The 57113-nt window shown below is 55.5% G+C and carries 56 protein-coding genes, 5 tRNA genes and 1 riboswitch (2 of these 62 only partly in view); of the genes, 26 read left to right on the top strand and 35 right to left on the bottom strand.

The genetic code is table 11. The annotated features are described in order from the left end of the window. Both AUP42_RS12150 and rpmF read left to right on the top strand, forming a co-directional pair. On the top strand, positions 1–519 hold the 3' portion of the coding sequence (locus AUP42_RS12150) for a GNAT family N-acetyltransferase (RefSeq protein ID WP_062951865.1). It extends 156 nt beyond the left edge of the window; only the last 519 of its 675 coding nucleotides appear in the window; the start codon falls outside the window, past its left edge; its stop codon occupies positions 517–519. 41 nt (positions 520–560) lie between these two features. Continuing rightward, positions 561–740 carry a 50S ribosomal protein L32 gene (rpmF, locus tag AUP42_RS12145; protein WP_062951864.1) on the top strand — a complete coding sequence of 60 codons (180 nt, stop codon included), beginning with the start codon at positions 561–563 and terminating at the stop codon, positions 738–740. A gap of 127 nt (positions 741–867) precedes the next feature. Here rpmF and AUP42_RS12140 read toward each other — a convergent pair whose 3' ends face one another. Then, positions 868–1824, bottom strand: a complete 957-nt coding sequence (locus AUP42_RS12140; protein ID WP_062951863.1) for a threonine ammonia-lyase — start codon at positions 1822–1824, stop codon at positions 868–870. 235 nt (positions 1825–2059) lie between these two features. Between AUP42_RS12140 and metC the strand changes: the two genes are divergently transcribed. Next, positions 2060–3244 carry a cystathionine beta-lyase gene (metC, locus tag AUP42_RS12135; RefSeq protein ID WP_062951862.1) on the top strand — a complete coding sequence of 395 codons (1185 nt, stop codon included), beginning with the start codon at positions 2060–2062 and terminating at the stop codon, positions 3242–3244. 77 nt (positions 3245–3321) lie between these two features. On the opposite strand, the gene AUP42_RS12130 is transcribed toward metC, so the two are convergent. Then, positions 3322–4422, bottom strand: a complete 1101-nt coding sequence (locus AUP42_RS12130) for an alkene reductase (RefSeq protein WP_062951861.1) — start codon at positions 4420–4422, stop codon at positions 3322–3324. A 222-nt stretch (positions 4423–4644) separates the two neighbouring features. Here AUP42_RS12130 and AUP42_RS12125 point away from each other — a divergent pair, with 222 nt between their 5' ends. Beyond that, a complete protein-coding gene (locus AUP42_RS12125; RefSeq protein WP_062951901.1) occupies positions 4645–5568 on the top strand; it encodes a LysR family transcriptional regulator in 924 nt (307 codons plus the stop codon). 42 nt (positions 5569–5610) lie between these two features. Here the strand turns inward: AUP42_RS12125 and AUP42_RS12120 are convergent, their stop codons facing one another. The 4 genes from AUP42_RS12120 to AUP42_RS12105 form a co-directional block, all read right to left on the bottom strand. Continuing rightward, positions 5611–6612, bottom strand: a complete 1002-nt coding sequence (locus AUP42_RS12120; RefSeq protein ID WP_062951860.1) for a homoserine dehydrogenase — start codon at positions 6610–6612, stop codon at positions 5611–5613. A 79-nt stretch (positions 6613–6691) separates the two neighbouring features. Further along, positions 6692–7507: a metal ABC transporter permease gene (locus AUP42_RS12115; protein WP_062951859.1), complete on the bottom strand. Its 816-nt coding sequence runs from the start codon at positions 7505–7507 to the stop codon at positions 6692–6694. Beyond that, a complete protein-coding gene (gene znuC / locus AUP42_RS12110; RefSeq protein WP_062951858.1) occupies positions 7492–8349 on the bottom strand; it encodes a zinc ABC transporter ATP-binding protein ZnuC in 858 nt (285 codons plus the stop codon). Before znuC ends, AUP42_RS12115 begins: the two co-directional genes overlap by 16 nt. Next, positions 8330–8806 (bottom strand): Fur family transcriptional regulator, encoded by a 477-nt coding sequence (locus tag AUP42_RS12105; RefSeq protein ID WP_062951857.1) that lies wholly within the window; start codon positions 8804–8806, stop codon positions 8330–8332. Before AUP42_RS12105 ends, znuC begins: the two co-directional genes overlap by 20 nt. Positions 8807–8940: 134 nt before the next feature. Between AUP42_RS12105 and hisI the strand changes: the two genes are divergently transcribed. The 6 genes from hisI to AUP42_RS12070 all read left to right on the top strand — a co-directional run bounded on the left by hisI (position 8941) and on the right by AUP42_RS12070 (position 14302). Beyond that, positions 8941–9351: a phosphoribosyl-AMP cyclohydrolase gene (hisI, locus tag AUP42_RS12100; RefSeq protein ID WP_062951856.1), complete on the top strand. Its 411-nt coding sequence runs from the start codon at positions 8941–8943 to the stop codon at positions 9349–9351. Positions 9352–9360: 9 nt separating this feature from the next. Next, positions 9361–10485: a CobW family GTP-binding protein gene (locus tag AUP42_RS12095; protein ID WP_062951855.1), complete on the top strand. Its 1125-nt coding sequence runs from the start codon at positions 9361–9363 to the stop codon at positions 10483–10485. A gap of 303 nt (positions 10486–10788) precedes the next feature. Next, positions 10789–11619 (top strand): aldo/keto reductase, encoded by an 831-nt coding sequence (locus AUP42_RS12090; protein ID WP_062951854.1) that lies wholly within the window; start codon positions 10789–10791, stop codon positions 11617–11619. A gap of 187 nt (positions 11620–11806) precedes the next feature. Next, complete coding sequence (locus AUP42_RS12085) at positions 11807–12445, top strand: YitT family protein (protein WP_062951853.1); 639 nt, start codon at positions 11807–11809, stop codon at positions 12443–12445. Positions 12446–12550: 105 nt separating this feature from the next. Next, positions 12551–13234: a hypothetical protein gene (locus AUP42_RS12080; RefSeq protein ID WP_062951852.1), complete on the top strand. Its 684-nt coding sequence runs from the start codon at positions 12551–12553 to the stop codon at positions 13232–13234. A gap of 552 nt (positions 13235–13786) precedes the next feature. After that, positions 13787–14302, top strand: coding sequence for an HNH endonuclease (locus AUP42_RS12070; RefSeq protein ID WP_062951850.1), 516 nt, complete (start codon positions 13787–13789; stop codon positions 14300–14302). A 101-nt stretch (positions 14303–14403) separates the two neighbouring features. Here AUP42_RS12070 and AUP42_RS12065 read toward each other — a convergent pair. From AUP42_RS12065 to AUP42_RS12045, 5 genes are all read right to left on the bottom strand, one after another. After that, positions 14404–14480: transfer RNA gene (locus tag AUP42_RS12065), tRNA-Arg, on the bottom strand. A 145-nt stretch (positions 14481–14625) separates the two neighbouring features. Beyond that, complete coding sequence (locus AUP42_RS12060) at positions 14626–14919, bottom strand: ETC complex I subunit (RefSeq protein ID WP_062951849.1); 294 nt, start codon at positions 14917–14919, stop codon at positions 14626–14628. 127 nt (positions 14920–15046) lie between these two features. After that, positions 15047–15123 (bottom strand) — tRNA-Pro (locus AUP42_RS12055). A gap of 184 nt (positions 15124–15307) precedes the next feature. Beyond that, entirely contained in the window at positions 15308–15754 is a 447-nt protein-coding gene (locus tag AUP42_RS12050) for a DUF192 domain-containing protein (protein WP_062951848.1), read from the bottom strand. Then, entirely contained in the window at positions 15751–16911 is a 1161-nt protein-coding gene (locus AUP42_RS12045) for an acetoin utilization protein AcuC (protein ID WP_062951900.1), read from the bottom strand. Before AUP42_RS12045 ends, AUP42_RS12050 begins: the two co-directional genes overlap by 4 nt. 115 nt (positions 16912–17026) lie before the next feature. Here AUP42_RS12045 and AUP42_RS12040 point away from each other — a divergent pair, with 115 nt between their 5' ends. Together AUP42_RS12040 and AUP42_RS12035 are read left to right on the top strand one after the other, a co-directional pair. Continuing rightward, positions 17027–17332, top strand: a complete 306-nt coding sequence (locus AUP42_RS12040; protein ID WP_062951847.1) for a DUF6506 family protein — start codon at positions 17027–17029, stop codon at positions 17330–17332. A gap of 48 nt (positions 17333–17380) precedes the next feature. Beyond that, on the top strand, positions 17381–18469 hold the full coding sequence (locus AUP42_RS12035; protein WP_062951846.1) for an alpha/beta hydrolase family protein: 1089 nt from the start codon (positions 17381–17383) through the stop codon (positions 18467–18469). Positions 18470–18475: 6 nt separating this feature from the next. Here the strand turns inward: AUP42_RS12035 and AUP42_RS12030 are convergent, their stop codons facing one another. Continuing rightward, complete coding sequence (locus tag AUP42_RS12030) at positions 18476–19072, bottom strand: GNAT family N-acetyltransferase (RefSeq protein WP_062951845.1); 597 nt, start codon at positions 19070–19072, stop codon at positions 18476–18478. A gap of 322 nt (positions 19073–19394) precedes the next feature. Continuing rightward, positions 19395–20540 carry a citrate/2-methylcitrate synthase gene (locus AUP42_RS12020; RefSeq protein ID WP_062951843.1) on the bottom strand — a complete coding sequence of 382 codons (1146 nt, stop codon included), beginning with the start codon at positions 20538–20540 and terminating at the stop codon, positions 19395–19397. Positions 20541–20644: 104 nt separating this feature from the next. Here AUP42_RS12020 and AUP42_RS12015 point away from each other — a divergent pair, with 104 nt between their 5' ends. From AUP42_RS12015 to AUP42_RS11995, 5 genes are all read left to right on the top strand, one after another. Further along, positions 20645–22042, top strand: a complete 1398-nt coding sequence (locus tag AUP42_RS12015) for a CoA transferase (RefSeq protein WP_156484608.1) — start codon at positions 20645–20647, stop codon at positions 22040–22042. 1168 nt (positions 22043–23210) lie between these two features. Further along, a riboswitch (TPP riboswitch) is annotated at positions 23211–23322 on the top strand. Then, positions 23313–24137: an ABC transporter ATP-binding protein gene (locus AUP42_RS12010; protein ID WP_197468280.1), complete on the top strand. Its 825-nt coding sequence runs from the start codon at positions 23313–23315 to the stop codon at positions 24135–24137. It overlaps the preceding riboswitch by 10 nt. After that, on the top strand, positions 24134–24931 hold the full coding sequence (locus AUP42_RS12005) for an ABC transporter permease (protein WP_062951842.1): 798 nt from the start codon (positions 24134–24136) through the stop codon (positions 24929–24931). The genes AUP42_RS12010 and AUP42_RS12005 overlap by 4 nt, the downstream gene beginning before the upstream one ends. Before the next feature lie 71 nt (positions 24932–25002). Next, the gene (locus tag AUP42_RS12000; protein ID WP_062951841.1) at positions 25003–25956 is read left to right on the top strand and encodes an ABC transporter substrate-binding protein; all 954 of its coding nucleotides are present in this window, start codon (positions 25003–25005) and stop codon (positions 25954–25956) included. 208 nt (positions 25957–26164) lie between these two features. After that, on the top strand, positions 26165–27208 hold the full coding sequence (locus AUP42_RS11995) for an MBL fold metallo-hydrolase (RefSeq protein ID WP_062951840.1): 1044 nt from the start codon (positions 26165–26167) through the stop codon (positions 27206–27208). A 108-nt stretch (positions 27209–27316) separates the two neighbouring features. Here the strand turns inward: AUP42_RS11995 and AUP42_RS11990 are convergent, their stop codons facing one another. Together AUP42_RS11990 and AUP42_RS11985 are read right to left on the bottom strand one after the other, a co-directional pair. Then, the gene (locus tag AUP42_RS11990; protein WP_062951839.1) at positions 27317–28045 is read right to left on the bottom strand and encodes a DUF4198 domain-containing protein; all 729 of its coding nucleotides are present in this window, start codon (positions 28043–28045) and stop codon (positions 27317–27319) included. A gap of 116 nt (positions 28046–28161) precedes the next feature. Next, on the bottom strand, positions 28162–29484 hold the full coding sequence (locus AUP42_RS11985; protein ID WP_062951838.1) for an NAD(P)/FAD-dependent oxidoreductase: 1323 nt from the start codon (positions 29482–29484) through the stop codon (positions 28162–28164). A 93-nt stretch (positions 29485–29577) separates the two neighbouring features. On the opposite strand from AUP42_RS11985, the gene AUP42_RS11980 reads away from it, so the two are divergent. Together AUP42_RS11980 and AUP42_RS11975 are read left to right on the top strand one after the other, a co-directional pair. Then, positions 29578–30735, top strand: coding sequence for a trans-sulfuration enzyme family protein (locus tag AUP42_RS11980; protein WP_231858259.1), 1158 nt, complete (start codon positions 29578–29580; stop codon positions 30733–30735). A 48-nt stretch (positions 30736–30783) separates the two neighbouring features. After that, the gene (locus AUP42_RS11975; protein ID WP_062951836.1) at positions 30784–31839 is read left to right on the top strand and encodes a ChaN family lipoprotein; all 1056 of its coding nucleotides are present in this window, start codon (positions 30784–30786) and stop codon (positions 31837–31839) included. 28 nt (positions 31840–31867) lie between these two features. On the opposite strand, the gene AUP42_RS11970 is transcribed toward AUP42_RS11975, so the two are convergent. The 5 genes from AUP42_RS11970 to AUP42_RS11950 all read right to left on the bottom strand — a co-directional run bounded on the left by AUP42_RS11970 (position 31868) and on the right by AUP42_RS11950 (position 34474). After that, the gene (locus AUP42_RS11970; protein ID WP_062951835.1) at positions 31868–32410 is read right to left on the bottom strand and encodes a Panacea domain-containing protein; all 543 of its coding nucleotides are present in this window, start codon (positions 32408–32410) and stop codon (positions 31868–31870) included. A gap of 123 nt (positions 32411–32533) precedes the next feature. Further along, positions 32534–32980 (bottom strand): hypothetical protein, encoded by a 447-nt coding sequence (locus tag AUP42_RS11965; protein WP_062951834.1) that lies wholly within the window; start codon positions 32978–32980, stop codon positions 32534–32536. A gap of 125 nt (positions 32981–33105) precedes the next feature. Next, a complete protein-coding gene (locus AUP42_RS11960) occupies positions 33106–33633 on the bottom strand; it encodes an adenine phosphoribosyltransferase (protein ID WP_062951833.1) in 528 nt (175 codons plus the stop codon). 112 nt (positions 33634–33745) lie between these two features. Then, complete coding sequence (locus AUP42_RS11955) at positions 33746–33967, bottom strand: hypothetical protein (protein ID WP_062951832.1); 222 nt, start codon at positions 33965–33967, stop codon at positions 33746–33748. A gap of 240 nt (positions 33968–34207) precedes the next feature. Then, positions 34208–34474, bottom strand: coding sequence for a hypothetical protein (locus AUP42_RS11950; protein WP_062951831.1), 267 nt, complete (start codon positions 34472–34474; stop codon positions 34208–34210). A gap of 274 nt (positions 34475–34748) precedes the next feature. Here AUP42_RS11950 and AUP42_RS11945 point away from each other — a divergent pair, with 274 nt between their 5' ends. From AUP42_RS11945 to AUP42_RS11935, 3 genes are all read left to right on the top strand, one after another. Further along, positions 34749–36461: a methyl-accepting chemotaxis protein gene (locus AUP42_RS11945; RefSeq protein WP_231858258.1), complete on the top strand. Its 1713-nt coding sequence runs from the start codon at positions 34749–34751 to the stop codon at positions 36459–36461. Between the two features lie 279 nt (positions 36462–36740). Next, complete coding sequence (locus AUP42_RS11940) at positions 36741–37535, top strand: motility protein A (RefSeq protein WP_062951830.1); 795 nt, start codon at positions 36741–36743, stop codon at positions 37533–37535. Between the two features lie 35 nt (positions 37536–37570). After that, positions 37571–38263, top strand: a complete 693-nt coding sequence (locus tag AUP42_RS11935; protein ID WP_062951829.1) for an OmpA/MotB family protein — start codon at positions 37571–37573, stop codon at positions 38261–38263. Between the two features lie 22 nt (positions 38264–38285). Here the strand turns inward: AUP42_RS11935 and AUP42_RS11930 are convergent, their stop codons facing one another. The 3 genes from AUP42_RS11930 to AUP42_RS11920 all read right to left on the bottom strand — a co-directional run bounded on the left by AUP42_RS11930 (position 38286) and on the right by AUP42_RS11920 (position 41474). Beyond that, the gene (locus AUP42_RS11930; protein ID WP_062951828.1) at positions 38286–39110 is read right to left on the bottom strand and encodes an MBL fold metallo-hydrolase; all 825 of its coding nucleotides are present in this window, start codon (positions 39108–39110) and stop codon (positions 38286–38288) included. A 105-nt stretch (positions 39111–39215) separates the two neighbouring features. After that, entirely contained in the window at positions 39216–40031 is an 816-nt protein-coding gene (locus AUP42_RS11925) for an SAM-dependent chlorinase/fluorinase (RefSeq protein WP_331710660.1), read from the bottom strand. 24 nt (positions 40032–40055) lie between these two features. Beyond that, the gene (locus tag AUP42_RS11920) at positions 40056–41474 is read right to left on the bottom strand and encodes a tetratricopeptide repeat protein (RefSeq protein WP_062951827.1); all 1419 of its coding nucleotides are present in this window, start codon (positions 41472–41474) and stop codon (positions 40056–40058) included. Between the two features lie 321 nt (positions 41475–41795). Here AUP42_RS11920 and AUP42_RS11915 point away from each other — a divergent pair, with 321 nt between their 5' ends. Continuing rightward, positions 41796–43046: an EAL domain-containing protein gene (locus AUP42_RS11915; RefSeq protein ID WP_062951826.1), complete on the top strand. Its 1251-nt coding sequence runs from the start codon at positions 41796–41798 to the stop codon at positions 43044–43046. A gap of 82 nt (positions 43047–43128) precedes the next feature. Further along, positions 43129–44499 carry a DNA polymerase IV gene (locus AUP42_RS11910; protein WP_062951825.1) on the top strand — a complete coding sequence of 457 codons (1371 nt, stop codon included), beginning with the start codon at positions 43129–43131 and terminating at the stop codon, positions 44497–44499. A gap of 89 nt (positions 44500–44588) precedes the next feature. On the opposite strand, the gene AUP42_RS11905 is transcribed toward AUP42_RS11910, so the two are convergent. The 5 genes from AUP42_RS11905 to AUP42_RS11885 form a co-directional block, all read right to left on the bottom strand. Beyond that, positions 44589–44664, bottom strand: a tRNA-Glu gene (locus AUP42_RS11905). A 38-nt stretch (positions 44665–44702) separates the two neighbouring features. Continuing rightward, positions 44703–44778 (bottom strand) — tRNA-Glu (locus tag AUP42_RS11900). Between the two features lie 32 nt (positions 44779–44810). Continuing rightward, positions 44811–44886: transfer RNA gene (locus AUP42_RS11895), tRNA-Glu, on the bottom strand. Positions 44887–45135: 249 nt separating this feature from the next. Continuing rightward, positions 45136–46317, bottom strand: coding sequence for an MFS transporter (locus AUP42_RS11890; protein WP_231858257.1), 1182 nt, complete (start codon positions 46315–46317; stop codon positions 45136–45138). A 195-nt stretch (positions 46318–46512) separates the two neighbouring features. After that, positions 46513–47337 carry a substrate-binding periplasmic protein gene (locus AUP42_RS11885; protein WP_062951823.1) on the bottom strand — a complete coding sequence of 275 codons (825 nt, stop codon included), beginning with the start codon at positions 47335–47337 and terminating at the stop codon, positions 46513–46515. 530 nt (positions 47338–47867) lie between these two features. Here AUP42_RS11885 and AUP42_RS11880 point away from each other — a divergent pair. Then, entirely contained in the window at positions 47868–48401 is a 534-nt protein-coding gene (locus tag AUP42_RS11880) for a hypothetical protein (RefSeq protein ID WP_062951822.1), read from the top strand. Between the two features lie 43 nt (positions 48402–48444). Here the strand turns inward: AUP42_RS11880 and AUP42_RS11875 are convergent, their stop codons facing one another. The 3 genes from AUP42_RS11875 to AUP42_RS11865 all read right to left on the bottom strand — a co-directional run bounded on the left by AUP42_RS11875 (position 48445) and on the right by AUP42_RS11865 (position 51813). Continuing rightward, entirely contained in the window at positions 48445–49221 is a 777-nt protein-coding gene (locus AUP42_RS11875; RefSeq protein WP_231858256.1) for a substrate-binding periplasmic protein, read from the bottom strand. Between the two features lie 175 nt (positions 49222–49396). Continuing rightward, a complete protein-coding gene (recJ, locus tag AUP42_RS11870) occupies positions 49397–51193 on the bottom strand; it encodes a single-stranded-DNA-specific exonuclease RecJ (protein WP_062951820.1) in 1797 nt (598 codons plus the stop codon). An 83-nt stretch (positions 51194–51276) separates the two neighbouring features. Further along, the gene (locus tag AUP42_RS11865; protein WP_062951819.1) at positions 51277–51813 is read right to left on the bottom strand and encodes a peroxiredoxin; all 537 of its coding nucleotides are present in this window, start codon (positions 51811–51813) and stop codon (positions 51277–51279) included. 203 nt (positions 51814–52016) lie between these two features. On the opposite strand from AUP42_RS11865, the gene AUP42_RS11855 reads away from it, so the two are divergent. Further along, the gene (locus tag AUP42_RS11855) at positions 52017–52334 is read left to right on the top strand and encodes a hypothetical protein (RefSeq protein ID WP_062951817.1); all 318 of its coding nucleotides are present in this window, start codon (positions 52017–52019) and stop codon (positions 52332–52334) included. Between the two features lie 14 nt (positions 52335–52348). Here the strand turns inward: AUP42_RS11855 and AUP42_RS11850 are convergent, their stop codons facing one another. The 4 genes from AUP42_RS11850 to AUP42_RS11835 all read right to left on the bottom strand — a co-directional run. Next, entirely contained in the window at positions 52349–53641 is a 1293-nt protein-coding gene (locus tag AUP42_RS11850) for an Hsp70 family protein (RefSeq protein WP_062951816.1), read from the bottom strand. 134 nt (positions 53642–53775) lie between these two features. Continuing rightward, complete coding sequence (gene glpX, locus AUP42_RS11845; RefSeq protein WP_062951815.1) at positions 53776–54735, bottom strand: class II fructose-bisphosphatase; 960 nt, start codon at positions 54733–54735, stop codon at positions 53776–53778. 137 nt (positions 54736–54872) lie between these two features. After that, complete coding sequence (locus tag AUP42_RS11840; RefSeq protein WP_062951814.1) at positions 54873–56177, bottom strand: homoserine dehydrogenase; 1305 nt, start codon at positions 56175–56177, stop codon at positions 54873–54875. 124 nt (positions 56178–56301) lie between these two features. Beyond that, on the bottom strand, positions 56302–57113 hold the 3' portion of the coding sequence (locus AUP42_RS11835) for an LL-diaminopimelate aminotransferase (protein ID WP_062951813.1). It continues 430 nt past the right edge of the window; only the last 812 of its 1242 coding nucleotides appear in the window; the start codon falls outside the window, past its right edge; its stop codon occupies positions 56302–56304.

Raw genomic sequence — 57113 nt, 5'->3', positions numbered from 1 at the left:
ACGGTCGGCGAACCCTGGCTGTGGTGGTTGCGCCGCCTGATGGGCGATGAAGAACTTGCCGAAATCCTCGCCAAGCCCGAAACCCACGTTTACGTGCTTTATGTCGCGGGTGTCCCGGCCGGTTTTGCCGAACTGGACCTGACCGATCTTGAAGAAAACGGCGTGATCGACCTGCATTATATGGGCCTGATCCCCGATTTCATCGGCAAGGGGTATGGCAAATACCTTCTGAACTGGGCGATTGACACGGCCTGGGGCCTTAAACCGCAACGCATAACAGTCAATACATGCTCGCTGGATCATCCAAGTGCTTTGGGGGCTTACCAGAAGGCAGGCTTTGGTGTATACGACCAGCGAACAGATATTGTTGACGATCCGCGTGATACCGGCCTGATCCCGCATATCGACCATCATGTTGATCATGATGCCGGTCCGGGCAACGGCAAAAATGCCGACAGGTCGCAGGAAAATGAAAATTCCGGCACTTTGATCGTTGACTTTCCCGAGCGCGCACGTTAACAAGCGCGCCTGAGTTTACCCAAGCCAGAGGATGATGACCCATGGCAGTGCCAAAGAAAAAAGTGACCAAGTCCCGTCAGGGCATGCGTCGCTCGCATGACAAGCTCGCCAAGGGCTCGTACCGCGAAGACAAAGAAACCGGCGAACTGCATCGCCCGCACCACATTGACCTGAACACCGGTATGTACCGTGGTCGTCAGGTGGTCGAGCCGAAGATGTAATTCCGCACCGGAGAGCTTTGGCTCTTTGGCGGTTTGCGACGCTACAAGTTTCCGCGCCATCCGTTTTTCGGATGGCGTTTGGTTTAAAAAAGGACGAAGCCCCGCGGCTTCGTCCTTTTTTATTTGATCACGCCATTCCGTCCGATCCCGTACCGCAAATCACAATCCCGATCTTGCCCGGATTATCGACACCCAGCCGGTCGGTCAGTACCGCGGCAATCCCGGCCGCCGCCGAAAGCTCGACCGCAATACCCAACTCCCGCCACAGCCAGCGTGCCGCATCGCGCATTTCATCGTCACTGACCAGAACGATCCGGTCGACATTCCGGCCAATCAGATCGACATTCAATGCCGATGACTGACGCGGCGCCAGACTGGTTGCCGCCGTATTCACACTTGGCAATGTCGCGACCTCGTTATGCTTGATGCTCTCGAACAAGGTCGGGGCGCCTGTCGGCTCAACCCCGATCACCCGGATCGAGGGCCGCAAAAGCTTGGCCGCCGTTGCCACACCGGAAATAAGCCCGCCACCGCCAATCGCCACCACCAGCGTATCAAGGTCGGCCTGCTGTTCAAGCATCTCAAGCGCAATCGTGCCCTGCCCTGCAATCACCTTGGGATCGGCAAAGGGATGGATATAGGCCATGCCGCTTTCACGTGCATGATCCATGGCTGCCCGGTTGGCATCGTCCCAGACCGCACCGGTCAATGCGACGTCAACACCCTGCTTGCGCAGCTTTTCAACCTTCGGCTTTGGCGTATTGGTCGGCAAAAATATTTTGACCGGCACGCCCAGCACACGGGCCGCATTGATCACCCCCATGCCATGATTGCCGCCTGATGCGGTACAAAGCCCCACGGCGCGTTTGTCTTCATCAAGGGCCAGGGCGGCATTCATCGCACCGCGTGCCTTGAACGAGCCCGATACCTGCATGTTTTCAAGCTTCAGATACAGGTCCGGAATGCGATCCCGGTCGGGGAAAACCGACCTGTCGCTATAAATACCGGCGGCAAATACCGGCGTCAGGCGCATGTGATCGGAAATGGCGCGACGCGCGGCACGAAAATCCTGAAGTTCGAGCACGGGGCCTCCTGCAAGTCGGACTTGGTTGGACGGGTTTTATCTGTTGTAACGCGGCCCGAAACCGGACGCGAGGCATAAGGACTGAAATATCGCAAAATGGCGATTTCACAACTCTTTGCGGTGAAAAAACCTTGAACCCGGTGACATGAAATGCTTTGAGTTATGGAACAAATTCAAGGCCCCCCGAGCGTCGTCGCGTCGTCACCCCCGGCGCATCCAAGGAGAAAAGCCACCCATGTCAGGTAACCGCCCCCAAAAGCCCGCAACAAAACTGGTCCATGCCGGTCGCCGATCCAGTGAATATCACGGTGTGGTCAACCCGCCGGTTCTGCATGCCTCGACCATTCTGTTTGAAACCCTGGCCGATCTTGAAAAGGCCGGGGCATCCTCACCGGGCAAGGTGACTTACGGGCGGCACGGCACCCCGACACGCTTCCTGCTTGAAGAAGCGGTTGCCGAACTTGAAGGCGGCTTTGGCACCCTCTGCGTATCGTCCGGTGTGGCGGCGATCACCAACGCGATCCTGGCCTTTGTCAAACCGGGCGATCATATTCTGGTCACCGACAGCACCTATTACCCGACGCGCAATCTGTGCAACACGTTTCTCAAACGCTTTGGCGTTGAAACCGAATATTACGATCCGGCCATCGGTGGCGATATCGCGGGCCTGATTCGCGACAATACCGCCCTCATCTGGTGCGAAAGCCCGGGCTCGCTGACTTTCGAAATGCAGGATATCCCGGCGATTTCTGCGGCGGCCCGTGCACGCGGGGTCAAGGTCTTGCTTGATAACACCTGGGCGTCCCCCATGCTGTGCCGCCCGTTTGACATGGGGGTTGATGTATCGGTACAGGCCGGCACGAAATACATCGTCGGCCATTCCGACGTCATGCTGGGCACGATTACCACCGCGACCGAAGAAGACCTGCTGACCATCAAGAAACAGATCATCATCTCGGGCGATGCGGTTGGTCCTGATGATTGCTATCTCGCACAACGCGGGCTTCGCACGCTTGGCGTGCGCCTGCGCCAGCATCATGAAAGCGGCATCAAGGTCGCCCAATGGCTGCAAACCCGCCCGGAGGTCAAACGCGTTCTGCACCCGGCCCTACCCGACGATCCGGGCCATGCCATCTGGAAACGCGACTTCATCGGCGCAAGCGGCCTGTTTTCCTTTATTCTGAAACCGGTCACAAAGCCGCAGCTCGCCAATATGGTCGATCACATGGATCTGTTTGGCATGGGATTTAGCTGGGGCGGCTTCGAAAGCCTGATCCTGCCGTCTGATCCCAAAAACATCCGCACCGCGACCAAATGGGACGAAGACGGCCAACTGATCCGCCTTCATATCGGCCTTGAAGACACCGACGATCTGATCGCCGATCTGGAAGCCGGGTTTGCACGACTTGAAATGGCCTAAGGCAAAGACGCCCCGAAAATGCAAAATGGCGCGGAAGCATCCGCGCCATTTTTAATACATCGAACCAATATAACGGTTTATGCCGCTTTGCTCGGCATATAGTCGGTGTAACCTTTGCCGTCACCACCAAACAACGTTGCCCCATCAAGCTCGTCAAGCGGCAGATCATTTCTGTAACGCGCCACCAGATCAGGGTTGGCGACAAACGGACGACCATAGGCCACCAGATCCGCATAACCGGCTTTCAGGATCGCCTCACCACGCGACTTGGTATATTTGCCCGCGACGATGATCGTGCCGGAATAAACATTGCGCAAATCCTTGCGGAACTGTTCGGGGATTTGCGGCGCGTCATCCCAATCGGCTTCCGACAGATGGATATAGGCAAGCCCGATACGCTCGATCTCTTCGGATGCTTTCAGCATCGTATCAATGATTTCCGGATCGTTCATATTGCGCTGGGTGATAAAGGGCGACAAACGGATACCGACCCGGTCCGCACCGATTTCATCGGCAACCGCCTTGCAAACGTCCTTAAGGAACCGAATGCGGTTTTCCTGACTACCGCCATAAATATCGTCGCGCTGGTTTGATGTTGTCCGCAGGAACTGATCGATCAGATATCCATTCGCCCCGTGCAGCTCAACACCGTCAAAACCGGCGGCAATTGCATTGGCCGCCCCTTTGCGGAAATCCTCGATCACACCGGCAATATCTTCAAGTGTCAGGGCGCGCGGGACCGGGCAATCAACCATTCCCCCCACCCCCGTCACAGGATCGGCCACCCAAACCTGTGCATCCGGCGACAGGGCCGATGGTGCAACCGGCTTGCCATCCGCGTGAAAGCTTTCGTGGCTCATGCGGCCAACATGCCAAAGCTGCAGGAAAATACGCCCGCCAGCCTTGTGAACTGCATCGGTCACCTTGCGCCAGCCAGCAACCTGATCATCACTATAAATCCCGGGGGTGAAAGAATAGCCCTGCCCCTGCTTGGAAATCTGGGTTGCCTCGGAAATGATCAGACCGGCAGTCGCACGCTGCGCATAATAGGTTGCCATCAGATCGTTCGGAATATCGCCCGGTTGATCGGTACGGCAACGGGTCATCGGCGCCATTACGATCCGGTTGGGAACATCAATCCCACGCAGATCGTGGTTTGCGAACAAAAAGCTCTTCATCGTCACGTCTCTTTCCATCCATTCAGATGCCCCGGCCATACAAGGTCCGCGTGATTGCGGGGTTGGGGCGAACAGCAAATTGCGAAATTGCTGATAACTCAATCACACGGCAATCTTTCCGGTATGACCGGGGCGTTGGGGGTCATTGAGACAACCTTATCAATTGCGGTTTTTCAAAATAATTGGCAAAATTTCGCAAATTCTTTTTGGGAAATCCGAACAATGGATCTGCTGGCCAATCTGTCACTCTTTGTCCTCATCGTTGAAAAAGGCGGGCTTGCCGCCGCCGGGCGCGATTTTGGCTATTCCCCGGCATCGGTATCCGAACGCGTCAGTGCTTTGGAAGATCATTATGGTGCCAGACTTCTAAATCGTACCACCCGGGCCATCAGCCTGACCGATGAAGGCCGCCTGCTTCTGGACGGTGCCCGGCAACTGGTTGGCGAAGCCAGCGATCTGCAATCACAAATTCGACATGGGGTCGATCACCTCTCAGGATTGATCCGCATCAGTGCCACCTTCGACCTTGGCCGGAACCGGCTGGCGCCGATCCTTGATCAGTTCATGGAAATGCATCCCGCTATCCGGATCGATCTTGTCCTGTCGGATGGATATGTCGATATCGTTGCCCAAGGCATTGACCTTGCAGTTCGCTACGGAACGCTGACAGACAGCAGCCTGATGCGCCGTCGCCTCGGCCCAAGCTATCGCCTCGCCTGCGCATCACCGGAATATCTTGCCAGATACGGAACCCCCGAAACCCCGGCGGACCTTGCCAATCACAACTGTCTTGTCATGCGATTTGGCAATCAGCTTGATCAGGAATGGCCGTTCGTCATTGATGGTAAACGCAAGATGATCCCGGTTCGCGGCAATAAAAGTGCCAATGATGGCTCCCTGATTCGTCAATGGGTTCTGGGTGGATACGGGATCGGCATGAAGGCCCACTGGGATATCGAAAACGACGTCAGGGAAGGCCGGATAATTCCGGTCCTGACCGACTTTTCACCCCCCGAAAGCGACCTTCAAATCGTATATCCTGCTGGCAGCAACCAACCCAAACGGGTTCGCTGCCTGATCGAGGTCTTATCAGCGGCCTTCGCAAATGGCGTCATGCCGCAATGCCCGTCCAATCCACAGCACTAGACCTCTCGCACACAGTGGCCAGAAGAAAGATCGGCGCAAAAATCAGGCCACTCTGGCTTTCAGGATATGCTCAAAATCCTTTAGGGCTGCGGCGGCTGTCGCCAGCGGCTCTTCACCACATCCGATGGCGATTGTCTCGCCCATGGCATCGGTGGTGATCCTGATTGCCTTGTTCTTGCCGCTGACCTGCGCCAGGGGATCGGAATTGGGATAGGCCCTGACACCGACACGCGCAGAAATCGTCCCGTCATCCGCACATTCCAGACTGCCGACAAGCTTCGGAACAAGGCCCTCCGCCCGCCACGCATCAATCCGGTCTGCGGTCACGCCGTGAATGCCCTCGACAACAAGGTCATCCATCACAAGCTCCGCCCCCAGGCCGAAATTGGCAAGAAGCAACAGCTTGCATGCCGTGTCCCAGCCTTCGGTATCATTGCGCGTATCTGCTTCGGCAAAGCCGCCTTTTTGCGCCTCTTGCAGGGCAGCGTCAAAGCCCACACCTTTCGAAACCATCGCATCCAGAAGGAAATTGGTCGTGGCATTCAAAATGCCTTCGACACTTAAAACCCGGCACCCGGTCAGACTATGTTCCACAAGATCAATGGTCGGCAGGGCCGCGGCACTTGCGCCGCTCAGCTTTAAAATCGCCCCCGATGCCTTCGCCAGATCGCGCAATTCCCGCCCGCTATGGACCAGCGCGCCCTTGGAAATCACAATCGTGTCCCGACCGAGGGACAAGGACGAGTGAATATAGGCAAGCCCCGGGCCGCCCGTGCGGAAATCGCTGGGCCCGGCTTCAATCAGGACATCTGCCCCGGACTTGCCAATAAAGTCCGGCCCGCTCAGGCCCGGTTCCAGCGCATCAAACTGATCGGCCTCAAGCCCGTCTGCATCAAACAGCCCGGAACGCGATCCACACACCGCCACCAGACGAACATCCGTATCGTAAACGCTGCGGTAATGCGCCCGCCGTGCCAAAAGCAGATTTGCCGTGGCGCGGCCAACGCCCCCAAAACCCGCAATCGCAACCCTGATCACCCGCATAGTGTCCGTCCCTGTTTCATTTAAAACTGCGCGTTTTCGAGCACGCTTAGCGCGCAATCCAAACATTACCGATACCGGATCATCCCCGCAAACGGCGAATCACGGGGGATGCCATCCCGACCAGCAGGAACAACCCCGCCGCCGAAATCACGATGCTTGGCCCGGCCGGGCTATCGACATGCCATGAAAGACTGATCCCGGCCATGACGGACGCCGCCCCAAACAGGGCCGCACCAATCGCCATTTGCTCGGGCGTTCTGGCAAAGAACCTGGCACTGGCGGCCGGCACAATCAAAAGGGCCGTGATCAGAAGAACCCCGACAATCTTGATCGCCATGCCAATCACAAGCGCCATCAGCAGCATGAAAACCAGACGCAGCCGTTCGACCGGAATGCTTTCGGCTGCTGCAATTTCCGGGCTGACGGTCAGCGCCAGCAACGGCCGCCACATCCAGACCAGCACCAGAAGCGCCAATCCACCGCCCAGCCCCAAAAGCCAGATATCGGCAACATTGACCGCCAGAATATCTCCAAACAGATAGGCCATCAGGTCAACCGCAATCCCCTTCACAAAGGCAAGGGCCACCATGCCAAGCGCCAGTGTCGAATGCGCCAGCATCCCCAGAACCGTATCGCTGCCAAGGCGGCTTTGGCGTTGCCCGATGGCAAGGATCAGGGCGGCGGCAAGACAGGTGGCAATCATCCCGATCCGGACATCGACCCCCATCAAAAGTCCAAGTGCGACACCCAGCAACGCCGAATGCGCCAGCGTATCGCCAAAAAACGCCATGCGTCGCCAGACGATAAACGCCCCGAACGGCCCGCAGACAAACGCCAGCAAAATCCCGCCGATCACCGCACGGGTCAGAAAATCATCCATCATTGCGGCCGCCATATCCGATCTTTTTCGTCGATTTCTTCATGATGATGATGATGGCCATGCGCGCATCCCGGCCCGTGAACATGATCATGCCCATGATGATGATCATGGCCATCCCCGCCATCAACGACATGCCCGGCAAGGTCATGTTCGTGATCATGCGCATGGGTATAAATGCCAATCGCATCCGCCGCCCGATCGCCAAACAGGGATCTGTATTCAGGATGCTGGCGCACGGTTTCGGGGATTCCGGAACAACAGACATGCCGGTTAAAGCACACCACCTGATCGGTCTTTGCCATCACCAGATGCAGATCATGCGAAATCATCAGAACCGCACAGTTAAGCTCGGCCCGGATATCATCAATCAGGCGATAAAGCTCCGCCTGCCCGGTCACATCAACCCCCTGGGTCGGCTCGTCCAGCACCAGCAAATCCGGGCGCAACAACAATGTCCGCGCCAGCATCACGCGCTGCGTCTCGCCCCCCGAAAGGCTGCTCATCTGACTATCGATCACATGGCTGGCACCGACCTGTTCAAGAACCTTCTGGCAATCACCGCGCGATGCCGAACGGGTCAGTGTCAGGAACCGCTTCACCGTCATCGGCAAAACCTGATCAATGGCAAGCTTTTGGGGCACATAGCCAATACGAAGGCCCGGCTTGCGGATCACCTCGCCCTGATCGGCGCTCTGAAGCCCCAGAAGGGTTTTGACCAGTGTTGATTTACCCGCCCCGTTTGGGCCGATCAGGGTCATGATCTCGCCCGCATTGATCGAAAGCGTCACGTTATCAAGCACCCGTTCATTGCCAAAGGACAGGATCAGTCCCCGTCCTTCAATGAGTGGTGCAGTCATGGCAAAGGCCTTTGATTTCAACAGTGGTCGCCTGAATTTTAAACCCAACATTTTTTGCGGCCTTGCGCACCGCGATGCTTACATCCTCATCCACCGTTTCCGCAACGCGACCGCATCGGGTGCAAATGAAATACTGCCCCAGATGATCGCAATCAGGCTGATCGCACCCGAAATAGGCATTAAGCGATTCAATACGGTGCACCAGTCCAAGATCGGTCAGGAATTCCAGCGCCCGATACACGGTCGGCGGCTGCACGCGCTGCCCCTCGGCCTGAAGCGCATCAAGCAGCTCATAGGCGGTAACCGCCTTGTGTGATTGCCATATCAGGCTGAACACCTTGCGGCGCATATCGGTAAAACGCGCATTTTCCGCCTCGCAGACTTTCTCTGCCTGCGCGATTGCGCTATCGATACATCTATCGTGATCGTGGCCCTTTTGCGGGAATAGATCGGTCATGTCGCACATCCGATGTCACGCCAGGGCAAATGCAGAAATCTGCAAAAAGCCGTGGCACAGGGTGATATGTTATAATATATCATTTCTTGACGTGACTGCCGCAAAAAGTCAACAACCATCGACCGGAGCCTTCGATGACCGAGACCACAAAAGCCGCCAATTCAAAGATTGCCGACAAACTGAAATTCAATGAAAGCGGCCTGATCCCGGCAATCGCCCAGCAGCATGACAGCGGCGAGGTTCTGATGATGGCCTGGATGAACCGCGATGCGGTGATCGAAACGCTTGAAACCGGCCGGGTCTGCTATTACTCACGCTCGCGCGGCAAGCTCTGGCGCAAGGGCGAAAGCTCCGGCCAGCTACAGAAACTGATCGATTTCCGCTATGACTGCGATCAGGATACCGTGCTGGTACAGGTCGATCAGCTTGGCGTTGCCTGCCACACGGGACGTCGCAACTGTTTCTATTTCGCCGCCCGCGATGGCGAGGAAGTGGTGATTTCCCAACCCGAAATCGCCGTCGAAGACCTTTACGGCAAAAAGTAAGCATCAGATATGGCGATTTCCGACGAACAGCTTGACCGCGTTGCCACCACCGTCATCACCGGCTTCCTTGGCAGTGGCAAGACAACCCTTCTCAATGCCCTGCTGTCGCACGATGGCATGGATAAAACCGCCGTTCTGATCAATGAATTTGGCGAAATCGGCCTTGATCATCTTCTGGTGCGCGAGGTGTCCGAGGATGTCGTGCTGCTGAATTCCGGCTGCATCTGCTGTTCGGTGCGCGGTGATCTGATTTCGGGTTTGCGTGATCTGTTTGTCAAACGCACACGTGGCGAGGTACCGGAATTTGACCGGGTCATCATTGAAACCACCGGTCTTGCCGACCCCGCCCCGATCCTGCATACCCTGATGACCGATCCGCTGCTGACGGCCAAATTCCGCCTTGATAGCGTGGTGACCACCGTCGATGCCCTGCATGGCGCCGGGCAGCTTGATGACCATCCCGAAAGTGTAAAGCAATCCGCCGTTGCCGACCGCATCCTGATCACCAAATCCGATCTGGCCGATGCCAAAACGCTGGCAACCCTTGAAGCCCGCCTGCGGCATCTGAACCCCGCCGCCCCGATCCATGCCGTCACCATGGGCGATATTGATCCGGCCAAGCTGTTCAATGCCGGGCTATATGACCCGGCGACCAAAAGCATGGATGTGCAGAAATGGCTGCGCGACGAGGCCTACGAACAACACGGCGACGATCATCATGATCACGATCATTCGCATGACCATCATGATCATGATTACGGCCATGATCACCACCACCACACCCATTCGCACGACGTCAACCGGCATGACGACCATATCCGGTCCTTCTGCATCACCTTTGACGAACCGCTGCATTGGGATGCGTTTGTCACCTGGGCGGAAATCTTCACCCAGATGCGCGGCGAAAGCCTTTTGCGCGTCAAGGGCATCCTGAACCTTGTCGGCGAAAGCAACCCGGTCGCGATCCATGCCGTGCAGCATGTTTTTCACCCGCCCGCCACCCTGCCCGCATGGCCGGATGACGATCACCGATCAAAAATCGTGTTTATCACAAAGGATCTTGGCCCGCAGGTCATCCGGGAATCGCTCTATCACCTGAATGCCGCCGTATCGGAAACCGCCGAAAAATCCTGATTTTTTGGCATTTGAGCCACATCAAGGCCCCCAACCCGAAATTGGATCAGATTGGGTCTTGGCTTGATACAGCCTCACTCTAAGTCCTGAACTTTGGGCGGCCTCATTTATTGCGGTCGCCCTTTTTCTCGCCGTTTTTCATCGGCATTCTATCCCCTCGCCAAACCGAAGGAGAGCACCAATCATCCAACCGTACAGGTTGCGATGCCGCTGCACTGCACTAAATTTGGCACAAACAGCGACTTATCTTTGTGACAGCTCTCAAAACAATCAAACAAATCAAATCGAAGGGGGTAGAACATCATGATTTTCCGGAACTGGCAGGGTACGAAAATCCCCGCACTTGGCTTTGGGACATACGAGCTCGATAACGCAAGCGCCGAACATATGGTCGCCGAAGCCGCCAAAATCGGCTATCGCCATTTCGATACCGCCCAGATGTATCATAACGAGGAAGGGGTTGGCCGCGGCCTGAAATCATCGGGTCTTGCGCGCGATGATTACTTCCTCACCACCAAAATCTGGCCCGACAAATTCCAAAGCGGCGATCTGCAAACGTCCGTGGTCGAAAGCCTGCGTAAGCTTGATCTTGACCATGTCGATCTGCTGCTGCTCCATTGGCCGAATGATGAAATCCCGCTGCGCGAAACCATCGCAGCCCTGAACGAGGTCAAAAACCTCGGCATGACGCGCCTGATCGGAATTTCCAATTTCCCGACCGCCCTGATCGAACGCGCCGTCGGCCACAGCGACGCGCCCCTTGCGGTCAATCAGGTCGAATATCACCCCTATCTTGACCAGTCCAAGGTGCTTGAATGCGTGCGCAGCCATGACATGTTGCTGACCGCCTATTGCCCGCTGGCACGTGCCAAGGTGATGAATGACGAAACGCTGGTGGCCATCGCCAAATCCTATGGCAAATCCCCGGCACAGGTCACCCTGCGCTGGCTGCTGCAACAGGATGGCGTCATGGCGATCCCGAAATCCGGCTCGCCCAAAAACGCCAGGGCCAATTTCGATATCTTTGATTTCGAACTGTCGGACGCCGACATGGCCGATATCCACGAACTCGCCAAACCAGACGGCCGCCTGATCGATCCGGAATTCGCCCCGGAATGGGATCGCGCCGCCTGAGAAGCAGCGGCACAAACCACGCATAAAACCACCAAGACCGGCCCCCAGCAGGCCGGTCTTTTGCGTTAAAGCCCCCCGCCCTGCCAAAAACCGCCGAATTACCCCCTCTCGCCAGCCCCGGCTTGCTTCGCACATGCGAAAAGCGTAATTTGACAGTCTATTCAATCCCCAGACCCGTGATCGCTTCATGACCAGCACCACAACCAACGCCGCCGACACCACCAAACCCGATCTCGGCCACCGCCTGTACGAGGATGTGCTGGCGCTTCTGCTCGGCACCATGGTCGTGTCGCTCGGTGTGATGCTCTATAGCGAAAGCGTGCTAGTCACCGGCAGCACGGCAGGTGCTGCCCTTCTGATCGAACACGCCACCGGCATCGGTTTTGGCGTGATCTTCTTTGCAATCAATCTGCCGTTTTACTGGCTGGCCTTCAAACGCATGGGACTTGCTTTCACGATCAAGACCTTCATCGCGGTCGGGCTTGTCTCGGTGTTTTCAAAGCTGATGCCGATGTGGATCGATTTTTCGATGCTCAACCCGATCTTCGCCGCCATTGCTGGCGGTGCGCTGATGGGGATCGGGCTTCTGATGCTGTTTCGCCATCGGGCGGGGCTCGGCGGGATCAATATCCTCGCCCTGTTCCTGCAGGAACACCTCGGCATCCGTGCCGGTTACTTCCAGCTCGCCGTTGATCTGGTCATCCTCGCCTGCGCCTTCCTGACCCTGCCATTCGACAAGGTCCTGCTCTCGATCCTAGGCGCCGTCGTGCTCAACCTGATCATCGCACTCAACCACCGCCCGGGCCGGTATCTGGCTGCGCGATGATGAACGCGCATTATGAATGTCGCGATTATTTTCCTTTGACGCACCCGCAACCAAATGGGCATGATTATTAAAGGTCGGTAATGTTAGTGACACAGTGAAAATCTGATGAACAAGCTTCCCAAACCCGTGCTTGTCGCGATTGTGATCGCTTTCTGTATTTTCGTCATAGCACCGATTACCATTGGTATCACCGGTGACGTTTACGACCTTAATCATGGACTTCTTTGGATTAGCTTCGCCAAACGGATTCAATGGGAAAGCATCCTTGCCGGCGCACTCGGTTTGGCTGGTGGCTTGTTTGTCATCTACAGCACGCGGCAAACATTGCGCCAAGCAAAGTTGCATCGGGCTGATGACCTGAATGGCCCGCTGCAACTGGCGCGCGATGCTGTTGATGATCTGTGGACTTGGTCGAACACCACCATCGATCACCTTGAAGGCCTGTTTGAACAGGTCGAAAGCGGCCACCAAGAACTCAAAAAACTCAATTCGGCGATTGATAATGCCTACGTAAAAGCAGCCGACCGGGCAAGACATATTTCGAGCATCTGCAAGGAACACAAGACCAAGGCGTTGAGCTTCGAACTGTATTCCAGACTTGAAATGGTGGCCGTGCTCGATGGAATGAGACCCCGTGATCCGGGCGGACAACCGGAGGGGGATCACTATATCCGATACAGAAAGAACCGTGAGTTCTTGCAAGAAGCACGAACCAGGTCGGCTGGTGCACGAACTGCCATCGATCAACAGATTAAAGTCAACTTGATTCGATGTGGCGTCGATGATTGACATCACCGCATCGTCGCTTGTCCTCTTCTGAAGCTAAATTCAGTTGGTTGTTTGGTCGGCGTCAAAGTCTAACAAAAAAGGGGGACAGTCCCCTTTTTCTTTTCACTCTCACAAATGAAAATAGCGAAGGCCTCAGTGTCCGTTTCAAAAACGCTGAAAGAGCACTTCTTCCGAGACACCATATTAACTATCTCTTATTGACAGCCCCAAGACCATCCTTCACGCTACCGAAACCACAACCAAAGCGTGAGAAATGTTTATGCAAAATCCATTTCGCGATCAGAAAGTCGACATCGATTGTCCCAATTGCCAAAAGAGTTTCAAGAAAACTCTCGGAGAACTCAGCAACAAACGTTCTATCCGCTGCCCATCCTGTAGGCAGGACATCAAGATTGAAGGTAACCTCGCACGGGAGATGCGAGAGCTAGACAAGAGCTTCGGAAAACTATTCAAATAAACCTAGAACCAGCAAAATTCGGTTCGTAAAGTTAACAACAGGCCATATCCTCTGACGAGGACCAGTGTATCGCCTCAAAAATTCAGCAAACAGTCATGACAGCAACTTCCAATAACGATCCAAGACCGCCAATGCCAGCAGACATAAAAAGGCGAGTCCTCGTTGAAGCTGGGCATCGATGCGCAATCCCAACCTGCAGATATATTGAAACAGAAATCCACCACATTGTTCCATGGGCAACATGCAAGAAACACGAGTATACGAACTTGATTGCACTTTGCCCAAACTGCCACAGCCGCGCCGACAAAGGCGAGATCGACAGAAAATCGCTACACTTTTACAAAGCCAACCTCAGGCTCATGCATGACAAGTACTCCCAGCTCGAAATGGATATTCTGTTTGAACTGGCAAAAAAACCTGTTGGAGAAGGAATGCAATGGCCTCCATTCATCCATATTCTGCTAAAACGCATTACGGACTCTGAACTTATTACTATTGAAGAAGAGCTAGAACCAGTAATAGCCGATGGAATGAAGATAAGCCCAGATACACTAAGAATTACGCAAAAAGGCCGAGAACTCATATTAGAGCTAGGATCCCACGAACTCTAAGAAAAGAGATATGGGGCAGGCTTTTTTGCTATGAACGACCGTCAACCTAGTGCAGATAAACAGAAAACAGAGCATAAGCTCTACACATTAAAGAAGAAAAATGGCGATCCCTGCAGGACTCGAACCTGCAACCTACAGATTAGAAGTCTGTTGCTCTATCCAGTTGAGCTAAGGGACCGCTGTGGGGGCCGGTTGGTGCCCCGGGGCAAAGCATTGGACGCCTGCCCGGCATGATATCTTTTCAGTCTTTAACGTCTTCTGTCAGACGAACGGGGCGGAAACCGCCCCGATGATGGTGATCGACCGCCTTGATGGCCGAAAGATCAGACGACGCGTTTGAACGCGAAGTTGTCTGCATAGGCCTGCACCCGGCGGACGCGCGATTTCGGCTGTTCGATATCGGCAATCAGCTTGTGACGGGCGGCAAATGCCTGCGCTTCTTCAAGGGTATCGAAATACATGCGCACCTGGCCGCGGGTATCGGTCGAACCGATCCAGCCCATAAGCTGATCGGCAACCTTCTTTGCACCCGGTTCAAATTCCATCACCCAGTGTTTGGTCGCGGCACGACCGGACTGCATGGCGTTTTTGGCAGGTTTGTAAACACGGACCTTCATCGGGACCCTCGTCTTGACCGTCGGATAAGATGACAACAATGCGGGGCTCTCTAACACCCGCTGTCTCTTCATCTTTTACACCTTTTGCCGGCACATGAAAACGTGTCCGTATGGCAAAAGGGAAAAATGGTCGGGAAGGCGAGATTCGAACTCGCGACCCCCTGCTCCCAAAGCAGGTACGCTACCAGACTGCGCTACTCCCCGACGCGGATGTGGATTTAGCACCATAATTCCGGGTGGGCAAGACCGCATTATGCGTTTTTTGCCCGGATTGGAAATAAAATGCAGCTCAGAAACCAAAGGCCGCAGAGATCATCTGCGGCCTTGCTATTGCTGATTGAGGATCGCGTGGCCGCAACGGGCCTATCACGGGTGCCGCTACGATGTCTTAGCGCGGCAGCCCTTCGACCTTCTCGCCAACTTCAAATCCCAACCGGTCGGCCGATCCGCCATTCAGTTCCAGAACAAAGCGCACCGGCTTTGGCCCCGGAATGATGGTTTCGGATTTCGGCACCGTGCGTTTTTCAATTCCGACAATCACGCCATTCTTGTCGATAAACAGCATATCAAGCGAAATGAAGGTGTTCTTCATCCACATCGAAATGTCGCTGGCACGGCCAAAATCAAACAGCATCCCCGCATCGTCGGCCATCTCGGTGCGGAACATCAATCCGCGCGACCGTTCATCAGGTGTTACTGCCATTTCAACATTGAAAACCTTGCCATCGACCAGCAGGCGCGATCGTTCAAACCCTGTCGCCTTTGCATTCAGCCCCGCCACAACGGCAGCACTGATAAAGCAAACGACCAAGGTCATTTGAATGAACGACTTCATAACCCATACCCCTTCAGTCTATGGACGCGTGTCCTGACTTCGTCACGTATGTCCCCGCCGCGCCACGGATCTCTAATGCTGGTCAGCATTTTTTCGTCCGGCTGCTTTCCACGGCTATGTGCCCATTTTATGGCACGCAGGATATTTTCCGCTGTGACGGATAACACAGGGGGTATTTCGATTTCGTTTACAACCGCCCACACCCCGGACCAACAGCGCGCAACCCCATAAGGGTTATATCCTCCGCCCCCCAGTACAAGACATCTGGGTGCCATCTTGATCATGGCCCCGACCACGTCCCAAATGGCCTGATTTCCCAGCATCTGTCTGGATAATGGATCTTCTGCTAATGTATCACAACCGCATTGTAAAACAATGGCTTGTGGTGAAAATTGCTGCGCGAGTGGCAGGAAATACTCATTCAGGACATAGCGCATTTCATCGTCATTCATGCCGCTTGGCATCGGCAGGTTACGCGCAAATCCCCCCGCAATATCATCGATATGCCCGGTTTTCGGCCATAGCCCTTCTTCATGCATGGACACGGTCAGAACTCGGTCATCATCGGCAAATGCAATCTGCACACCGTCCCCGTGATGGGCATCAATATCAAGGTAAAGCACGCGATCCAGCCCCGAATCGAGCAATTCAAGTATGCCCAGAACCGGGTCATTGAAGTAACAAAACCCCGATGCCCGGTCGCGCAAACCATGATGCGTACCCCCCGCCGGATGATGGATGATCCCCCCATCCGAAATCAGTTGTGCTGCCATAATCGATGATCCGGCGGCAGTCGCCGGACGCCGGAAAATTTCCGGATAGATCGGATTACCGTTTTTACCCAATCCGTATCTGACCATCATGTCTTCGGGCAGCATCCGGTCGCGTTCGGCCTGTGCGACGGCGGCGATATAGTCGGGATCGTGAAAGCGTGCCAATTGTGCCGGCGTCGCCACCGGCCCGATCAGATAATTATCCCCATCGACCCAGCCCATTGCATGCACCATATCAACCACCAGCGACACCCGCGGGATCGCAAGCGGGTGTTTCGGCCCGTAACTCGACCCGCGATAAATCTCGGCCGCGATCATGCGCGGACGGATATCATGGCGGCGATGATCGGGATAATTCAGAACAGGTTCATCAGATGGCATCATGACCATTCATGGTTCATTCGGGCATCGCAGGATTGACGCGCAATCGCATCCGCGCAAGTCTTGCGATCCAACGGTTATTCTTAAACGTCTCTTTTCTTAAACGACGAGCAGCCCCATGCCGATCAAAAACTATGCCTTTCTGATCAAGGCCGACGGATATCCGGTACGGGGAACGCAAACCACCCTGCCCGGCGATGGCTTCACCACCCATATCTTTGCCGCGTCAAATATCGCCGCCCACATCGTCGCCGCACAGGGTTTTGCCAAGGACGGGATAGAGGTCATTGAAACCTGCGGCGGCTTTTCCGATACGGATTTTGATGCGGTCGAAAAGGCACTTGATGGCCGCGTCGCCCTTGGTCGCGTCACGTTTGACGCCGCCAATCAGGCCCTTCTGACCCGTTTCATGACATCGTCCTGACCGCTTTTAAGCAATCGTCACCGCCCCAAAACAGTCGGAGCCCCACCCGTGCCCCTTAAAACATCAAACCGCCGCCACCTTTTCGCGGGGCTTGCGATCCTGATCATCGTTATTGTCATTGGCGCTGGCTTTACCCTTTCGGGGCTTGCCGATTTTGATCTTGAAGGTCGCAATAGCCGTCTTGTCGAATTTGACGATCATGGCAACCGGCTTTCGGGCACCCTGATCCTGCCCGATGGTGCGGCGGCCGACCCGGCCCCGATTGTCCTTCTGATCCATGGCGATGGCCCGCAGGACCGCTTTTCAAATGACGGTTACCTGCCGCTGATCAACAGCCTGCTTGATGGCGGGATCGGTGTTTATAGCTGGGACAAGGCAGGTGTGGGCGACAGCACGGGAAACTGGCTTGATCAATCCATGAATGATCGCGCCAACGAGGCGATGGCCGCCTTCGCCGCCCTACGCAATCTTGATGGCAATCAGAACCGCAAAATCGGCTTTCTCGGTTTCTCGCAGGCCGGCTGGGTCATCCCCGATATCGCCAACCGCCTGCCCGATGCCGCCTTTCACATCCTGATCGGCGCGGCGGTCAATTGGCAGCGACAGGGCACCTATTACATGCGCACACGGCTTGAGGCCCTTGGCACCCGGCCCGATGAAATCGCCATGCGCATTGAAACCGCGCATAATATGGATGACCGGATTTTTGGCCCCGACAGTACCTATCAGGATTATCTCGCCATCCCCCATGATCAGGAAGTCATGGCACAGGACCGCTATGAATTCGTGAAACGCAATATCGGATCGGATGCCACCGGGTCGCTTGCAACCATCAAATCCCCCCTGCTTGCCCTCTGGGGCGAGGATGACCTGAATGTTGATCCGGCGCATAACGCGGCGATCTATCGCAAACTTGCCCTGCCCAACAATCCGCTAAACAGGGTCATCACCCTTCCCGATGCAACACACGGGCTGCTGCGCGCAGGCCTGTTCAATTATCAGCTTGCCGATCAGATGCCCGACATCGTCAAACTGGCCTTTATCGCGATGGGGCGCCATGCCTATGCCCCCGGCGCGATGGATCACATCATCACCTGGATCAGACAGGTCACGCAAACCCCATCCCCGGCACAATAACCGGCATCAAACCTGTAACATCATCGTTGTTGCCGTCCGAAACCCGAACAGATGACGAAGCGGGCCAAGTTCCTGCACATCGCCCGCCACAAAGCCGCATCGTTCATAAAGTGCCCGGGCCCGCGGATTGGTATCGATCACGTCAAGCCGCACCTGCCTCAGGTCGCGCATCCGGGCTTCATGTGCAATCGCATCCAGAAGTGCCGTCCCGACACCCCTGCCACGCGCATCCGAATCAACAAAAATCCCGTCCATCAACAGACCCCCCTCGGACAGATCCCGTTCAAGCGTCTCGATCAAAATCCCGCGCCACAAACCGCCCCATAGGCCATAAATCGCGCAGACATCCGATAGCGTCCCGCCAATAAACGCCCCCTCTGCCGTCTTGAAACCGGCAATGCCCAGCAAATCGCCATCGGACGATACCGCACTGATCGCATGGGCCGGATCAACAACCCGTCTCAGGAATAATTGCGCCTTGTCTTCGGGTTTCATCACCGGTGCCAGTTTCTGACGAAACGCCTGCCAGAAAAGATCAAGCGCCTTGTCGATATGGCCATCCTCGATGCCATGATGAATGGAAAATCTTTGCCGGTCCTGCATCTGTACCTTCCGCGATCCTGTCGATCAGAAAGATAGCCGGACGGCATAATTTCACAAGTTAAGGATGTGATACAGATCACGCGCCTGACCCGCGCTCGGGCTTGCCTGTCCTTAAATGGCGCGCCGCCCGCTGCTGGCCGAAATCATCCCTTTCTGACCTGCCCCCTGGATTCCCGCCTGCGCGGGAATGACAATATTTGTTGCTGGATTTGTTGCGGGCAATCCCCCCTCAATCGTCACTCCCGCCCCTTCAACCGTCACTCCCGCGAACGCGGGAGTCCATCGCACCACAGGCTCCATACCGGGGCAGAACCCCGCCCTTTTACCCGGCCACAGCCGCCCGGGGCCGAATGATCTTGCCGCTTTGGCGCTGCTCGAACAGATGCGCGATCCAGCCTGCCATGCGCCCGACGGCAAAAATGCCAAGCCCCGCCCCCTTGGGCAGATCAAGCTCGCGTTCCAGCAACGCCAGCCCGAAATCAAGGCTGGGATATTGCCCGGTTTCATCCGTCACCCGGTCCGCAATCCGTGCCCAGAACGCATCGCCGACCTGCCCGCAGGATTGCATGATCGCACGCGTCCGCGGATCACCATCGGGATAAAGCGGATGGCCGAAACCGGGCGGCACGCCATCCTGCACCGGATCAATCTTGCGCCTTTCCACCCGGTCCATCCATGCCCGGCAACGCGGCGTTAACCCGCCATGCCGACTGCCCGATAATGTCGCCAACCCCGCCAGCAACGACGCCGGAACACTCGCGCCTGCCGATGCTGCCACCCGCACCGCATAGGCCGACGCATTCAATTCATGATCGGCACACAGCACCAGCGCACGGCGCAGCAAATCCACCGCTTCCGGCTTTGCCGACCAGGCCCGCGCCAGCATCACATGGATCGGACTTTCGCCGTCATCACGCATACCGGCCGCCGCCAATGGCGCAAGCCGCATCAGCTTCGCCGCTGCCGGCCGGCCATCCCCGGCGGGGTGGTTTGTCACCTCGCCCGCCATCATCGCAATCATCCGATCAAACGGGGTGGCGTGATCGGCCGGCATGAAATCGGGTGCGCAACACCGATCCTGATCGACCCGCAACCCCGCCAGAAGCCGCGCGGCATCTTCAAGTGTCATGGTATCAGACAGCTCCACCGCATCCCTGCCGCGATAGAAAAACCGCCCATCGGCAATGCGGGTGATTTTCGACACCAGAATCGGTTCGCCCCAGTCAATTGTCGATGCCGCCACCGATTGCCGCGACCGGCCGCGTTTTTTACCGTCGATGATTTTGCGCACATCGCGATGGTCATAAAGGCTTTTGCGTGCATCACCGGGATGGGCAATCGCACGCACGATCCCGCGACTGACATAGGCATAAAGCGTATCACGCGATATGCCGGTCGCCGCACAGACTTCCTGTGCCGACAGCGTGAAAAATGCCGTTTCATTCATCGGATCATCCAGATTTTTCATATTGATTATCTTGATCAAGATTGACGATTTGTCCAGCCCCGCGTGATCCTTGACCGATCAATCCCCCGCCCCGCGCCACCAATGCGGAAAAAGGAGCCACCAACATGACCGCCATGACCGACAAGACCAATCCGTTCATCGCCCCGATCACCGATGCCCTTAACGCCGCCCCTGATCTTCCGGGCGGCACAAACGCCCTGCCCGATATCAAAATCACCGGCACGGACGCCCTGCCATCCTTCTTTGCCGTCACCGATCTTGCGACTGCGTCCATCGGCATCGCATCCGCCATGATCTCGCGCTATCGCGGTTTGGCGACTGGCGATCTGGCAGACGTCACCATTGATCAACGGCTGGCATCAAAATGGTTTGATATGACGATCCGCCCGATGGGCTGGGAATTGCCGCCGGTCTGGGACACCATTGCCGGTGACTATCAAACCGCTGATGGCTGGATACGGCTGCACACCAACGCCCCGCATCACCGTGCGGCTGCCCTGTCTGTTCTGGGCGATTACACCGACCGCGAAGCCCTCGCCCCGATTGTCGCAAACTGGAAATCCGATGCCCTTGAAACCGCAATCATTGCGGCGGGCGGCTGTGCCGCCACCATGCGAAGCCTGGGTGACTGGCAATCCCATCCGCAAGGGGTTGCAATTGCGGCCGAACCGCTGATCGGCTGGCAGCATCACGGTATCACCCCAAAATCCCGCCACGTTATCCGGCCCGACCGCCCCTTGGCCGGGATTCGCGTGCTTGACCTGACCCGCGTTCTGGCCGGTCCGGTCGCAGGGCGGTTTCTCGCGGCCTATGGCGCGGATGTGTTGCGCATCGACCCGCCCCACTGGGACGAGGGCGCGGTAATCCCCGAAGTCACCCTTGGCAAACGCTGTGCCGGGCTTGACCTCAAAAGTGCCGAGGATCGCCAAACATTCGAAAGCCTTCTGGCTTCGGCTGATATCCTGCTGCACGGCTATCGCCCCGATGCCCTGCCGGGTCTTGGCTATGGCGCGGACGAACTTCGCCGGATCAATCCCGGCCTGATTGATGTCACACTCTGCGCCTATGGCTGGACCGGCCCGTGGGCCAAACGGCGCGGCTTTGATAGTTTGGTCCAAATGAGCTGCGGCATCGCCGATTTCGGCATGAAACAGGCCGATGCGCCAAAACCCACGCCCCTTCCCGTTCAGGCCCTTGACCACGCCACCGGCTATCTGATGGCGGCAAGCACGATCCATGCCCTGTTGCTCCGCAGCCAGACCGGCCAGATCACCACCGCCCGCCATTCGCTCGCCCGCACCGCCCATCTGCTCTGCCAGACCGCCCAATCCACCCGAACTCAAACCATCGCCCCCGAAACCGAAAAGGACATCGCCCCGCATCTCGAAACCACAAGCTGGGGCAAGGCCCGGCGCGTTCGCTTCCCGGCCACGATTGATGGCGTCGCACATGGCTGGGATCACCCGGCAGGCAAACTCCGAACGGCCGATCCGGTCTGGTGATGCCGCCCCAAACGAAATCCGGACGGATGCAACAGCAAATCACACAGCCGCAAATCGGACCTCCCGCAACCAGAAAGCCCGAACAAATCCCGGGCTTTCGCAAGCCCCTCCAGCAGACAGCTTTCGGGTCACGGCCCTCTCCTGTCCACCATCAACGGGACATGGCTCGATGCTGCTCGATGCTGGCACTGTTGCCTCTTCCGGTGCCTCGTCCGGCAAATCCTCCACGGCGACTTCCGGTGATGCGGGACTTCTGGCAACGCTGGACAAACCTCGGGCTTCCACCAGACACCAGACACCCCAAAGCCTCGCCGCCTACTCCTGCCCCTTTCGGCAACCCCACGATCACGAAGCCCGGACAAACCTCAAGCCCCCGCCATCCTCGCCAGCAGACGTCCACAAAACGCCCTCAGCCTCGCTGCCCGCTCCGACGACCTCCGCCAGTGGCATGACCACCGAAGTCCGGACAAATCTCGGACCTCCTGCAGCCTCGCCAGCTGACGCCCCACGGAACATCCACCGGCTCGTGACCCGCTCCGGCTGCGGCGACAACCTGCTCCCCCGACGTTCAGACACACCTCGGGCCGCCGCCAGCCTCGCCAACCGATGGTCCACAGACGGCCCACAGACGGTCCAAAGGCTCACTGCCCACTTCGATCATCTTCCGGCCACGGCGGCAACCTGCCACCCCGGCATCCAGCCCCACCTCGGGCTGCCGCCATTTTCACCAGCAGACGGATTTCGGGCGCACTGCCCCCAACCTGTCCACCACCGATGGGCCGCAATCCGATGCCGCCATTACTGCCATTGCTGCCGCTTTCGGCAAATCCGGGGTCCGTTCCCCGACAAGACGCACCTCTCCCGTCATGACAAACAAGCGTATCAAAAGCGTATTAGAACCGGCGCGGAACGCCGCCGTAATGGCTCCGCCATCCGCCGACCCATATCCTGCGGATTGCCCCGCCGCCCTGCCTCAATCCTTGCCGCTGCATCCTGCCCCCCTCTTTGATCCAGCCCCAAACGCAAAAACCCGCAGAGCCTGTAAGGCTTTGCGGGCTTCGGTCCGGGTGCATTTCTCCCGTTGACTTTATCTTTATGCCACAAACAAAAGAACAAATCAAGAACTTTTTCCAATGCTTGACGTCCCGCCATGATCTGCGCATAGTCCCGTCATCTCCAGGGGGGCCGATCGTGAATCGGCTGAGAGGTTCGGTGTTGCCGGACGACCCTTTGAACCTGAACCGGTTAAGACCGGCGTAGGAAGGATCGCATGCGCAAGACAGAACCAGTGCCGAAACCGGCAACATCCCCAAATCCCCCAGTCATGTCGGGAAATACGACGCCGTTTGATATTCATCTGCACGGTGGTCGGGTGGCCTTTAACGGCGACGATATTTTCCATGATCTTGATCTGACCCTACCCGCCAGCAGCATCACCTGTCTGCTGGGCCCATCCGGTGTCGGCAAAAGCACATTGTTGCGCTATCTCGCCGGGCTGGTCGATGGCGAGGCGGGCGGGGATATTACCTGCTCGGATGGCAGGCCGCTTTTGGGCCGGGTTGCCTATATGGCGCAGCAGGATTTGCTTCTGCCGTGGCGGAACGTCCGGGAAAATGTCGTTCTGGGGGCGGTACTTCGCAATCAACGCCCCGATCTTGCGCGCGCCGATGCGCTGATTGCCAAGGTCGGGTTATCAGACGCCGCCCACCTGCGCCCGGCCGAACTTTCCGGCGGCATGAAGCAGCGTGCCGCCCTTGCCCGCACCCTGATGGAAGACCGTCCGGTTGTCCTGATGGATGAACCCTTTTCCGCCCTTGATCCGCTTAACCGCATGCGCCTTCAGGACCTTGCCGCACGGGTATTGCGCGGCAAAACGGTTTTGCTGGTCACCCATGATCCGCTCGAAGCGCTTCGGATCGGGGATCGCGTTCATGTCCTGCGCGGTACCCCGGCGGTCCTGAGTGAAGCCATCCTTCCGGCGGGCAGCATCCCGCGCGATGTCACCGATCCGGAAATACTCCGCCATCAGGCTGAACTGCTCCGACAGCTTGGCGCCACCGCCGAGGAACTCAACCGGGCGGAGGGAACGGCATGAATAAGACATCCCGCACTCCGCTTACCGAACGGCGCCTGCTGAAACTCGCCCGGCCCGTCATCATCATCGGCGCGCTGATCGCGACATGGCAGATTGTTGTGACCATGACCGGCGCGCCAAAATATATGCTGCCCGCGCCCTATGAAGTCTGGCTGACCCTGATCAAGCGTCATGACGTGTTGCTTGACCATGCCAGATACACGATTGCCGAAACCGTGATCGGGCTTTTTGCCGGGGCGGCACTGGGCGCCTTGGCAGCCCTTCCGATGGCGCTTTTCGCCCCCGTCCGGTTCTGGCTGATGCCGATCCTGCTGGTGTCGCAGGCGATCCCGTTTTTTGCGCTGGCCCCCCTTCTGGTATTATGGCTGGGCTTTGGTCTGGGCTCAAAAATCGCCATGGCGGCCCTGATCATTTTCTTCCCTGTCACCGTCGCGTTTTTTGACGGGTTATCGCGCACCGAACCGGGCTTTCTCGACCTTGCCCGCACCATGGGTGCCAGCCGCTGGCGATTGCTGACCCATGTGCGCCTGCCCGCCGCACTGCCTTCATTTGCCTCGGGCTTTCGGGTCGCAACCGCAGTTGCCCCCATCGGGGCTGTGATCGGCGAATGGGTCGGGTCAAGTCATGGCCTTGGCTATCTGATGCTGCATGCCAATGCACGGGTTCAGATCGATATGGTCTTTGCCTGCCTGCTGATCCTGTGTGCCTTTTCAATCACGCAATATTTCCTTGTCGACCGGGCGTTACGTGCGGCTTTGCCCTGGCAGCCCGACAGCCTGAAACCGGCAAAATAAACCGAATTCCCCGCGAAAACCGCGGGGCAGAACATCACAAATATATCCGATATCCGATAGGAGGTTCATCCATGTCACGCCTGAAATCCATGATCACCGCGGCCACGATTGGCGCGGTTGCGATGGGAATGACCAGCCCGGCCTTTGCCGCCGACAAGCTCACCATTCTTCTCGACTGGTTCGTCAATCCCGATCACGCACCGCTGATCGTCGCCAAGGAAAAGGGCTTTTTTGCCAGACATGGTCTGGATGTCGAGCTGATCGAACCGGCCGATCCATCCGCCCCGCCGCGTCTTGTTGCCGCCGGTCAGGGTGACGTTGCCGTCAATTATCAGCCACAGCTTCACGTACAGGCCGCCGAAGGCCTGCCACTGACCCGGATCGGCACATTGGTCGCAACCCCACTTAACAGCCTGATCGTGCTAAAAGACGGTCCGATCAAGGAAATCGCCGACCTTAAAGGCAAGAAAATCGGCTATTCGCTTGCCGGGTTTGAAGACGCCCTGCTTGGCACGATGCTGGGCAAATACGGGGTTTCGATTGATGATGTCGAGCTGGTCAATGTCAATTTCTCGCTCTCACCATCGCTTTATTCCGGGCAGGTCGATGCCATCATTGGCGGCTATCGCAATTTCGAACTTAACCAGATGGAAATCGAAGGCAAACCGGGCAAGGCTTTCTATGTCGAGGAAGAAGGCGTTCCGCCCTATGACGAACTGATCCTGACGGTGCGCAACGACAAAACCGATGATCCGCGCTTTGCCCGTATGCTGGCCGCCCTTGAAGAAGGCGTTCAGTATCTGATTAACCATCCCGATGACAGCTGGCAGGCCTTTATCGCCGCCTATCCAAACCTTGATGACGAACTCAACATCAAGGCATGGGCCGATACGCTGCCGCGCTTTGCCTTGCGTCCGGCCGCGATTGACCGGACCCGCTATGCCCGCTTTGCCACCTATCTCAAGGATCAGGGTATTATCGAAACCACTCCGGCACTTGATAGCTACGTGACCGTGATCGAATAATCTGCCCGAACCTTCCCCCCGCGGCACCTGATTTCTCCGGTGATATTTTACCGGTCAGAAGCAGGTGTCGTCATGAAGGCCGGAACCCGCCCCGGTTCCGGCCTTTTCTTCGTCCCAATCCTGACAGCGGTCCCACTTGCACAATTCCCGATCCGCGACACATTGATAGGATCAAAACAACAATCAGCCGATCAGGGGATTTGACCACGTGACGAATGATAACCGACCGCCACATCACACCGATTCCGGATTTGAAAACCGCTATCCCCTGCCCGATCTGGTCAAACGGTCATTCTGGCGTTTTATGAAACGGCGTTATTTCGGGGCTGAAAACTGGCCGAAAGCCAAACATCAGCGCGGCAAAATCCCGACCGAGGCGCCAAATCTGGATGCCATCCACAATCCGGACCCGGCACGCCTGCAAGTTACCTGGATCGGCCATGCAACAGTTCTGGTGCAATATGGCGGGCTTAATATCCTGACCGATCCGGTCTTTGCCAAACGGGCATCGCCGTTCCGCCATCTTGGCCCCGCACGCTACAGCCAGCCGGGATTGCAGATTGATGAACTGCCCAAGCTTGATCTGGTGTTGCTGTCGCATAATCATTACGACCATTTCGACGTTGCCAGCCTGCGCAAGATCGGCAATGCGCCGCGCTATATCCTGCCGCTGAAAAACGGTGTGCTGCTTGAAACCGCCGGAATCCGCCCGGATCGCTATGGCGAACTCGACTGGGATCAAAGCCTTTCGCACGGGGATTTGAAAATCACCCATGTGCCAAGCAATCACTGGTCAGCGCGAACCACCAAGGACCGCAAGGAAATGCTGTGGGGTGGATACATCCTTGAATTCGCCGACGGCTATCGTTTCTATTTCGTCGGTGATACCGGCTGGAACGAACGGCTTTTTGCCGAAATGGGCGAACAATATGGCGGGATCGATTTCGGCCTGATCCCGATCGGGGCCTATGAACCCAGCGATTTCATGCGTCATGCCCACACCAACCCCGAAGAAGCCGTTCAGATCATGCAGGTGATGGGCGTCAAACAGGCGCTTGCCATTCATTGGGGCACGTTCGTCCTGACCGCGGAGCCGGTTGACGAACCGCCATTGCGGCTGGCATCGGCGCGCAGGGAAGCCGGCATTGCCGACAATGATTTCATTGCAGCCCCCGTTGGGGCAACACGCTTCTTTCCCGGCAAAATCAGCCATCCGATAAACGCGGATAACGAAACGGAAGCAGCCCAGTAAAAAGGTGAAGACCGGCAACGTGCAGATCGTTGCCGGTCTTCGTTAGCCGCAAAACGCGATCACAATGTTTGAGAGAACTGCAAACGCGTTTTCGGCTATGGGAATTGACTAGTGGCTGTGCTCGCCCCCTGCGGTGAATGACAGGGTTGCGAAATGCTGGATCAGGTCCGCATCCGCATTGTTTTCAAGCGGAACGGAATGTTTGACCGCAACAACATTCAGCCCGTCATTGCGCACGGTGATATCGGCAATGCCATCCTGATCGGTTTCACCAATCAGGGTTTCGGCCAGATTGACATAATCGGGAATGATCGCAACACCCGGCAGGGGCTTGCCATCATAAAGCACCCGGACCTTGAAATCGTCACCCGCTTCAAGTTCGGTCGGATTGGAAAGTGGCACGATCTGCAACGGCTGTGCTGGCAAGGCAGGGATATCGCCATGAATATGCAGCAGTGAAACCGAATGTTTCAGATAATGGCCCGCCTGTTTTGCCCCCTCGACGGCTGATTTGGGCTGATTGACCCATTTGCCGTCCGGTCCCTCGGTATAAAAGCCGTTATCGAAATCGATCAGGACAATGGCCGCATCCTCACCCGGTACGATCATGGCATGGGTATCGCGGGCCTCGACCTTGCCTTCGCTGGCTTTGCCGTCTTCGGTCAGAACCGTAACCGATTTGATTTTGGCCGGATCATAGTCATTATCCTCGGCCCCGTGACCATAGATAATTCCATATTCATCCCAGCGCTGCGCAACCCAGACGCCGTGCGCATTGGCGATTTGTGCCGCTCCGAAAAGAGCCAGACCAACACCGACGACCGATGCAAATTTCATTATGAACCTCAAATTAAATGTTATGTTATAACATATCATTTAATTGCACGGGAGATACCCTGCGTCAAGACCGTTTAAACGGCCCCGACATCAGGTCATTCCTCGTCCAGATAAAATCAGACCCGCGTACGCGGCTTGCGAATGGTGCCATCCTCAAACCGTGAAAGCTCCATCCCGGCAAGGGTAATGGATGGCTGCCCGGTTGTGATCCAGTCCGCCAGCACCTTGCCGACCACCGGCCCCATGGCAAATCCGTGGCCGGAAAAACCGGTGGCGACAAAGAAATGTTTGGGATTGTCGAACTGATCGATCACCGGCACCGCATCGGGGGTGACGTCGATATCGCCAGCCCACTTGTCGACAACACCCACCTGTTTGATTTGCGGAAAGACCTTTTGCAAATTGGCCATCGCGTTCTTCACCCGCACTTCGTATGGCTGTGCCTGATTTTCGCGGCGACCGATCAATGGCTGCTGTGATGCCGCCGAACCCGGCAGGCGATCGACCAGATCATCAACAAACCGCCTGTTCAGATGGAATTTGAAGGTCGCCCAGTTGGCAAACAGGCCCGGCGCAAAATCGCGGGCATATTTGAACCGGCCCAATGTCAAATCCAGATCGGTCATGAACTCGTCGGCGATATTCATCGAACCATCGGCGCGCTGACGAAACGCAAGGCCGGATGCCAGCGTTCCGGCGGCCGAAATATCCGGCACCGGAGTTGTACGGATCACCGTACCACGCGTGGTTTGCTGCGGCAGACGGCGTCCGAATTTGGCAACGAATTTATGCGTCGCCGCACCAGCAGCACAGATGACATATTTGCATTTGATCTCGCCACGTTCGGATATCACCGAACTGACTGCACCGCCACTCGTTTCAATGCCAATGGCACCGCAGCCCTCGGCGATGACCGCACCAAGTTCACCAGCACGTTTTGCGATGGCAGGGGCGGCCTTTTTGGGCTCCGCCTGCCCGTCAGAGGGCGTATAAATCCCGCCGACACCGGGGCGCGTGATGCCCGGTGCGATCCGGGCGACACCCTTGGGATCAAGCACCTGCGTTTCGATATCAAATCCTTTTGCGTCTTCGATCCATTGTTCAAATTCGGCCATTTCCGCATCATCGCGGGCAACAAACATGACCCCGCCCTGCCGCCATTCCAGATCAGCGTCCAGTTCCTTTTCAAGCCCCTGCCAGATACGGTTGCATTCGATCATCAGGGGCAATTCAACCGGATCGCGGCCCTGCTGGCGAACAAAACCCCATGCCCGCCCGGACTGATGCGAGGCGATGGTATCCTTTTCCAGAAGGACAACCTTCATGCCCGCCTTGGCAAGGTAATAGGCGCTGGAAGAACCGTGAATCCCGCCACCAATGACGACGACATCGCATTGTTCAGGAAGGTCAATTTGAGGGGCGTTCGGTGTGTGGGGCATTTGAATGGGTCGTTCTCTTGTTTTCGTTTTGGGATGTGGCGCGTTCCACGTTATGTTGCGTGGCAATAAATGACAACAAAATCAGGTGCCACCATGTCTGCCGATAACAAGAAACAGCAACCTGCAACCATCACAGCCCAGGCACTGGGCTGGGTCGAAGAAACCACCCGTTCGGTTACCCCGCCGATCTATCCCTCGACCACATTCGAACGCAATACCGATCTTAGCTATCACGATGGCCGTTGCTATACCCGGACCGACAACCCGACCTATGATCAGGCCTGTGCGGTTCTTGATGCGCTGGAAGGCGGCGCACAGACGCGGCTTTTCGCATCGGGCATGGCCGCCGCGGTTGCGTTGCTGCATGCACTGTCGCCGGGTGATCATGTCGTCGCGCCAAGGGTGATGTACTGGGCACTGCGCAGTTTCATGCTTGATAGCGGTGTGCGCGCCGGTCTGACATTTGATTTCGTTGACAATGGCGACACAGCCGATTGGGTCAGCCATATCAAGCCGGGTAAAACAAAAATGGTCTGGCTGGAAACGCCCGCCAACCCGGATTGGCAGATCACCGATATCGCGGCCGTTGCCGACGCCGCGCACAAGGCCGGTGCGATTGTTGCGGTCGATAATACGGTTGCCACGCCACTTCTGACCCGCCCGATTGAACTGGGTGCTGATATCGTCATGCATTCGGCCACCAAATATCTGAACGGGCATAGCGACGTTCTGGCAGGCACCCTGACCACCGCAAACAAGGACAGCGAATTCTGGCAACGGGTCTGCAAACAGCATGCTGGCGGCGGCGGAGTTCTGGGCGTGTTCGAAGCATGGCTTCTTTTGCGTGGTATGCGCACCCTGTCAATCCGCGTCGAACGGGCCAGTGCCAATGCGATGGCGATTGCACGCCATTTCGAAAACCACCCCGAAGTCGCACAGGTCCAGTATCCCGGCCTTGAAAGCCATGTCGGCCATGACATTGCCAAACGCCAGATGAATGGCGGCTTTGGCGGCATGATGTCGATCCGGGTCAAGGGTGGCGGCGCGCGGGCCGTGGATTTCCATAATCAGTGCAAGCTGTTTAAACGCGCGACATCACTTGGCGGGGTCGAAAGCCTGATCGAACACAGATCGTCGGTCGAAGGCCCGACAAGCCCGGTGCCCGATGATCTGTTGCGTTTGTCTGTTGGTATCGAAGATATCAATGACTTGATCCATGATATTGAAACCGCCCTGACTTTGAGTAAATAAAGTCGGATTGTAAATTGGCCAATCAATGGACTGGAAATTCCACGCGTGATGAAAACTGCGTTTCGTGCCCGCACACGATATTGTTTCAAACAGTCATTTTCACTGTGTCTTGCCGTAACGGCAATGATCGCGGCGACGGAATTTTCGGTTCGGTCGGCACAGGCACAAGCCGCCGGGCCAAGCCAACCGGCAAGCGTTCGTGATATTCCCGATGCGGATGCCCTGCCACCGGCCCCCGGACTGATCTTTGATATGGCCGGACAGCGCTATGTCATGTTTGACGACATGGTTTCGCGCCTTGCCGGGAGCCGTTTTGTCCTGATTGGTGAAAAACATGACAACCCGATCCACCACCATCATCAGGCCCAATTGGTCCGCGCGCTAAGCAAACGCGAAAACACCAAGCGGGCGGTTGTCTGGGAAATGTTTAATCGCGACCAGCAGGAAAGCCTTGATCAGGCGTGGCAGACTGTATCCCCCGATGAACTCGGCAGTGAAATGAATTGGGGTGAGAGCGGCTGGCCTTCCTGGCACGACTATGCCCCGATTGCCGAGGCAGCCCGGGAAAACGGGTTATCTATGGTTGCTGGCAACCTGCCCCAGAATGTCCTGCGCCCCATGATCAGCGAAGGTATCAGCGCCCTGCCGACAGAGCTTGCAGAAAAGCTTGCATTACCGCCCCTGCCCGATGACATTGCCGCGCGCTTTGATCAGGAAATTGCCGAGGGTCACTGCAATATGCTGCCCAAATCGCAACTGCCTGCTTTCTCGCTTGTGCAGTTTGCCCGCGATGCCTCGCTGGCCCGTGCGATGATTGATGCACATAATGCCGGCAGCAGGGATGGCGCATTCCTGATTGCCGGTGCCATGCATGTGCGCGACGATATCGCCGTGCCCTATCACCTGCGTCGTTATTCACCAGATTTGACCGATAATGACATTGCGGTCGTCATCCTGGTCGAGGCCGACGATCCGGGCGAAAACCTTCCGGGGGTGAATGACTATGCCCTGCGGATGGGATCGGAAGATATTGCGGATTTCATGTGGTTTACCAATGACCTGCCACGCACCGATCCGTGCGAAGACATGAATATCGGCCAATAATCATCTGCAATCGTGACGATTTGATCGGTTATTTAATACGGCGGGGCAACCAGTCAGTGGTCGCGACCGGCTTACCCTTGTGCGACCGCATGACGCGCGGGCGGACGACTTCCTTTGCCTCGGGCGTGGTGGCACTTTTGCGGACAGAGGCATAAAAATCGACCATCACCTGAAACGGGATCAGCGTCCCCGGTGCCTGTTTATAGGCATCAAGATAAGGTGGATGATTGCGCACGGTCTCGCTGAGATGTTCGACCGAGTGATGGCCGAACTGCGACCAGATGCTTTCAATGAAATGCTGCGTTTTGGGATCAACCGATTTAAGCCGCACATCCGGACGGCTTTCTTCCATCACTGCATAAACATTGGGTTCAATTGGTCCGATATCATCAGCGACAAATATGGCGGGCATCAACATCCGACCATGATAATTCGCACCGTAATAGGCCTGTGCAAGATACAGCAGACGATGAAGCTTTTGCGGTTGCAGATATTCGTTATCGTTCAGCGCATGATCAATCAGGCGAAAAACGGCTTCGAAAACGGAATTGAGGACCGGCTTGTTCTGCATATCAGATCCAGCAATGGAAACGCATGATCAAGCCGTGATCATAATGCCGCAGGGATGGGACAACAAGGACCGGTAAAGAATGTTTTCAATTTTGAAGAAGGCTCGGGCCTGTCGCCCGGCATATCAGATATAGGCGTCCACCCGCGTACCGCGAACACCAGCTCCATGCACGACGGCGTTGACAACCGCATAGAACGAGGTGCCGCTATTCACACTCAGATCAAACGGGATTTCCGGATCAAGGAAACTTGCGAAATCGATGTCGCTTTCAGATGAAATCGCCCCTTCGCGATCACTGGCACGACGGGCGGCGGAAAAACGGCTTTGCTCCGCGCGCTGGTCTTTCTGCTCACCTGCGCTGCCCTGACCGGAATTTCTGCTGCCCTTGCCATCGATATAGGCATTGAACAGGATACCGTCATTATCGGGGTCATAGGTGTAATGTTCGCTGGGTGCCTGAACCTGGGCATTGCGATCAACCGTCGCCATACCGCGCGCACCAGCGGCTGCAAGTCTGCCATACTGGCTGACTTGGCTTACGGACTGGTTATTGACGGCAGGTACGACCATTTTCCTCTCTCCAGCCGAAACCGGAACATATTACAGCATCATTCAACTGTAAGATTATATCCCAATTACGACCCAAAAGAGACAAGAATCGTCATTTTTCAAGGTTCAGAACCGGTTTTGAGGCGTCAATCGCCTTCAAATTCGACCTGATGGAAGACATCGACACCACGATCACGGATTTTTTGCGCCCCGCCGATATCGGGAAGATCAATGATGAAGGCACAACCGGCAACCTCGCCCCCCGCCTTTTCAATCAGATCAATCGCGGCAAGCGCCGTGCCACCCGTCGCAATCAGGTCATCCATCACCAGAACGCGCTGACCGGGCTTGATTGCATCGGTGTGCATTTCGATCACGTCCGAGCCGTATTCAAGTTCATATTCGACTTCGATGGTCTCGGCCGGAAGTTTGCCGCGTTTGCGGATCGGAACAAAACCGACACCAAGGGCGACCGCCACGGCCGGACCAATGATAAAGCCGCGCGCCTCGATGCCGGCAATCACGTCGATCTTTTTATCCTGGAATTCGGCGGCAAAACCGTCGACCACATCGCGCAAGCCGTCTGCATCGGCAAACAGTGTTGTGATATCGCGAAACATGATTCCCTTTTTCGGGTAATCGGGAATGGTACGGATCAGCGATTTGATCGACATGGGAGAACTCCGGTCGAGGTTAACCTGAAAAACAAAACCGCCATCTTTAACACCAGATGGCGGTTTGAAATCAAGTATTCCGGAATATTGGCGGCAAATACCGCAGTGGTGACTAGGCCGCGTGTGCCGCGCTTCGGTGCATTACAGCACCGTTGGCTGCAACGAAGTCGTTGGCAAGTTTCTTGCTGATTTCGGCACGCGTCCCGCGCGGCAAACCGGTCCCGGCTGCCTGCCGGTTACCCCATACTGCACGGTAAAGGCGGTAATCATGATCATTGATCTGACCAAATACTTTTTCAACTTCCATCAAGGTCTGGACATAACTTTTGTTCATGTCAGCCATCCTGTTGCTCGTGATGTTCCGAATGACAATCCCCTTCGGAATAACAACGCCCGGTTAACCCAGCGCATCGTCAAGCAGCGATATAATCCCCTAAAGGCCGCGTCTCAACGGCAGGACGGTGACAAGATCGGGAATATTTTGTGACACCCCGCCTTAATCGACGAAAGTGTCTATAAAACAATATTTTGGCTGAGTGAAAAAATCCGCCATTTCGCAGATACCAGGATCGTCTCAATGCATCTTTTTGTTGGCGTCGGCCTGGCGGACTTCTTCGTCCATTTTCTTTTTAAGGGCATCGGCATATTCGCCGTAAATACGGCCTTCGATAGACAGTTCGAGAAACCGGATATAGTCCTGCTGATTGTCGATTTTGGCGCGTGCAACCGGGATCACATCAAACGGACTTTCAGCATCCAGCCCGTATTTGCGGATCAGCTCCAGCATCTCGGCTGTGATCTGTTCGAGCTTTTTCTGCGCGTCCGAAAATGAAATGCTCATGATGTTTTCCTGTTCTGACAAGATCGGCTGCCCGTTATGCCCTGCCCTGCGGCCTGTGACAAGGTTTCGCTCCGCACCAAAACCTATACGATCAGACAGCAACCTATCCGAATAAACCTGCCCTTGCCCGCGGTCACTTGAGACAAATCAAAGACCCGCAAGCCACATACCCCGATGCTCCGTGCGGGACAGTTTGATACGGATCGGCGACAGATCAACAGGTCGTCGGTGGTCCGTCATGCATGCATTTGCATTATCCGATCGGGGATCAGTGATGAAGTTGTTATCGGCTTTCAATGCCATGGGCATTCGCAAACGCTTTATGTGGGCGTCGGCCTTCGGCGTGACGTCAACCGTGATCATCGCACTTGCCATGATGATGTTTGCCGAAGAAAAGGCAATGGATGCCAAGCTTCATCAGCTCAGCCAGAACGAACTGACATCGCTTCACGCGTTGATTGTCAATGTCATGGCCGCCCGCCCCGATGACTCGGATGACATCGGGATCGATGTTTTCAATAACTGGTTTGAAAGCCGCAATCTGGATTACCCCGGCGAGCTGTGGTCTGCCTGGGGGCCAACGACAATGGCCTACATGAAGGAATATGGTGACAAGGACCTCAAAACACCGCGCGATGCCATTGATCAGGAAGCAATTGAAACCGGTGAAACCATCGGTCGCTATACTGACGACGGAACCTATCGCCTGTCTATGCCGATTGTTCTGGGCGTGACCAAGGGTGCCGAGCGAGAGGTTTGTTTTAGCTGCCACGGCGCGATGGAAGCCGAAAAAGGCGACGTGATTGCCGTTCTGTCATCAAGCCTTTCGGTCGCCCCCGAACAGGCAAAAACCAATCAGATCCTGATCAGCATTGTGATTGGCGGTATCGCGATTGCGATTGCCACCATCTTTGGCATGCGGTTGCTACTTTCCAAAATCGTGACCGAGCCACTCAGCAAGCTGGGCTCGGTCATGACCGATCTTGCCGACGGCAAAACCGATCTCGTCATCCATGATCTGGACCGCAAAGACGAAATTGGTCGCATGGCTCAATCGGTTGATGTGTTCCGGACCAATGCGATTGCCAAGAAACGTATGGAAGCCGAACAGGAAGCTGCGTCACGCAAACGCGAAGAACGCATGCAGACGCTTGAAAAGCATATCGGTGGTTTCGAAAGCGTGATTGCCAATATTGTCGGTTCGGTTTCGACTTCGGCAGATCGCATGCAAAGCACGGCCCGTGCACTCGTGGGGGCCGCCGATCTGGCCAGCAAGAGTGCCACCACAGTTGCCGCCGCGTCCGAAGAAGCCACCGTTAATGTCCGCACAGTGGCCGATGCAGCGGAACATCTGTCTCATTCCATTACCCAGATCGGAGACCAGGCACACCATTCAACCGAAATCACCGCCGAGGCATCCCGCGAAGCCGAAGCTTCCAGTAAAACCGTTGCCGGTCTTTCCGAAGTCGCCGGTCGTATTGGCGAGATTGTCGAACTGATCAGCGACATTGCCGGTCAGACCAATCTTTTGGCGCTGAACGCAACCATCGAGGCCGCCCGCGCGGGCGAAGCAGGCAAAGGGTTTGCCGTAGTCGCCGCGGAGGTCAAAAATCTTGCCAACCAGACGGCCCGTGCCACCAGTGAAATTTCCGAACAGATTTTGGCAATTCAGGAAGAAACCGGCAAAACAGTCCAGTCGATGGACGATATTTCCGATGTTATTTCCCGCATTACCAATATCACCAACACGATTTCCGATGCGGTACGTGAACAGGCCGACGCCACGGGTGAAATCGCACAGAATGTCGAACAGGCTGCCATCGGCACACAGGAAGTCAGCAGCAATATCGAACGCGTCAGCGATACGGTTGCGGAAACCGATAAGGCCGCCCATCAGGTTCTCAAAGTTGCCGAGGAACTCGGCCAGCTATCAACCGAACTTCGCAGTGAAGTCGATAGTTTCCTGATCAGTATCCGGTCAGCCTGAACACAAAATACACTTCAATCGAAGCCATACCCCCCGCGCCGTCCCGTACGGTTGCGGGGTTTGTGTTTTTGCACCTTGTAATGACTGCAGGAAGGACAAAATTAAATGGTTACAGCATGTTATGAAAAAATATGGCTTCCGTGAACGGCTTGGCACGAATTTTAACCTGACGGCAACGGCTTATATGTCTATTCTGTCAAAAAAAGAGGTTCAACTCTTTAAAGTTCTAAATGGGTTGGGGGTATTCGAGCGGTTCACGCTTGGAGAAAATAAAAAACGATGTCGTTTACGACAATTTTGGGGATTATGGTCGGACTGGGGCTGTTCATTGGCTCAATTTTCATTTCGACCGACAACTATTTTGTTTTCATAAGCCTGTCGAGTGCGTTGATGGTTATCGGCGGCACATTGGCAGCGACCTTTATTGCCTATGAAGCGCGCTATGTTCTGCTCGCGCTGAAACTTATCTTTAAAATCTTTCGGGCACCGCAAATGGGCCGTGGCCAACTGACCGGCGAAGTCGGCCGCGTGGTCAAATGGGGCTATCTGCTTCAGAAAAAAGGCATCAACGCGCTGGAACAGGAAGCACAGCGTGTCGGCAAGGATGAGCCGTTCCTGGGTTGGGCGATGGAAGTCGTGATCACCGGATACAACGGTGATGAAACCGCCGAAATGCTTCATAATGCGATTGAAAACGCGTTCAACCGTAATCTGGTGCCGGTTTCCATCCTGAAAAACATGGCAGGTGCCGCACCGGCATTTGGCATGATCGGGACATTGGTTGGTCTGGTGATCATGCTTGATAAAATGGCTGACGATCCAACACAGCTTGGTGCGGGTCTTGCGATTGCGCTGATCACGACGCTTTACGGGATCGTTGCCGCCCGGTTCTTTTTCATGCCAGCCGCCAGCAAAATCCAGCAGCGTGAAGAAATCATGCGGTTTCGCAATTATCTGATTGCAGAAGGCCTGATCATGCTGGCTGATCGCAAGGGACCGCGCGCGATCCAGGACAAAATGAATTCGTTCCTTGATCCGGCAATCCATTTCAATATCGACAAGTCTGCCAAATAGCAGCTGCAAGATATTTTTGAAGACAGGAGGCCATAATGGCCCGGCGCAAGTCACCCATGGGGCAACGCAAGGACGAACCGGTCGATGAAGACTGGATGGCAACCTATGCGGACGCAATCACGCTTCTGATGGCATTCTTTGTCATGCTGGTCAGCTTTTCAAAGGTTGAAATTCCGCTGTTTGAAAAGGTCCAGTCCGGTATCGCAGAACAAATCGGCAAGCGCGATATTGTGCGCCCGACCCAGGTCCTTGAAACCGACCTGAAGGATGTCGTCTTCAATATGTCTATGGACAGTGCTGTCAATGTTTCGACAGATGATGAAGGTATCCTGATGGAACTTGGCGGCGGTTCATTCTTTCATCCCGGTTCGGCCAATCTGACACAGGATGCCGTACTTTTCCTGAAGGATGTCGGTGATCTTTTAAAGGAACCCCGATACCTTGGCTTTCAGATCGAGGTCACGGGGCATACCGATGACAGCCCGATTAGCACACCACGCTTCCCGTCAAACTGGGAACTGGCAGCCGGGCGGGCCATTGCCGTTGTCCGTTTTCTAACCGCCGTCGGGGTTGATCCTGACAGTGATCGCATGCGGGCAATTTCCTATGGCGATACCAAGCCGAAATTGCCAAACCGTGATGACGACGGCAATCCGATCGAGGAAAACCGCGAAGCAAACCGGCGCATTGATATCCGCGTATTCCCGAAATATTCGCGCGTCTTCTGACCGTTTGTCGGCCAAGCTTTCCCTATTCGATCACGACAACCATTTCATCGCGTGCGGCAAAGGTATTTGACCATTGGGAACGTGCCTTTTGCTCGATCACGGTCATTGCCCCATCATTGTGATCGGGATCATGATGAAAAAGGGCAAGGCGTTTGGCATTTGCCGCCCGGCATAGCCGAATACCTTCCTGCCAGGTTGAATGCCCCCACCCGACTTTGGCCGGAAACTCTTCGTCCGTGTAAGTACTGTCATAGATCACCAGATCGGCATTCTGGATAAAGTCCAGGATCACCTCATCAGGTTGATCGGGGACATGTTCGGTATCGGTGACATAGCAAACCGACTTGCCAGCATATTCGACCCGATAAGCTGTCGCACCATTCGGGTGGCGCAACGGTGCTGTCCGTATCGCAATCCCGTCGGCCGGGTTAAGGACAGAACCAACCGGAAAATCTTCGAATGTCAGCTTTGACTTCATTGCCGATAACGGTACCGGAAATGTCGGGTCAGCCATCTGGGCCGAAAACACGCGCTCAACCCCGCCCTGCTCCGTCAGGTGCCCTGCCAGAACATGGAACCGTGCGACCGGGTTATAAGCCGGGACAAAGAAGGGAAAGCCATTGATATGATCCCAGTGGGTGTGGGTCAGATAAATACTGGCCTCTGTGACCTTGCGCCGGATCAGATCCTTGCCAAGGTTTCGAATACCGGTACCCGCGTCAAAGATCAGGGTCTGATCTCCGATCCGCATTTCGACACAGCTGGTATTGCCGCCATAAACAACATGATCGGGCGACGGACAGGCAATGCTTCCGCGAACTCCCCAGAACTTGACGTCAATTGCCATTCACTGCCCTTCACATCTATCTGCGGCCATCGCCAGCGGCGAATGCATCAATCAGGTTGAAATATAACACTCATTTCGGACAAGCCAATTGTCCTCGTTCTATTTCTAATCTCTGATGAAAACCGCTGTACCAATCTCTGCGCCGAAAACCTGATCCGCCCGACCGCAATTCACGGCAATTTCGCAAAGCCCGATTGAATTGCGATAATGAAATCCATATCCAAGTTCAACATCTGAAAACGTCCGTGCGGGCGAAAGCAACTGCCCGTTAATCAGAAGCGACAGGCTACGATTCTGCCAGCCCGGTGCGGCAACAAGCCCTGTCATCAGGTTACCGTATGTGTCGACATAAATGATTTCCGAAAGTTCGTCAGGCCAGCTCTGTGCAGGAACATAGCGCTGTGCTGGATCAATATCGGCTAGCGCGACCGGCTCGCCCTTCGCAATCATACAGGCGACCGGGGCAAAAATATCGCGCCCGTGAAAGCTGGCCGATGCGTTCGCAGGATACCAGTTGATAACTTTGACACGACATTTCCCGGCCCGCCGGATCAAGATTTCAAATAACCCGTTATCCGGCCCGACAAATAATACACCGTCACATTCAACAACAAGGCCGCGCCGTTGGCTGCCAACACCGGGATCAACAACACAAAGAACAACGTCGCCGGGATGAAATTCGCGTGAAAGTGCCGCCAGAAGATACGCCGAAGCCTTGGGATTGCGATCCGGTGCATCCACCATCAGATCGCAAACCGTTACATCAGGCGCCTCGCGATGAACAACCGCGCGCATGGCCCCGCTATAAGGGCCCGTTACACCAAAATCGCTGAAAATCAGGATCATGTCGGATGTCCGGTCAATCGGAAAACCGGCAGTAAATAGCCGGTTCAGATCAAAGGCCGGGTAATATGCTGCCATAAACATCCGGCCTTTAAAGTATGGTTATTTAACCTCGCAGAACTGCCCGCTACGTTTCAGTTCTGCACAAATCGAACTGGCGGAACTATCGCTAAGCCCGGTTGCCATCAGTCGGAAATAGGTGCCCTTGCCCGGAATGGTTGCCTGTGTCACACCATGCTGAAGCGATGCAAGCTGGGTATAGCGTTGCGTCAGAATTTGCCAGCCGCGTTCAGCCTGTGCCTGACTGCGATAAGATGCCAGATGCACGCTTTTGCCGCCTGCGGTCGCAGCTAACGAACTTGCCGCCTTCGGTGCCGCCGCCATCTCGCCGCCGGACTGGACCGCGCGACTTTCACCGGTCGCAACACGACGAACCGGTTCACCGGAGCTCAGCGTCGTAACATTTGCCTGCGCCGGTTCAACTATTGCGGCCTCGATGGCATCGCGCTCGCGCTTGAATTCATCGGGCGTTACCAGTTTCATCTGCGACAAATCCTCGATCCGCGCGATCTGGCGGGCAGCATCCATCAACCCCTGTGGCGCGGGGGGCGGTGTTGCACGCTGGCGCGGCTGCGCAGGCAGAAGTGCATCAAGAATTGTCGTGCGCTCGTTAACATGTTCCTGCACCGTGATGGCACCAATCTGAAGCGCACGGTTCAGTTGGTTCAAACGCTGCTCGACCTGTGCACTGTCAGGGGGCGGGTTATCCAGAAAGGCCGCTGGTGCCGGCTGGCTCATTGGCAGAAGTGCACCCAAATTGGCCGAACGGCGAGCCGAATATTCTTCTGGTGTGACAAGACCAGCGGCCTGCAAATCACGCATCGTCGCAAACCGTTTTGCAATGGCCTCGTCACCGGCGCTTAATGCCGCACCAGCAGGCATATCTGCCGTACGCACACGTGCCCCTGCGCCCGCAACCATCGGCGTTGCAGCCAAAGCATTTGATTGCGCGACCATTGGTTGGGTTGCTGTACCAAGTCCGGCCGGTGCAGTGGCAATCTGGTCGTTGATGCTAAGCGAACCTGGAAGGCCACGCTGCAGACGCATGAGATTGAATTCGGCAGCATCCCGCAACGGGCGCGGTTGCGTCCCGCTGGCGGTTGTCATCAAAACCGTTCCGGGCGGGTTCATCGCAATCAGCGTATCATAGCCATCACGTGCCCGATCCGCCCGGTTGGTGTTCTGATACAAAACGGACCGCCACAAAAGTGCATGCCCGTCCTGGGGATTCTTGCGCAGCGCCTCGTCAAAGAATTTTTCGGCCGACGCATAATCACCGGTCGCCAACTGTTGCAATCCATTGGCGGTGTAATTTTCATCGGTAAACGACGTTGCCTCGTCCCAGAAATCCTGATCAAGCAGTGGCGCACAGCCCGACACCCATGAAACCATGCCGATAACGGCAAGGCTTCTGCCGCCGATCCTCAGCCAGTCTCCGGTCCGCATTGCGGATACCTTCATGGTGCCAACCCCCTATTATTAAAGACAATTCAGGGAGCATGTTTCGCAGCCTGTCGTCAAGTCCAAGGCGCACAGATCAATCTTTTCCCTGATTGTGGTCCAGTCTGCCCGATGGCTGCGAACAATTCGTTAAAAGCATTTTCCAAACCCGGAAACTATGCGATAGGACATGTCCAAAATATAATTTGTAAAAAGATATTATATGCCGGGTGCCCCCTGTTAACGCGGCATTCAGGGACAATATGGTTTGATAGATGGTTCCATACCATTGTATGAATTCACAATATCAGGAATTAATCCTGTCTCTGTCGGGGAAGAATATTGATTGAGCCGAAACAATATGGCCAACAGGCCCTTCAGGAATACCTGATGCTTGACTATGTCCAGCGCCTGGAAACCCGTAAATTCGGGCACCGCGCTGTTCATATTCATTTGTCACGGCTTAAACCCTTCCACCGGCGAGACTATCATATTCGCGTCGCGACCAATACTTTCGAAAGCTATGTAAAGCTTTATGTCGGCCGTATTTTCGTACTGAGCAACAACGACCTTCTGTTCATCTGGAAAGACAAATCGATTGCCGATGTCGAGCCGGCTGTTGATACCCTGCGCTATCTTTTCCGCGATGATCCGCTATCCCAGGACGAAAGCGAAGAAACCGGCTTTTGTACATGGTACAACCTGAATACGGAATTTCAGGAATTCCTGCTTCTTTGCCAGCACCTTGATGAACGCGCCAAAAAACTGCAGCAAAGCAACAACCTGCGTCCGGTGCAAAAACCGATTGATGCACTAAGCCCGATCAATGCGGAAAATCTGGCACAGCTCGAAGACACCATTCATTCAGCCGATCTGTCCGAGCATATCCGTCAGCAACCGGTTTGCGTCTTTGCCCGTGCCGGGTCGAAGGAACTGCATCCGGTTTTCGACGAGTTTTTTGTCTCGATTGCCGATCTTCGCAACGCGATAATGCCCAATATCGACCTCGCATCAAATCGCTGGCTTTTCCAGCACATGACCGAAGTCCTTGATAAACGCATGCTGAACTATCTGTGCAAGCGGACTTTCAAGACACATGCCACTTCGTTCTCGATCAACCTTAATCTCGAAACACTGACATCCCGTGACTTCGAGCGCTTTGATGAAGTTGTCCGCAAAAAATGGCCCGGCAATGTGATCCTTGAGCTTAATCAGGTTGATCTGTTTTCGAACCTCGAAACCTATTTGCGGCTGCGCGATGAATTCCATGAACGCGGCTATCGCGTTTTGATCGACAACCTGACTGTTGAAGCCCTATCGTTTGTTGATCGCAAAAGCCTTAAGGCCGATTTCATCAAGGTCGCCTGGCGCGAAGAAATGACCGATAACGTCATCCGCAAGAAATACTCCGAAATGGACAATCTTGTGAAAAACTCTGGTCGGGAGCGCGTGATCCTGTGTCGTTGCGACAGCCCGACCGCCATCAAATTCGGCCAATCGCTCGGGATTACCCTGTTCCAGGGTCGCTATATCGACAACATGATAGCCCGTCAGCGCCGGGCCAAACGCGCGGCCGCCGCCCAGAAACGCTGATCCTGACAATTCCTGTCACCTGACCGCTTTGTCCCGCGTTTCTCCTCTTGGCAGAACGGGAACAAAAGAAGTACAAATAGGCATGATCTATGCGCTTTGCCCCGATTGCCATCACAAATGGCGCTTCCACGCAGACCGGCCGCTTGCCAAAAGCGGCGAAGGGGCCTATGTGCCCTGCCCGGTCTGTGGGGGAAAACGCGGGATTGCGCATGCGGAGTTGCCCGACCTTCGGATCGGCCATCTAGATTGCGATGCCTTTTATGCCTCTATCGAAAAGCGCGACCGGCCTGAACTGATTGATCAGCCCGTCATCATTGGCGGCGGACATCGCGGGGTTGTTTCCACCTGTTGTTATGTTGCGCGCAAATTCGGCGTGCGATCCGCGATGCCCGCCTTCAAGGCGCGAGAATTATGTCCGAATGGCGTTTTCCTGAAACCCGACATGGCGAAATATCAGCGCGAGGGATACCGGGTACGTGACATGATGCGCGCCATAACCCCGGACATTGAACCGCTTTCAATTGACGAGGCGTTTCTTGACCTGACCAACGCGCAAGAAGCGCATGGCAAAACAGCCGCCGAATGCCTGATCGAACTTCAGGCGCAAATCCGGCGCGATGTCGGCATCACGGTTTCCATCGGGCTTTCCTACAACAAGTTTCTGGCCAAGATCGCATCGGACCTCAATAAACCGTTCGGCTTTTCAATGATCGGCGCGGCAGAAGCCGTATCGTTCCTTGCCGATAAACCGGTACGCATGATGTGGGGCGTTGGACCGGCGATGGAGCGCAAGCTGCGCGACGACGGCATCACCACCATCGGACAGATGCAGGAACTTGATATACATGCCTTGCAGGGCCGTTACGGCAGCATTGGCAAACGGTTCTTCCATTTTTCGCGCGGGCAGGACAATCGTCGGGTCGAACAATGCAGCGAGCGTAAAAGCCTGTCATCGGAAACCACCTTCAACGAGGACATTTCCGACCTTGATGAGCTGGTCGATATCGCCAAGCGCCTGACGGCGCGTGTTGCCAGCGACCTCGCACGCAAGGAAATCGCGGGCCATACCGTTGTCCTGAAACTGAAATCAGCGGATTTCAAAACGCGGACGCGCAACATGCGCCTGACCTACCCGACATTGCGCGAGGATCTGATCCTTGAAACCGCCCTGACGCTTTTGAAAAAGGAAGTTGATGGCACGCGTTATCGCCTTCTGGGCGTCGGTGTTGCCGATCTTTTCCCGGCCGATACAGCCGACCCTGCCGATCTGTTTGGCGAAGCCGAAGAAACCGCACCCGTCGAATTGATCGAAGATAACGGCGAAAGCACCCTGCCCCCGGCCCGCCAGATCCCGCAAATCCCGCGGCCGACGGCAGAACAATTGCGCGAAAGCCTGACACGGCGGTATCGCCTGCATAAAAAAACATCGCGTCAGCATCGTTTCGGGTTTTAGCGTTTCAGTTGCTTGATTGGCTAAAAACGAAAAATGCCCGTCATGAACCGAACGAGCATTGCAATCAGGATAATCTTTTTGGAAGAAGATGGCGTCCCCTAGGGGATTCGAACCCCTGTTGCCGCCGTGAAAGGGCAGTGTCCTAGGCCTCTAGACGAAGGGGACGCAAATCGCGATGCGATCTTATGTATGGTCTGCTTTGGTGGCGTCCCCTAGGGGATTCGAACCCCTGTTGCCGCCGTGAAAGGGCAGTGTCCTAGGCCTCTAGACGAAGGGGACACAGTCACCAAAATGCAGTCCGTGTTAACGAGTGGCGTCCCCTAGGGGATTCGAACCCCTGTTGCCGCCGTGAAAGGGCAGTGTCCTAGGCCTCTAGACGAAGGGGACGCAGCGCGTTAACGAGGCCGGTTTTTAGCGATTGGGTCGGGTAAGGTCAAGCGCGTTTTTCGCCGCTGTGACGTTTTTTTTAATCCCCCACCTTAAATAGGGCGATAACACGCCAAAAGCCGGGAAATCCAAGCATCCTGTTTAACCGCAAGGATCACCGCACGATCATGCAATATCCTTGTCCAACACATGTACGAACGCATGTCCGCAACGACAACCGCAAAGGCACCTGCCCAAAACCGTTTGAAATCAATTCGACCGTTTTCGGGTTCCCATCCAGAAGGCCGTTCCGGCAATCGCAAGGCAGATACCAAGGAAGGCAAACATCACGCGGTAACCCTCCGTTGCGCCCGGCTCAAACCGGCCAATGATCACACCGGCAATCCCCTGAAGGACAAACAGCCCGCCAAAGGTCGCCAGATTGACCGTGGTCAGGGCACGGCCAATCAGATGTTCGGGCACAGCCGCGCGCGATGCGGCATAGTTCAGCGTTGCGCAGCTCCCCAGAAGCCCGTGCGCGACCATCAGGACTGCCGCCAGCCAAAGGGCCGTCGTCCCCAGCAGCGCCTGCAACAGGCACAGCACAGCCGCAATCAGAACGGCAAAGACGATCAACGGATGCGCCGCCCCGCCCATCAGACGCGAAAGCTGCCCATAGGCGGGCGGCCCGATGATCATGCCGATCGTCATCACCAGAAGGACGTTGCCGACATCCACCGCCCCGAGATGGAAAACATCATGCAGGTACGGCCCGCCCCAAAGCCCGCGTACCGTCAGGATCGCCGGATAGCTGAAAAAGGCGACACCGACCAGAAACCAGACCTGCCGGTTCTTCCAGACAGAAACCATGCCGCGCAAGGCCTCGGTCACGGTTTCGCCCTTGCGGGAATGGAAGCTGTGGTTTGGCGGGGCATCGCGCACCATGGTGAAGGTCAGGACGACTGAAAGTGCGCTGAGCACGGCGAGACCATAATAAACCTCGCGCCAGCCGCGCAGCTCGATCAGGGCCGCCAAGGGTGTTGCCGATGCCAGAACGCCCAGCAGGCTGAAGGCCACGATCAGCCCGGAGGTCGCAGCAAACTTTTCCGGCGCCACCCACCGCGATGCCAGCACAAGTGCCGCCATAAAGGCCGCTGAACAGCCAAGACCAATCACCGCCTGCCCTATCATCAACCCGGCCACACTATGCGCATTGGCAAAAATCAGGACACCGGCAACGGTGATGATCATCATCACCCCATTGGTCAAACGCGGACCGTACCGGTCCAGCATCACACCGACCGGAATTTGCATCAGGGCAAAGGCAAAATGGAAACTGCCAGATATCAGCCCAAGTTCCTCGGGCGAGGTTGAAATTTCGATCCGAAGCGATTCCGCCAGCAATGCCTGCGCGGAACGGAAAAACTGACTAAGCGAAAAAGAAAGTACCACGGGCGCCAGGATCCATAAAAAGGTTCCAAGCCCATACGACGGCTGCTTTGGTGTTTTTGTATGATCATTCATGATGCCAAATGGCATAATCCGATCACAAGATACCCGCAAGCCCCCGCACGATATATCCGGGTGTATTGCCGTGATACGTTTCGTAAAATGGCGCAGAGGGGTTCAGTTCAACTTCTGTCGCGATCAACGTGTCATAAGGTTGATGTCGCCATCCGAAAGCACTTCGGCCTCTTCGCTGGGGATTATCACGCCATATTTCCGGCCAATCTCGGCAAACGTGCCGTCGCCTCGCAATTCATCAAGCACCCTTTGCCACGGCGCAACAACGAAATCAGGCGTTTGCGGCGAGAATGCCAGATAAAGCTCGTAAGTTCCCAAGCCGATAACCGGCTCGATTTCCGAAGGATCGATTTCGAATTTGCGGCGCTGGTGTTCCATCACCAGATCGGATGCTTCCCAAAGGTCGATACGATCACTTGCCAGAAGCTGTAACGCGTTTCCCGGCGTATAAAGGGACGCCAGATTTTTGAAACCCTTTTCATGCAGTATCCGTTCGGCGGCACCGCCCGCCTGCACACCGATGGCGGCAACTTTGCGGGCATCTTCCAGCCCCCGGATATCAAGATCGCTGTCGGTCATTTTATAAAGCCAGCCCCGGGTAACGATAATCGGCCCGACCCATTTATATTCCGGCTCGCGTTCCGCGGTTCGCACCATGGAAAAGACGGCCGTACCGGGCGTGTCATCCACAATTTGCAGGGCCCGCTTCCATGGCAGGATTTCAAATTTTCCGTCATGCCCCAGACGCCGGGCCATCTCCCTGACCACATCAGCCCCAGCACCGGTCAAACCGGTATCGGTGGTGTAATTAAAGGGGGCAAAATCTTCGGTATATATTCTGACGGACCGCGCAGCTTCCATCGCCGCCTCGGCCTGAGGGGCAGCAAACATTCCCCGCGACCAGAGCGCAACAATAACAAACACAACGATCACGACGACACGCCGCAAGATCGTGATGCTCCGCCGTTCCTTTGGTTGAAAGAATATACCTGCCCGTCGCATGTGTTTCCCTGTCAGCCATCAAATGCAAAAAAGCCGCAAAGAAGAAACTTGCAAGACCGAAAGAATACGTCGTCACATAACCTGTTTATTCAACATGATAGTCAGACATGTTGATTGCCAGTGACGTCGTACATATCTAGACTCGGAGGGAACCATCCATTTGGATATGAACATCCTTTCGCGTGACGCCATTCACATCACGCGCGAGCACGATTACGCCCCAAAATGGTAACAGTCTAAATTTAGAACATGTTGATGTAGTATGCTGTCATCGATTCTTTCGGCGCCCACTCTTCGCCGATCCCCAAGTCCGAACAACAAAACCGAGCCACTTGGTTAAAAAAGCCAGTTAAAGTTGAACATGAGCAAGATTTATAACGAAAAAATTCGATATTCAACTAAAAAATTTCGACAATCCGGTTTTTCGCGGAAAACGGGTAGCGACACTTTACAACCTGCAACATCCAGCGTGCAGCATGGATAGGCGGAATACCCAAGGTCCCCTGCCCGTACTTGATAGCGCGCTGGGGGATCGCATTCGCCAGGTCGTTGAACTGTTTGATCGCAAAAAGGATGCTGCCCGGATCGCGGGCATCATCCCCGAACAGTTAAACAGATGGTGCCAGGCACAATCCGAACCCCGTTTTGTCGGGATTGCACGCCTTGCCATTTCCAAAGGCATTCGCATGGAATGGATTGCAACAGGCGAAGGTCAAAGCACAGCCGGGGCGGAATTGCCTCCTGACGAGCTTGAAACAGCATCATCGCCAAGCTGTGCCGATCCGGTCGAACGCGAAGTACTTATGGCCATTATCAGCGGATTTCTGGCTGCCGAAGGCATCTCTAACAGTCCGCAAATCGCCCATGACATCATCACGGCCTATGACCAGATTGTCGGCGACCTCGAAAATAATCGAGATAACAGCAAAATGGCAACCGTCCTGTCTCAGGCCATCTCCATCATTCTTGGACGGCAGCAGCAACGTCTTGCAGGCGACACCAAGAATTGATTGGCGTGATGACCGGTTTAAGTGACCGTTTTCATCGGGCCTTTCATTGTCCCGGTGCAAGGCTTCCGGAAAAAGGTGTGGTCTGATCTGAGACCGCACCATATTGCGCCATGATTCTGGCAAACTGGCCACTCGCGACGACAGCATCCAGTGCAGATTGCCAGATTGTAACCACCCTTTGATCGGTATCACGGGAAAATGCCAGATAGAGGCCGCTTGAACCGAACGAATAAACCCGACGGATCAGACTGGAAGCGATACCGGTATCGGCAAGCTGGCGGTGCAATTCAATATCCGATGAAACCAGCAGATCAATTCGCCCCGCGGCAAGCATTTGCAACCCGACTTCCGGATTATGTAACGGTTCCAGATTGACCATGCCATACTGACGAAGGGCGATTTCGTCTGCCCCTCCGGCTTGCACACCAATCGCGGGCACATTGCGGATATCGTCAAGCGATCTCACCGGGTCAGGATGATCGGCAAATTCATAAATACCCGCCTCTATTTCGACAATCGGGCCGACCCATTGGTAAAGGTCTTCGCGCTGCGATGTCCGGGTCATGGAAAAGGCCGCAACATCCGGGTCAGATTCAAGACGCAGTATTACCCGTTTCCAAGGCAGTGACTGGATCGGTTTGTGATAACCAAGGTGGGCTGCCATCGCACGGACAACCTCACCGCCAGCTCCCAGAATTTGGCCGTTTTCAGTATAATTGAAAGGTGGATACTCTTCTGTCAGAAGAGTAATGGAAAGTGCGTCGGCTATCGCACCGGGGGCCTTTAAATCATCATGATCGGCACGCGCTGTTTCCGGCAATACAGCCCAAAAAGGCACCAATATCAAAGCAGCCAGCCGCAGCTTTCCAAACACCAATCCGTAGAATGAAACACGGTGCAAAATTTCGCCGCCCTATCGCATCAAACCTATACCTTCGAACATATAATCATGCCAACGGATAATACAATGCGACGAAGATGATCAGGTAGCAGGCCTACTCCAAAACGGGCAATGCAACATCATCGATCATAAGCTGCACACCTTCGCGCCCCTGCCAGCTATCGCGCCGCAAATGCCCAAGGATATGCAGGGGACGCCCACCGTGCTTCAGAAGGGTCTGGCCCATATCATTATCAAGGCAACGGAATGCGATGGCCTTAAGCCGCCCCTTGCCGTTGCTTCCCGATAAAATGCAGCGCACGTGATCAGCGCCCACCACATCGGCCTTGACTACCCGGCATTCCGGGAAAACAAAGCGCGGCTCGGCATTGCCTGCACCAAACGGGCCAAGCTTTTCGAGGGCCTCGATCAGATCAACCGTCGCCCCCATTGCATGCAAGCCACCATCAACCGTCATGGTCGGGCGAATATCATTTTCAGCGATGATTTTGGCAAACCGGGTTTCAAGAAATTCTTCGAATGCCGGACGTTTTTCCGGATCAAGGGTGAAACCAGCCGCCATCCCATGCCCGCCACCATTGATCAGAAGGCCCGCCTGCCGTGCGGCAATGATCGCAGCCCCAAGGTCAATTCCACGCACCGAACGCGCCGATCCCTTAAACACGCCGTCAACCATGCCCATCACAAGGGCGGGAACATGATAACGATCCTTCAAACGGCTTGCGACGATGCCGATCACTCCGGGGTGCCAGTCTTCGCCACCGACCAGAACCATTGCACCGACCTTTGACTGGCTTTCGACCGCACTGATCGCCTGATCAAGCACGATATCCTCGATCGCCTTGCGTTCACGATTATATTCGTCAAGCTTGCGCGCGATATCGAGCGCCTGCGCGGGATCATCACCCGAAAGCAATGTGGTCCCCAGGAAAGATTCCCCGACACGCCCACCAGCATTCACCCGCGGCCCCAGCATGAAGCCAAGATGATAGGCACTCGGCGTTTCATTGACCCCGGCAATATCGGCCAATGCAGCCATACCGATATTGTGGCGATGGCGCATGATCTTGATGCCCTGTGTCACGAAAGCACGGTTAAGTCCGCGCAACGGCACCACATCACAGACAGTTCCAAGTGCCACAAGATCAAGCCAGTTGCGCAAATCCGGCGGACGGATGCCCGACTGTTCCAGCCAGCCGCGCGACCGCAATTCGCGCAGGATTGCGACCGACAGCAAAAAGGCAACACCCGCGGCACACAAATGCCCAAGGCCGCTTTCATCATCAAGGCGGTTCGGGTTCACGACCGCAACGGCGGGCGGCAATTCCGGCTCGGCAGCATGGTGATCAACGACAATGATCTCGATCCCGGCTTCCTTGGCATCGGTCAGTGGCGCATAGGCCGTCACCCCGCAATCGACCGTCAGGATCAGATTGGCGCCACGGCGCTGCAAATCCAGCAATGCCGAACTGTTGGGGCCATACCCTTCCTTCTGTCGGTCCGGGATATGAACCACCACATCGCGCCCAAGGGCCGCGAACAGGCGCTTTAACAGCGCAGTGCTGGTCGCACCATCAACGTCATAATCACCAAATATCGCAATATTTTCACCCATGATCACCGCATCGGCAATGCGCGATGCCGCCTTGTCCATGTCCTTTAAGGTCGATGGATCGGGCATCAGATCGCGCAGGGTCGGGTTCAGGAAACTTTCGGCATCATCTAGCCCGATATCGCGGGCGGCCATAACACGCCCGACGACTTCGGGAACGCCAAAACGCTGGGCAATGGTGATTGCCAGCCGGTCATCCAGATTGCGTTCACGCCACCATTTACCGGTAACGGATCGCTCTATCCCCAAAAATGTCTTTTCTTGCGCATGATCTGTCATGCCCAATGAAATAGCGTAATACAGGCCGCGCTTAAACCGGATAATTTTCCTTGAGGCACAGCAGATCGAATTCCCCTTCCACGTCAGCCCCGCGTATTATCCCGGCACCAACGCAAAACATTTTCGGCATCCTCGGCCGGGGCATCAACCGGATAGAAAACTTTGCTGATACGTCCGTCATCAATGATCATGGTCAGGCGTTTAAACAACCGCATGTCATCAGCAACGAAATCCGGCATCGCCATCGATTCCTTGAACCGGTGATCGGCATCAGACAAAAGCGCAAATGGCAAGTGCAGCCGTTCCGCCGCTTCCTTTTGATAGTCGGTCGTCTGGCTGGAAAGCCCGAAAAGATGATCCACACCAACAGCCAACAGTTCCTTGGCATGATCACGGAACGAACAGGATTGCGGCGTGCATCCCTTGGCACCGGGGATTTCATCCCAGCCTGCTGGGGATGGTTTGTCAGGTTCGGCTGTGCGGGGATACGCATAAACTACCGTGCGCCCACTCAGGGTCGCAAGATCAACCGGCTGATCATTGGTTGCCGCCAACGCAAAAGAAGGCAGGATTTGCCCCGTCAGCCGTTCAATAATATGTGCATCACTTTCCGAACTCATTGATCATCCTCCCTGAAACAGGTCGCCGGACTTGATAGGTCGGACAATACCCAACCCTTCATATTCTGAAGATAGGCGTGATCAATCCGCGACAAAAGAAGCGACGATTTCGCATTGTGAAAAACATGCGCCTGCCCGCAATCGCTTGCATACACGCCAAAGCTGTGCAGACTGCCGGGATAAACAAAAAACGGGTACGCGCAATGGATCATAGAAAAGGATTGCGGATAGGACTGACTGTCCTTTCCATTCTGGGCGCACTGATGGCAGTCCCGCTTGTCATGTTTTCGCCGATGATATTCGATGCACCGGGATCGGACGAAAACAACCTGACCTGGTTTCTGTTTTTTGCCGTTCTGGCATTTCCGGTACTGTGCCTGATGGGCGGCATCCTGCCATGGATTTTAAAAAATCACCCGAAATCGCTTTGGCTTTACGGGCTTGGCGTGATCGGGTTTGTCCTGATCACGGTCGCCGTCATCCTGCTTGAAACCCAATGCCAGGGCAGTTTCAGTTGCTAGAACGCAAGACTTGATCAAACAATGCCTTCATCGGCTGCAATCAATGCGAGACCGTGCGCAACCGACAGGAACGGCTGGCCGATCTCGACCCGTTCCTTGCCAAAACCCTCTTCAAACAGGCGACGCACGGCCGGGACATAAGAAGTACCGCCGGTCATGAAAACGCGCGAAACCTCGTGTGGCTGAATGCCTGCCTGCTCAAGGCAAAGCTTTGCAGCCTTTTCAATATCGGCAATATCGGGCGCAATCGCGGCTTCAAAATCGGCACGTGTCAGGCGTTCCTCGATCTCGACGCCGGCATGATTGAATTGCAGCATCGTGCTTTCCGCACTTGAAAGTTCCGCCTTGGCTTTTGACACCGCCTGATACAGGTGGAACCCAAGTTCTTCTTCGATGATCGTTACCAGATCTTCGATATCGTCGGGCTGTTCGGCGGTCCGGATAAGGCTTCTGATTTCGTTGATCACCTTGGGCTGGCGCATCATCGACAGGTAATGCCAGCGCGAAAACGCGGTGTAATACTGCCGCGGTACCGGAAGTGCGGTGCCCATCATGCGATATTCGCTGCCAAAGCCAAGACGCGGCCAGATGGCTTTCTGGATGATGCGGTAATCAAAACTGTCTCCCGCAATGCCAAGACCGGTATGCGAAAGCGCCTTGACCCCGCGAATGCCCATGCCCGGTGTAAAGCGGATAACCGAAAAGTCACTGGTACCCCCGCCAAAGTCGGCGACCAGAACGGTTTCGGGTTTATCAAGCTGCCGACCGTAATAGTAGCTTGCGGCCAGGGGTTCGAACACCATTGCCTCAACCTCGAACCCGGCCTGTTCATAGGCCGCACGTAGTCGCATTTCGGCATAATCGTTATCGGGATTTGTTCCGGCAAACGCAACCGGACGCCCGGAAATAACGCGATAGCCAAGGCCACCAAGGCTGTATTGCGCGTGATGATGTATCTGGGTCAGGAACGTCGCGATCAGATCCTCGATCGTATAGACATTGCCAAAAATCTCTGTGCCCTCGAAATCCTTGGATGCCAGATAGGATTTGATCGACTGGATCAGTCGGCAATCCTGACTTTCCTTCAGATATTCGGCCATGGCAAACGGCCCGGAACAGCTTTGCAGACTGATCGGCGCACCCGGAGCGGTCAGTTTCTGTTCTTCCCAGAAATACAGGATGGTTCGATAGGTATCAAAACTGTTCTGACCAACCTCGAACGTTGCCGATTGCACATTGCCGTTGCTATCGGCAACGGCCAGTACCGAGTTGGTCGTACCAAAATCAAGGGCGATAATCTCGGACATATGGTGGCTCCGGCAAAGGCATTTCATTTTCAAGGGGGCGGAGGATGTAACCCGGACAGCCCCAGCCCGCAAGCAATAAACGAAAAAAGGGAGCGCAAAGGCACTCCCCCGTTTTCGCCATCCGCCAAAGCGGATTATTTGTACCAGATTTTCCGGCTGAAATCGTGAACCGCACGCACATAGCGAACCGTGCCCGACTGCGAACGCATCACGATGCTTTCGGTTTCCGCACCATTGGCGAAACGACGAACACCGCGCAGCATCGCCCCGTCGGTTACACCGGTTGCAGCAAACATGACATTGCCCTTGGCAAGTTCGGTCAGTTTGTATTTGCGGGTCAGGTCTTCGATGCCCCATTTCTTGGCGCGTGCGATTTCGTCATCATTGCGGAAAACAAGACGGCCCTGGAACTGGCCACCAATGCAACGAAGGGCAGCAGCCGCCAGAACGCCCTCGGGCGCACCACCGGTCCCCATGTAAAGATCGATACCCGACGTTTTCTGAGAGGTCGCGATAACACCGGCAACGTCACCATCGCCGATCAACATGATGCGCGCACCGGCTTCGCGGGTTTTCGCAATGATTTCCTGATGGCGTGGACGATCAAGAATGCAAACCACCAGATCGGAAACATCGCAGCCTTTTGCCAAGGCAAGGCTTTTCAGGTTTTCAGCCGGGCTGGCATCGAGGTCGACAACATCGTCGGGCAAACCACCGCCAACGGCGATTTTATCCATGTAGGTGTCCGGTGCGTTCAGGAACCCGCCCTTTTCCGCCATGGCGACAACGGCCAACGAGTTGGGACCACCGGTCGCACAAATGGTTGTGCCTTCAAGCGGATCAAGCGCGATGTCGATTTCCGGGCCTTCACCCGAACCGACCTCTTCACCGATGAACAGCATCGGAGCTTCGTCGCGTTCGCCTTCGCCGATCACGACGGTACCGCGAATGTCCATGCTGTTCAGTGCATTGCGCATTGCATCCACGGCAGCCTGATCGGCGGCCTTTTCATCACCGCGCCCCATAAGCCCGGAACAGGCAAGTGCCGCGGCCTCGGTAACACGAACGGTTTCAAGCGCGAGATTTCGATCCATAACTTCATCCTCGTCGTTAACGCGGGGTCTGGGGGCCCCGTCTCTTTGTTTCCCGGCGCGTCCCGTTTGGCCCGGGACTTATAATTACGCCTCGCGGTATTATACCTGCGAGGCGCATATGTCTTTTTTTTGTTTTGTTACGAAGTAAATCCTTCGATCCGCATCAGGACCGGCGGCTGCGAATTGCTTTCGAATGCCGAAATGTCGGAAAGCGCCCCGGACATCGCCGCTTCGCTGGTTTCGTGGGTCACGAAGACCACCGGAACAACACCACCCTCGGTCTCGGCCCGCCCATGCTGGATCATGGACGCCATCGACACACCATGCTTGGCGAGGGTCGCGGTGACCTCGGCCATGACACCGGGGCGATCCCAGACCATCAGGCGCAGGTAATAAGGCCCGACATGCTTTTCGAGGGACGCGCGCACGTTCTTTTTCAGGCGATCTGCCGGAACACCAAACACCGGTGCATTGCGTCCGGCAGCAATATCAACAAGGTCGGCAACCACGGCCGATGCCGTCGGGCGTTCCCCCGCCCCGCGTCCCTGCAGGACGACCGGCCCAACATAATCACCTTCAAGCACGACGGCGTTAAACACGCCTTCGACTTTTGATATCTGGGTGCTGCGATCGACAAGAACCGGCGATACGCGCTGTTCTATGCCTTCCGGAGTCTGCTTGGCAATCGCAAGCAACTTGATGCGATATCCAAGTTCCTCGGCCAGTTGGATATCAAGGGCGGAAACGCTGCGAATGCCTTCAACCGCAATCGCGTCAAAGTCGACTTCGACGCCAAAGGCAAGGCTGGTCAGAATCGCAAGTTTGTGTGCGGCATCGATACCATCAACATCGAATGTCGGATCGGCTTCGGCGTAACCAAGCTTCTGGGCTTCGGCCAGAACATCGGCAAAATCACGCCCCTGTTCGCGCATGGTGGTCAGGATATAGTTGCACGTCCCGTTCAGAATCCCGGTCACGCGCGAAATGACATTCCCCGCCAATCCTTCGCGAAGCGCCTTGATCACCGGGATACCGCCAGCAACGGCCGCTTCATAGGCGATAGTGACATTGTTCGCATCGGCAATGCGCGCCATTTCGACACCATGCAGGGCAATCAGTGCCTTGTTCGCGGTGACAACATGCTTGCCGTTTTCAAGGGCAGCCTTGCAGACGTCATAGGCAATGCCGTTCGAACCGCCGATGGTTTCAACAACCACATCGACATTCTTGTCGGTTGCAAGATCACGGGCATCTTCGTACCACGTAATGCCTTCGGTCGAAAATCCACGGTCCCGAGTTCGATCGCGCGCCGATACTGCTGTGACAATCATCGGGGAACCGGAACGGTCCGCCAGATTGTCCCTGTGTTCGCTCAGCAGTTTAACGGTTCCGGCACCGACCGTACCAAGGCCTGCCACACCGATCTTTACGACGTTTTGCACAATAACTCCTCATGCCGTGGTTGGATTTGCGCATAGGTGACGGAGTCTTTTACAACATCCGGTGCGCACACAAAACTTCGCCCGGGACATGTCCCGGGCGAAACATAGAATGCTTTATCGAATATCAGACAGATTTCTTCAACAGTTCACGTGCAGATTCTGCATCGGGATATTTCTGGAAGAATGCCTTGATGTTGCGATTGGCCTGCCGGATGCGGTGCTTGTTTTCAACAAGGGCGATACGAACATGGCGATCGCCATACTCGCCAAAGCCAAGACCGGGGGCCACGGCGACACCTGCTTCCTGCAAAAGAAGCTTCGAGAAATCAAGTGACCCGAGTTCCTCGAACGCCTTGGGAATCGGCGCCCATGCAAACATGGTTGCCGCCGGGACCGGAATATTCCATCCGGCACTTTGCATCCCCTCGATAAAGATATCGCGACGGTCACGATACAGATTGCGGAATTCCTCGACACAATCCTGCGGGCCGTTAAGCGCCGCGGTCGCCGCCACCTGAATCGGGGTAAATGCACCGTAATCAAGATATGATTTGATCCGCGTCAGCGCATTGATAAGCTTCTTGTTACCGGTCGCAAAACCGATACGCCAGCCCGCCATCGAATAGGTCTTCGACAGCGAATAGAATTCAACGGCAATCTCCTTTGCCCCTTCGACCTGAAGGATCGAGGGCGGCGGGTTGCCATCGAAATAGATTTCCGAATAAGCGATATCCGACAGGATATAGATTTCCTGCGCCCGGCAGAAATCGACAACTTCCTTATAGAAATCAAGATCAACCACCAGCGATGTCGGGTTGGCCGGGAAATTCAGCACAACGGCACTCGGTTTCGGGACCGAATGTTTCACCGCGCGATGCAGCTGCTCCATAAAGCTTTCGGCGTTGAATTCACCCTGCTCGTCATGGCCAATCGGGA

It is taken from the genome of Thalassospira lucentensis (assembly GCF_001613805.1).
Classification (GTDB): domain Bacteria; phylum Pseudomonadota; class Alphaproteobacteria; order Rhodospirillales; family Thalassospiraceae; genus Thalassospira; species Thalassospira lucentensis_A.
Note: the sequence above shows the minus strand (reverse complement) of the source record. Positions and strands in the feature narration are given on the sequence as shown.

Excerpts from the sequence above, each read along its gene's own strand:
- rpmF (WP_062951864.1), top strand. The coding sequence starts at position 561 with ATGGCAGTGCCAAAGAAAAAAGTGACCAAGTCCCGTCAGGGCATGCGT.
- metC (WP_062951862.1), top strand. The coding sequence starts at position 2,060 with ATGTCAGGTAACCGCCCCCAAAAGCCCGCAACAAAACTGGTCCATGCC.
- AUP42_RS12130 (WP_062951861.1), bottom strand. The coding sequence starts at position 4,422 with ATGAAGAGCTTTTTGTTCGCAAACCACGATCTGCGTGGGATTGATGTT.
- AUP42_RS12125 (WP_062951901.1), top strand. The coding sequence starts at position 4,645 with ATGGATCTGCTGGCCAATCTGTCACTCTTTGTCCTCATCGTTGAAAAA.
- AUP42_RS12120 (WP_062951860.1), bottom strand. The coding sequence starts at position 6,612 with ATGCGGGTGATCAGGGTTGCGATTGCGGGTTTTGGGGGCGTTGGCCGC.
- AUP42_RS12115 (WP_062951859.1), bottom strand. The coding sequence starts at position 7,507 with ATGGCGGCCGCAATGATGGATGATTTTCTGACCCGTGCGGTGATCGGC.
- znuC (WP_062951858.1), bottom strand. The coding sequence starts at position 8,349 with ATGACTGCACCACTCATTGAAGGACGGGGACTGATCCTGTCCTTTGGC.
- AUP42_RS12105 (WP_062951857.1), bottom strand. The coding sequence starts at position 8,806 with ATGACCGATCTATTCCCGCAAAAGGGCCACGATCACGATAGATGTATC.
- hisI (WP_062951856.1), top strand. The coding sequence starts at position 8,941 with ATGACCGAGACCACAAAAGCCGCCAATTCAAAGATTGCCGACAAACTG.
- AUP42_RS12095 (WP_062951855.1), top strand. The coding sequence starts at position 9,361 with ATGGCGATTTCCGACGAACAGCTTGACCGCGTTGCCACCACCGTCATC.
- AUP42_RS12090 (WP_062951854.1), top strand. The coding sequence starts at position 10,789 with ATGATTTTCCGGAACTGGCAGGGTACGAAAATCCCCGCACTTGGCTTT.
- AUP42_RS12085 (WP_062951853.1), top strand. The coding sequence starts at position 11,807 with ATGACCAGCACCACAACCAACGCCGCCGACACCACCAAACCCGATCTC.
- AUP42_RS12080 (WP_062951852.1), top strand. The coding sequence starts at position 12,551 with ATGAACAAGCTTCCCAAACCCGTGCTTGTCGCGATTGTGATCGCTTTC.
- AUP42_RS12070 (WP_062951850.1), top strand. The coding sequence starts at position 13,787 with ATGACAGCAACTTCCAATAACGATCCAAGACCGCCAATGCCAGCAGAC.
- AUP42_RS12060 (WP_062951849.1), bottom strand. The coding sequence starts at position 14,919 with ATGAAGGTCCGTGTTTACAAACCTGCCAAAAACGCCATGCAGTCCGGT.
- AUP42_RS12050 (WP_062951848.1), bottom strand. The coding sequence starts at position 15,754 with ATGAAGTCGTTCATTCAAATGACCTTGGTCGTTTGCTTTATCAGTGCT.
- AUP42_RS12045 (WP_062951900.1), bottom strand. The coding sequence starts at position 16,911 with ATGATGCCATCTGATGAACCTGTTCTGAATTATCCCGATCATCGCCGC.
- AUP42_RS12040 (WP_062951847.1), top strand. The coding sequence starts at position 17,027 with ATGCCGATCAAAAACTATGCCTTTCTGATCAAGGCCGACGGATATCCG.
- AUP42_RS12030 (WP_062951845.1), bottom strand. The coding sequence starts at position 19,072 with ATGCAGGACCGGCAAAGATTTTCCATTCATCATGGCATCGAGGATGGC.
- AUP42_RS12020 (WP_062951843.1), bottom strand. The coding sequence starts at position 20,540 with ATGAAAAATCTGGATGATCCGATGAATGAAACGGCATTTTTCACGCTG.
- AUP42_RS12015 (WP_156484608.1), top strand. The coding sequence starts at position 20,645 with ATGACCGCCATGACCGACAAGACCAATCCGTTCATCGCCCCGATCACC.
- AUP42_RS12010 (WP_197468280.1), top strand. The coding sequence starts at position 23,313 with ATGCGCAAGACAGAACCAGTGCCGAAACCGGCAACATCCCCAAATCCC.
- AUP42_RS12005 (WP_062951842.1), top strand. The coding sequence starts at position 24,134 with ATGAATAAGACATCCCGCACTCCGCTTACCGAACGGCGCCTGCTGAAA.
- AUP42_RS12000 (WP_062951841.1), top strand. The coding sequence starts at position 25,003 with ATGTCACGCCTGAAATCCATGATCACCGCGGCCACGATTGGCGCGGTT.
- AUP42_RS11990 (WP_062951839.1), bottom strand. The coding sequence starts at position 28,045 with ATGAAATTTGCATCGGTCGTCGGTGTTGGTCTGGCTCTTTTCGGAGCG.
- AUP42_RS11985 (WP_062951838.1), bottom strand. The coding sequence starts at position 29,484 with ATGCCCCACACACCGAACGCCCCTCAAATTGACCTTCCTGAACAATGC.
- AUP42_RS11980 (WP_231858259.1), top strand. The coding sequence starts at position 29,578 with ATGTCTGCCGATAACAAGAAACAGCAACCTGCAACCATCACAGCCCAG.
- AUP42_RS11975 (WP_062951836.1), top strand. The coding sequence starts at position 30,784 with ATGAAAACTGCGTTTCGTGCCCGCACACGATATTGTTTCAAACAGTCA.
- AUP42_RS11970 (WP_062951835.1), bottom strand. The coding sequence starts at position 32,410 with ATGCAGAACAAGCCGGTCCTCAATTCCGTTTTCGAAGCCGTTTTTCGC.
- AUP42_RS11965 (WP_062951834.1), bottom strand. The coding sequence starts at position 32,980 with ATGGTCGTACCTGCCGTCAATAACCAGTCCGTAAGCCAAGTCAGCCAG.
- AUP42_RS11960 (WP_062951833.1), bottom strand. The coding sequence starts at position 33,633 with ATGTCGATCAAATCGCTGATCCGTACCATTCCCGATTACCCGAAAAAG.
- AUP42_RS11955 (WP_062951832.1), bottom strand. The coding sequence starts at position 33,967 with ATGAACAAAAGTTATGTCCAGACCTTGATGGAAGTTGAAAAAGTATTT.
- AUP42_RS11950 (WP_062951831.1), bottom strand. The coding sequence starts at position 34,474 with ATGAGCATTTCATTTTCGGACGCGCAGAAAAAGCTCGAACAGATCACA.
- AUP42_RS11945 (WP_231858258.1), top strand. The coding sequence starts at position 34,749 with ATGAAGTTGTTATCGGCTTTCAATGCCATGGGCATTCGCAAACGCTTT.
- AUP42_RS11940 (WP_062951830.1), top strand. The coding sequence starts at position 36,741 with ATGTCGTTTACGACAATTTTGGGGATTATGGTCGGACTGGGGCTGTTC.
- AUP42_RS11935 (WP_062951829.1), top strand. The coding sequence starts at position 37,571 with ATGGCCCGGCGCAAGTCACCCATGGGGCAACGCAAGGACGAACCGGTC.
- AUP42_RS11930 (WP_062951828.1), bottom strand. The coding sequence starts at position 39,110 with ATGGCAATTGACGTCAAGTTCTGGGGAGTTCGCGGAAGCATTGCCTGT.
- AUP42_RS11925 (WP_331710660.1), bottom strand. The coding sequence starts at position 40,031 with ATGGCAGCATATTACCCGGCCTTTGATCTGAACCGGCTATTTACTGCC.
- AUP42_RS11920 (WP_062951827.1), bottom strand. The coding sequence starts at position 41,474 with ATGAAGGTATCCGCAATGCGGACCGGAGACTGGCTGAGGATCGGCGGC.
- AUP42_RS11910 (WP_062951825.1), top strand. The coding sequence starts at position 43,129 with ATGATCTATGCGCTTTGCCCCGATTGCCATCACAAATGGCGCTTCCAC.
- AUP42_RS11880 (WP_062951822.1), top strand. The coding sequence starts at position 47,868 with ATGGATAGGCGGAATACCCAAGGTCCCCTGCCCGTACTTGATAGCGCG.
- recJ (WP_062951820.1), bottom strand. The coding sequence starts at position 51,193 with ATGACAGATCATGCGCAAGAAAAGACATTTTTGGGGATAGAGCGATCC.
- AUP42_RS11865 (WP_062951819.1), bottom strand. The coding sequence starts at position 51,813 with ATGAGTTCGGAAAGTGATGCACATATTATTGAACGGCTGACGGGGCAA.
- AUP42_RS11855 (WP_062951817.1), top strand. The coding sequence starts at position 52,017 with ATGGATCATAGAAAAGGATTGCGGATAGGACTGACTGTCCTTTCCATT.
- AUP42_RS11850 (WP_062951816.1), bottom strand. The coding sequence starts at position 53,641 with ATGTCCGAGATTATCGCCCTTGATTTTGGTACGACCAACTCGGTACTG.
- glpX (WP_062951815.1), bottom strand. The coding sequence starts at position 54,735 with ATGGATCGAAATCTCGCGCTTGAAACCGTTCGTGTTACCGAGGCCGCG.